Source organism: Micromonospora sp. NPDC004704 (genome assembly GCF_053601675.1).
The window spans coordinates 56,046-113,716 of record NZ_JBSGCD010000005.1 but is presented as its reverse complement, the minus strand read 5'-3'; the positions used below and the strand labels follow the sequence as shown (position 1 = coordinate 113,716).

Below are 57,671 nucleotides of genomic sequence, written 5' to 3'. Positions count from 1 at the left end.
CCCGGATGCTCGACCACCTGGAACAGAGCGGCCGGCAGCGGCTGGTCCGGCAGGCGGTGACGGTGGTGTCCATGCCACCGTCGCGCAAGGAGATCGACCTGCCGGCGATCCAGCGTCACTTCGCCGCCCGGACCAGGGCGGTGCTGCTGGCGCCGTACGAGCGCTTGATCGACACCGGCGAACCGATCCGGTACGGGCAGCTCTCCGCCGCCAGCCGGGACGCCTGGCTGAAGATCGCCGCCGCGGTGGCCGAGGGTCTGTGACGGGTTCTCCCCGCCCCGGTTGGACCGGGGCGGGGAGCGGACCGGTCAGCGGAACCAGCGGCGGCGCGGACCGGCTCAGGAGCCGGCGAGCGCGTCCCCGGCCTCGGGGTCGCAGTCGCGCAGGAACTGGGCGCAGCGCGCCGCCTCGTCCGACTCGCCGATCTCGCCGGCGGCTCGGGACAGCACGTGCAGGCAGCGCAGGAACCCCTGGTTGGGGCCGTGCGCCCAGGGCACCGGACCGTGCCCCTTCCAGCCGTTGCGGCGCAACTGGTCCAGCCCACGGTGGTAGCCGGTACGCGCGTACGCGTACGCGGTGACGACCTGCCCGGACGCGAGCGCCCGCTGGCCCAGGGCCCCCCAGGCGGCGCTGGAGGTCGGGAAACGCGCGGCGACCGAGGCGTAGGCCTCGTCGGTGTCGGCCTCGATGGCCTCCGCGAGGGCCGCCTCGGCCGCGTCGTCGGCGGGGAGGAGGGTGGCCGGCGGTTCGGGCAAAAGACTCTGCATCGGCCCATTGAACCTGCCCGACCTGGGCGGTCGCGAGGCGGGATACCTCTCGGCCTGACTGAAAGGCTGAGTCATCGGTCACGCGTGCGGCCGGTGCGGGCGATGGTCGACTCGACTACAAATAGAGGTCCGGAGCCTCCCCAGGACCCGGTAAGGAGAGCCCGGTGACTTCGGTCACCGGGCTCTCGTCCTTCCCGACGCCCTTCCGGGACCGTCCGATGCCCTTCGGGGACCGTCCGACGCCTTCCGGACCGCCCGGCGTTGGTCGACGGTTGCCGGCGCGGAGGAGGATGACGGACGTGCCCACACCACCCACCACCCACCTGCTCGAACCGGACGACACCACGGAGTCCGAGATCGAGTCCCGCGCCGAACTCGACCGCCACCTGCGTACCGGGAGTCTCGCCGGGCTGACCGTGCAGGGGCTGCGGCTCGATCTCGACCCGGCGCCCGACCTCACCGCCGTCGACCTCACCGACACCCTCTTCATCGGCTGCCGGTTCGCCTCCCGCCAGGTCGAGGCCGATCTCATCCGGCGGGGCGCCCACCTCCTGCCGCCGTTCACCACGCTGCCGTACTCGACCCAGCCGCCCCGGCTCTACACCCCGGACGACCTGGTCGCGGGCTTCGGCGACGGTGGTTTCGCCGGCATGTTCGACACCGTGGTCTACGAGCACTTCCGCGCCCACGGCGGGGCAATGCCACCGGTACGGGAGGCGCTGGCGCAACGGATGCACGACCACGGCGTCGACAACGCGCTCGCCGACGCCACCCGGAGCTGGCTGGCCATCCACGGCCCCGGTTCCGTGGTGGGGGTGATGGGCGGGCACGCCGTACCCCGGGGGACCTCGGCGTACCGGCTGGCCGCGACGCTCGGCTGGGAGTTGGCGCGGGCGGACCGGCTGGTGGTCACCGGCGGCGGGCCGGGCGTGATGGAGGCGGCGAACCTGGGGGCGTACCTGTCCGGGCGTACGCCGGAGGAGTTGGCCTCGGCCATCGACCTGCTGGCCGCCGCCCCCGACTTCGCCGACCACGACCGCTACACGGCGGCGGCCCTGCGGGTCCGGGCCGAGTTCGGACCGGACCCCGACGGTCCCGGGTCGACCACCGGACTCGGCGGTTCGACGGCCGGGAACGGGTCGGTGCCGGAGGGCGGTGCACCGCCCGCGCAGCGCGACGGCGGGCGGTCCGTCGTGGCCGACACCGTCGGCTGGGCGCGGCGCGGTGGCCTCTCCATCCCGACCTGGCTGTACGGACACGAGCCGGCGAACCTGTTCGCGGGCAGGATCGCCAAGTACTTCTCGAACGCGATCCGGGAGGACACCCTGCTCCGGCTGGCCCGGGGCGGGATCGTCTTCGCCGCCGGTCGGGCCGGGACGGTGCAGGAGGTGTTCCAGGCGGCGACCAAGACGTTCTACGGCACCGACGGGGCCAGCGGCGCGTACGTTTTCCTCGACCGGGCCTTCTGGACCGAGACGCTGCCGATCGAGTCGCTGCTCCGGCCGCTGTTCGCGCTCACCCCGTTCGGTGACCTGACCGGCTCGATCCACGTCACCGACGACGTGCACGAGGCGGTACGCCTGCTCGTCCACGACTGACCCGTGCACGCCAAACGGCCGGTCCCCGTTGTCGGGGACCGGCCGTCAGTGCTTGATCAGGGACGGGTCAGCGGGCGAGGGTGGTGCCGGTGGAGCGCAGGTGCTCGCACGCCTCGACCACCCGCTGGGCGAGACCGGACTCGGCCGCCTTGCCCCAGACGCGAGGGTCGTACAGCTTCTTGTTGCCGACCTCGCCGTCCACCTTGAGCACACCGTCGTAGTTGCGGAACATGTGGTCCGCGACCGGGCGGCTGAACGCGTACTGGGTGTCGGTGTCGATGTTCATCTTCACCACGCCGTAGTCCAGGGCTTCCCGGATCTCCTCCAGGAGCGAGCCGGAGCCGCCGTGGAAGACCAGGTTGAGCGGCTTGTCCTTGCCGTACTTGGCGCCGACCGCCTGCTGGATCTCGTTGAGGATCTCCGGGCGGAGCTTGACGTTGCCCGGCTTGTAGACGCCGTGCACGTTGCCGAAGGTCAGCGCCGCCATGTAGCGGCCCTTCTCGCCCAGGCCGAGCGCCTCGACCATCTGGAGACCGTCGGAGACGGTGGTGTAGAGCTTGTCGTCGATCGCGCCCTCGACCCCGTCCTCCTCGCCACCGACCACGCCGACCTCGATCTCGAGTACGACGTGCGCGGCGGCGGCGTCGTCCAGCAGCCCGGCCGCGATCTCCAGGTTCTCCGCCACCGGTACGGCCGAGCCGTCCCACATGTGCGACTGGAACAGCGGGGCCTCACCCCGGGCCACCCGCTCCTTGGAGATCGCCATCAGCGGGCGGACGAACCCGTCGAGCTTGTTCTTGGGGCAGTGGTCGGTGTGCAGCGCGATGTTGACGCCGTACTTCTTGGCGACCTCGGTGGCGAACAGCGCGAACGCGACCGAACCGCCGACCATGTCCTTGATCGAGGGACCGGAGAGGTACTCGGCACCACCGGTGGAGACCTGGATGATGCCATCGCTCTCCGCGTCGGCGAATCCGCGCAGTGCGGCGTTGAGCGTCTGCGAGGACGTCACGTTGATCGCGGGGTACGCGAACCGGCCCGCCTTGGCGCGGTCCAGCATCTCGGCGTAGACCTCGGGGGAAGCAATGGGCATCTCGAACGCTCCTTACTAACCACTTCGGCCGCTACGGCCGCTGTCTCACGTGTACGCGCCGGACCGCGCTGTCCTTCGCGGGCAGTATCCCGCAGGGCGCCCTTGCCGACACAACCGACCCGCATCGACACCGGCCCGACCCGACCCACCTGCTCCGGCCCGGCTCATCGGCGGTCGAACCGGTCCGGTACGAAGACGCTGATCAACCAGCTCACCACCGCCACCACGATGGCTCCCCAGAAGGCCGCCCAGAAGCCGTTCACGTGGAACGGCAGGTCGAACTCGCCGGCGATCCAGTCGGTCAACAGGAACAGCAGCGCGTTCACGACCAGGGCGAACAGCCCCAGGGTGAGGACGTAGAACACGCACCCGACCACCCGAATGATCGGCTTCAGCACCATGTTGACCACGCCGAAGATCACCGCGACGACCAGCAGCGTCAACGCGTTCTCCCCGGCCGACCGGCCGGACACGTCGATGCCGGGCACCACCGCGGTGGTGACCCACAACGCGACAGCGGTGATCACCAGCCGGATCAGGTAGCCCACCGGCCCATGGTGTCACCGCCATCGCCCTGAGGCGTGCCAAACCGGGCTACTGCCACCCGTCCCGTACGGGGCGGGCTGTTTGCCGGCACGTGCCCGGCGGACCGGCAGGTCAACCCGTACGGTGAAGGAGCACTGCGGACCGGAGGAGGCGACGATGACCCAGCCCGACGATGATTTTGTCCTCGGCGAGGAGTTCGCCCCCGGCGACCACCTCGACCCGGAGGAAAGGGACCCGGAGGCGCCCGCCGACGACGCCGTCGAGCAGGCATCGTCGGCGGACCCGACCGCTGACGGTCCCCCGTCGGCGACCGACTCGGAGCAGTTGCCCCGTGGCATCGAGGTGGACGAGTGGGACGCCTTGGAGCAGGCCCGGATCATCGGACCGGAGGACGACTACCGGTGACCCTCGTCAGCGGGTGACCCGCTGACGACGCTGTCAGCGGGTGACCCGGTCCGGATGGGCTTTCACCCACTCCGGCAGGGTGTCGCCGCGCAGGGCGGCGAACAGGTCGTCACCGGCCGCCGGGTCCAGGGAGAGGGATCCCGAGCTGTCGGACGGGGCGTTGTCGAAATTCCAGCCGATCCCCACCGGCTCCGCCCCGGCGACCTGGACCATGGTCGGCAGCAGGCTCGCGAGCGACGACTTGCCGATGTCGGTGACGAGTCCGTCGCCGACGGCCTGAAGGATCTTCGACACCCGGACCGGGTTCGTGAGGACGTCGGTGCTGGTCATCTTCTCCGTCAGGGCGGCCGCGAACCGCTGGGCGTTGCGATCCCGGTCGTGCGCGCCCACCGGCAGGGCGTACCGCTGCCGGAGCAGGTCGATCGCGGCGTTGCCGTCGAGCCGTTGGCATCCGGCCGGGAATATCCGCCGGGTGTGCAGGGACTTCACCGGGGCGGGCAGGCAGAGTTCGACCCCACCGACGGCGTCGGTGAGCTGGCGCAGCCCGTCGAAGGTGAGCACCGCGGTCCCGTCGAAGGTCACACCGGTGAGGCCGGTGACCGTCTGCGCGGTCAGCCTGGCCCCACCGGGCAGGTCCGCGCCGCCACCCGACCGGGTGCTGCCGCGCTGGAACGACTCCGACAGCTTGCCGACCCCGTGACCGGGAATGTCGGCTCGAAGGTCACGCGGGATCGAGACGAGGTACGCCCGACCGCGGTCACGCGGCACGTGCACGATCAGGACCGAGTCGGCCCGGGCGTTGTTCTGGTCCTGGCCCTCGACCCCGAGCAGCAGGAAGTTCAGCGCCCCGTCCGCTCCGGCCGGCGGGCTCGGTGCCTCCGCCACCTGTTCGACCTGCGGCGGAGCCGGGACCAGCCCTCGTCCCAGCACCGGTATCCCGACCACGGCCAGTACGGCCAGCGCCGCGCCGGTCGTACGCACGGCGGTGCGGCGGCGCCGACGGCGGGCGGCGATCCGGTCGATTGCCGTACGCAGTGGTCCGACCGGCGGCGCCAGTTCCTCGTGTCGGGCGAACGTCGCCCGCAGTTCTTCCTCGATCATCAGCTTGTCTCCACCAGCTCGGCACGAAGGGTGGCCAGGGCACGGGAGATCGACGCCCGTACCGTCCCGACCGCGCAGCCGAGTACCTCGGCGATTTCGGCGTCGGGGAGGTCCTCGTAGAAGCGCAGCACCAGGGCGGCCCGCTGCCGCCGGGGTAGTCGGGTCAACCAGCCCCAGATCTGGTCCCGGTCGGCGGCGGTCTGCGCGTGGTCGACCGCCGTGACCGCCACCGGCTCACCAGGGTCGGCGCGCAACAGCACCCGTTTGAACCACGAGCCGCGCTGCCAGTCGAGGTACTGGTTGGTCAGCATCCGGCGTACGTAGCGGTCGGGCGAGTCGGCGCGGGCCACCCGGCGCCAGTTGAGCTGGACCCGCACCATCGTTTCCTGGACCAGGTCCTGGGCGAGATGGGGGTCTCCGGTCAACAGCACCGCGTACCGCAGCAGCGCGGTGAGCCGGGTGTCGGCGAAGTCCGCGTATGTCACTGGCACCTCCGAAGGTCCTCGCCTCTACAGACGGGTCGGACCCGCGGAATGATTGCGCTTACGGGCGGGGGTCAGCCGGTCTTCGGCGCGACCACCTCGGGGTGGGTACGGACGAACTCGTCCAACGTCCCGTCGCGTGCGGCGTGCAGCATCGCCATCGACTCGTCGGTCAGCCGCTGGTACGAGATCCCGTTGAGCCTCACCTCGGCGAAGTTGCCCTGGTTCGTCTTGAGTACGGCCATGTCGTTCGCGGCGACGCCCTTGAGGGTGAACACGAAGTCCTCTATGGACACGCCCTGAGTGTCGAGGATGAACGCCTTGCCGGCCGCGGTGATCACCCGACCGATCTTCGCGGGGTTGGTGACCACACCCGCGCTGGTGGCCTTCTTGGCGATGGCCTTGATGAGCTGTTGCTGGTGGCGCTGCCGGTCGTAGTCGGTCTTCGGCAGTCCGTACCGGATCCGGGCGTAGTCGAGGGCGAGTTCGGCGGACATCGGCCGGCACCCGACCTCGTGCACGACGACCTTGCCGCCCGGGGGCACGTCGAAGACCCGGTGGGTGGCCTCGTTGAACTTGATCGGCACGAGCTTGCCGTTGCGGTCGTAGGCCAGGTGGATCGAGGAGGCGCGCTGGTCGATGCACATGTCGACCCCGCCCAGCTCCCGGATGACCGACTGGAAGCCCTGGAAGTCGATCAGGGCGGCGCCGTTGAAGGTGATGCCGATCTGCTTGTTGAGGGTCCGGGCGAGCAACTTGAAGCCCCGGGCCCGCTTCTCGAGCTCCGTACCCTCGCCCCGGTAGCCGAACTCGAACGCGGCGTTGATCTTGTCGGTCCCGCCCCGGTAGTTGGTCTCGGGGTTCGCCGGGATCGGCACCCGCCAGTCGCGCGGAATCGAGACCAGGTACGCCTGGTCGTGGCTGGCCGGGATGTGCACGATCATGATCGTGTCGGCCCTGGCCCCGGCGTCCCAGCCGGGCCGGACGTCGATACCGACCAGGAGCAGGTTGAGCGGGCCGTCGATCTTCTTCCCGGCCGGACCGGGGGTCGCCGGCACCGCCACCGCCTCGCCGTCGAGCAGGGTGGCCTGGGTGATCTTCGAGGTCGCCTTCTCGATCGCGACCTGGGTGAACGCGTACGCTCCCCCGCTCATCACCACCAGCAGCGAACCGGTCGCGACCAGCACCTTCGTCCAGATCGGAGCACGCCGCCGACCGGACCGGCGCTTGCTCCTGCCGGACCCCGAACCGCTCCCGACCTCGGTAGCGCCCAGCGAATCGACACCGACCGACAACTCGGGACCGGCCGACAACTCGCCGTCAACCGCCGACCCGGAGTCGACCGTCGAATTCACGACGGATCCGGAATTGTCCGGTTGCTCCGACTGCGGTTCGCGCGCCTGTTGCTTCGACTGTCCCGATCGCTTCGATTGCCCCGGCCGCTTCGACCGCTTTGATTGCTGCTTGCCGCCCATGCCCGAGTCGCTGCCTTTGCCGCTGCGAGCCCGCATCGTCACCGTCCGGATTTCCTGTCGCGTCGCGCTGCCATAACTATTGACGGGTCGAGACCTGGGAAAGGCTGCAATTTCCCGGTGACGGTTTCATCAACTCTGCCGGCCGACCGTCGAAAGGTCGACCGTACCCGTGGCAGGGGCCCGGTTGCCGGCGGAATTCGGGCGACGCGGGTCGATGCTGGCTGAGATCATCCAGGATGTGCTGCTCACCGTCTCCACCACCCACCGTCCCGCGACCGACCTCGGCTATCTGCTGGTCAAGCACCCGGACCGGCAGCATTCGTTCGACGTACCGACGGGGACGGCGCACGTGTTCTACCCACAGGCGGACGAGGACCGGTGCACCGCCGCGTTGCTGCTCGACGTCGACCCGCTGCGGCTGACCGCCGCGCGGGGCAGGGGCCGTGGCCGGGGTGCCGGCAGCACCCCCGAGGGCTTCACCCTCGGCCAGTACGTCAACGACCGGCCGTACGCGGCGTCGAGCCTGCTCTCCTCCGCCCTGGCCAAGGTGTTCCGCTCCGCCCTGCACGGCGCCTCGAAGGACCGGCCGGAGTTGGCGGCGACCCCGATCCCGCTGGAGATCGGCGTGCCGGTGCTGCGTTGCCGGGGCGGCGCCGGCTTGGCGAACCTGCTGTTCGCCCCGCTGGGCTGGACGGTGACCGCCGACGCGATCCCGCTCGACTCGACCCGTCCGGACTGGGGCGACAGCCGGTACGTCGCGCTCACCCTGCGCGGCACGCTCCGGGTCGCCGACGCGCTGAACCAGCTCTACGTGCTGCTGCCGGTGCTCGACGACGCCAAGCACTACTGGGTGGCGCCGGACGAGATCGACAAGCTGCTCCGGGCCGGTGAGGGCTGGCTCGCCCGGCACCCCGAGCGGGGGCTCATCACCCGGCGGTACCTGGCCCACCGCCGGGCGCTGGCCGGGGCGGCCCTGGCCCGGCTGGCCGAGCTGCGCCTGATCGACGACAACGCCGAGCCGGACACTGTGGACGTCCCGGACGATGCCGGCTCCGACGAGGACGCCAACCTGCCCGCCGAGGCGCGACGCCAGCCCCTGGCCGTACGCCGCCGGGCGGCCGTACTGGCGGCGCTGGCGCAGGTCGGGGCGGGTCGCGTACTGGACCTGGGTTGTGGTGGTGGGGCACTGCTGGCCGACCTGATCCGGGACCGGCGCTACACCGAGATCGTCGGCACCGACGTGTCGCACCGGGCGCTGTCGATGGCGCAGCGGCGGCTCCGGCTGGAGCGGTTGCCGCAGCGTCAGCAGGACCGGATCAAGCTGTGGCAGTCCGCCCTGACCTACCGCGACGACCGGCTGCGCGGGTACGACGCGGCGGTGCTGATGGAGGTCGTCGAGCACCTGGACCCACCCCGCCTACCCGCGCTGGAGGGGGCGGTCTTCGGTCACGCCCAGCCGACCACCGTTGTGGTCACCACGCCGAACTCCGAGTACAACGTCCGCTACGAGGGCATGGCGGCCGGTTCGATGCGGCACCACGACCACCGGTTCGAGTGGAGCCGGGCCGAGTTCGCCGACTGGGTGAACCGGGTCGCGACCGGCTACGGCTACACCGCGACGATCACCGGCGTCGGTGACGACGACCCGATCGTCGGCGCACCCACCCAGCTCGCGATCTTCACCCGCTCCGCCGGGACGACCGCGAACCCAGCCGAGACCGCAGACACCGCACCGACCGTCGACACCTCGAAGGAGGGGACCGTATGACCGCCCTCGACATTCCCGAGCTGGCCCTGGTCGCCCTGGTCGGCATCTCCGGTTCGGGCAAGTCGACCTTCGCCCGCCGGCACTTCGCACCCACCCAGGTGCTCTCCTCGGACGCGTTCCGGGCGATGGTGGCCGACGACGAGAACGACCAGTCCGCGTCCGCCGAGGCGTTCGACGTGCTGCACTACGTGGCCGGCAAGCGGCTGCGCGTCGGTCGGCTGACCGTGGTCGACGCGACCAACCTCCAGTCGCACGCCCGCGCCGGCCTGGTACGGGTGGCCCGCGAGCACGACGTACTGCCGGTGGCGGTGGTGCTCGACGCGCCGGAGCCGCTGTGCTGGGAACGGACCCAGGCCCGAGCCGACCGGACCTTCGGGCGCCAGGTGCTCGGCCGGATGCAGCGCGACCTGCGCCGGTCGATCGGGCAGTTGACCCGCGAGGGCTTCCGGAAGGTGCACGTGCTGCGCGGGGTCGAGGAGATCGACGCCGCCACCATCTCCTACGAGCGGATGTTCAACGACCGCAAGGAACTGACCGGCCCGTTCGACATCGTCGGCGACGTACACGGGTGCCGGGACGAGCTGGAGACGCTGCTGGGCCGGCTCGGTTGGACCCTGTACCGGGACCCGCAGGGACGGCCGGTCGACGCCATGCACCCGGCGGGGCGTACCGCCGTTTTCGTCGGTGACCTGGTCGACCGCGGCCCGGACTCGCCCGGTGTGCTCCGTCTGGTGATGGGCATGGTCGCCGCCGGGCACGCGATCTGCGTGCCCGGAAACCACGAGCAGAAGCTGCTGCGCAAGCTGCGCGGGCGCAACGTGCAGGTGACCCACGGGCTCGCCGAGACGCTGGAGCAGCTCGACCGGGAGGACCCGGCGTTTGTCGCCGAGGCGTCCGCGTTCATCGACGGCCTGGTCAGCCACTATCTGCTCGACGGCGGCCGGCTGGTGGTCGCGCACGCCGGCCTGAAGGAGGAGTACCAGGGCCGGGCATCGGGACGGGTACGGGCGTTCGCGCTCTTCGGCGAGACCACCGGCGAAACCGACGAGTACGGCCTGCCGGTGCGCTACCCGTGGGCCCGCGACTACCGGGGTTCCGCCATGGTCGTCTACGGCCACACCCCGACCCCGACCCCGGAATGGGTCAACAACACCATCTGCATCGACACCGGCTGCGTCTTCGGCGGGACCCTGACCGCGCTGCGCTACCCGGAGCGGGACCTGGTCTCGGTGCCGGCCGCCAAGGAGTACTACGCCCCGGCGCGTCCCCTGGTCAGCGCGCCGGCCGTCGAGCCGGACCGGGCCGAGGGCACCCTCGACCTGGGCGACGTGACCGGGCGACGGCACCTCGACTACGGGTACGGCAAGCTCACCGTGGACGCCGAACAGGCCGCCGCCGCACTGGAGGTGATGGGCCGGTTCGCGGTGGATCCGCGCGCCCTGCCGTGGCTGCCACCGACCATGGCACCCTGCTCGACCGCCGAGTCGGACGGCTTCCTGGAGCACCCGGCGCAGGCGTTCGCCGACTACCGGGCGGCCGGCGTCGACCGGGTGGTCTGCGAGGAGAAGCACATGGGCTCCCGCGCGGTGGTGCTGGTCTGCCGGGAGGCCGACGACAACCGGTTCGGCCCGGCCGGCGGGGCGGTCTACACCCGTACCGGTCGCCCGTTCTTCGGTGAGCCGCTGGACGCGGGCGTGCTGGCGAAGGTACGGGCGGCGGCCACCGGTGCCGGGCTCTGGGCCGAGTTGGACACCGACTGGTTGCTGCTCGACACCGAACTGCTGCCCTGGTCGGCGAAGGCGACCGGCCTGATCCGGGAGCAGTACGCCAGCGTCGGCGCGGCCGGCGGCGCGGTGCTGCCGGCGGTTCTCGACGCGCTGGACGCGGCGGCCGGACGCGGCCTGCCGATCGGCGACCTGCGGGACCGGATGGCCCGCCGGTCGACCGACCTGGCCCGCTACACCGAGGCCTACCGGGCGTACGTGCACCCGTCCGAGGGGCTCGACGGGGTGACGCTCGCCCCGTTCGCGCTGCTCGCGAGCGCGGGGGCGACGCACACCGGCCGGGACCACGGATGGCACCTGGCGGTGGCCGATCGGCTGCACGAGGCCGACCCGGTGTTCTTCACCCCCACCCGGCGCCGGGTGGTCGACCTCGCCGACGAGGCGGCGGTACGCGACGCCACCGACTGGTGGCTGGAGCTGACCGCCGCCGGTGGCGAGGGCATGGTGGTCAAGCCGTACGCCGGTCCGGCCGCCGTCGACGGGCGGGGTCGGCTGCTCCAGCCGGGGGTGAAGTGCCGGGGCCGGGAGTACCTGCGGATCATCTACGGGCCGGAGTACACCGAGCCGGAGCAGTTGGCGGTGCTCCGCAAGCGGTCGCTGGGACGCAAGCGCGGGTTGGCGCTGCGCGAGCACGGCCTCGGTCTGGCCGCGCTGGACCGGTTGGCCGAGGGTGCCCCGCTGTGGCGGCGGCACGAGCTGGTCTTCGCCATCCTGGCCTGCGAGTCCGAGCCGGTGGACCCTCGGTTGTAAGTGAAGTCACCCGTTTCGGGTGGGGCGTCCGTGGACGGGGAGACCCGTCGGCGGGTGGGCGTCCGTCGGCCGGGAGAGACGTCGGCGGGCGGGCGCCCATCGCCGCCACCTAGACTGCGGGGGTACCCGTCGCCGTGGCGAGGGTCGTACCCTGCTCGGAATGTCCGCCAATGTGCGGAAAGTCGCTGCCCGACCGGGAAACTTCGGAGGTCACCCCGTGCCGACGCCCACCACCACGCTGGCCATGGGCCCTGAGTTCCTGGACCCGGAGTGGCTGATCTCGACCTTCGGGCTGCTCGGCATCCTGGCCATCGTGTTCGCCGAGTCCGGGCTGCTGATCGGGTTCTTCCTGCCCGGTGACTCGCTGCTGTTCACCACCGGCCTGCTGACCTCGGACGGGCAGTACATCACGTACCCGATCTGGCTGGTCTGCCTGCTGATCACTATCGCGGCGATCGCGGGTGACCAGGTCGGCTACCTGTTCGGCCGGCGGGTCGGGCCGGCGCTGTTCCGCCGCCCGAACTCGCGGCTGTTCAAGCAGGAGAACCTGCTCAAGGCGCACGAGTTCTTCGACAAGTACGGCGCCCGGTCGATCGTGCTGGCCCGGTTCGTGCCGATCGTCCGGACCTTCACCCCGATCGTGGCCGGGGTCAGCAAGATGAACTACCGCACGTTCGTGATCTACAACGTCATCGGCGGCACCCTCTGGGGCACCGGGGTCACCCTGCTCGGTTACTTCCTCGGCCAGATCGACTTCGTCAAGGCGAACATCGAGATCATCCTGATCCTGATCGTGGTGATCTCGGTGGTGCCGATCGCGATCGAGCTGCTCCGGGCCCGGATGGCCGCCCGTCGCGGAACCACCCCGGCCGAGCAGGCCGCACTGGACGAGGCCGCGCGCGAGAGCCAGCAGCACCGCCCCTGACACCGGGACCGGGCGGGGCGCTCAGATCCGGTCGAGCAGCTCGGGCGGAAGCTCGGTCAAATCGTCGAGCCGGCCGGCGACCAGGGCGTGATAGGTCAGCCGGGCGGCCTCTTCGAGATTGACCGCCCGTTTGTGGGCCAGCTCCACGCTCTCGGCCAGGACCGAACAGCCGTGCCGGCTCAACACCAGACAGTTGGTGCCGTCGGCCGCCGCCGAAGCGGCGAGTTCGGCCAGTTCCGCCGAGCCCGGTGGCCGGAACGGCACCAGGGCGACCCGACGCAGATAGAAGGCATGATCGGTGGTGACCAGCCGGATACGTTCACCAAGGGCGTCGAGCAGCAGGGCATGCTGCGGGTGCAGGTGCACGATCGCCCGTACGTCCGGACGGGCCCGATAGGTGGCGAGGTGCAGCGCCAACTCACTCGTCGGTACGGGCGCGGGCATGCCGGAGCCGCTCTCGTCGCGTACCGCGCCGTCGGTGATGCCGACCTGGACGAAGTCGGACCGGTCGAGCCGGTCCAGCCAGGTGCCGGCCGCGGTGACCCAGCACGAGTCCGTGCCGGGCACCCGGACGGAGAGGTTCCCGCCGGAGCCCACCACGAGGCCGGAGCGCACCACGTCCCGGCCGACCCGGGCGAGTTGCGCGCACAGGTCACCGATGAGGTTGTCGTTCACCCCAACGGACCCCGCACCCTCAACTCCACCCGGACAGCCGTCGGTCCGTCTGGTGCCACCCGGACAGGGGCAGGCACCAGACGGGCCACTCGCTGATTCAGCGAGCCTTCTTGGTGGCTCGCTTACGGGGCGGAGTCAACAGGTCGGCGATCGTTGCGATCGCCGTCGGCACCAGCCGGTAGTACGCCCACACGCCGCGCTTCTCCCGCTCCAGCAAGCCGGCCTCGGTGAGGATACGCAGGTGGTGACTGACCGTCGGCTGCGAGAGGCCGAGAGGTGCGGTGAGGTCACACACGCACGCCTCGCCCTCGGGCGCCGACTGGATCAGACTGAGCAGCCGCAGCCGGGCGGGGTCGGCGAGGGCCTTGAGGACCCCCGCAAGTCGCTCGGCGTCGGCACGTTCGATCGGCTCGCCGGCAAGCGGCGAGATCTGAGGCATAGTCATTTCAGCCAACGCAGTTCCCACGTTTTCCATCCTTCCACCAGCAGCATCGACCCGCCTGCATATCAGCAGATCCGAATCGTCAAACTTTTAGGCCACTAGGCCGAGGTCAGGCAACGTATAGGCCGCTCGGTATGGCAGTCCGGCCGCTCGAACGGCGTCGCCCGCGCCTCGATCAACAATAACCGCAACGCCCACAACCTCGGCCCCAGCCTCTTGCAACGCCTCGACCGCGGTCAGCACACTGCCACCCGTCGTCGAAGTATCCTCCACCGCCAGCACCCGGCGACCGGCCACCTCCGGGCCCTCGATCCGCCGCTGCAGGCCGTGCGTCTTCTCGGCCTTACGCACCACAAAGGCATCCAGCCCGCGCCCCGTCGCCGAGGCGGCGTGCAGCATGGACGCGGCAACCGGGTCGGCGCCCAGGGTCAGGCCACCGACCGCATCGAAATCCCAGTCCGCGGTCAGGTCGAGCAACACCCGACCCACCAATGGTGCCGCCGCGTGATGGAGCGTCACGCGGCGCAGGTCCACGTACCAGTCCGCCTCACGACCGGAGGACAGCACGACCCGGCCGTGCACCACGGCCAGGTCAGAAATGAATTTACGCAGGTCGTCGTGGTCCCCCATGGCGCCCAAGGGTACTGCTCGAGTCTGGGTGCCGTCGGGTGGACCCGACCGGACGGCGATCCGCCGTCGGCGACGATGCTCAGGATTGGCGGTGTACGACTACTCTGCGTACTCGGAATCCGCTGTGGGCAACCAGATTGCGGGATCCCCGGCCGCCTCGTTCGCGGGCCGTCGCCGGGTTACAAGATCAACGCTCGTCGCGTCCGACCCGTGCCCGGGTGTCGCCGCCGACCGCCCGCAACAGGCCGCGAGGGGCGTGTCGCAGCCCGAAGACCGCCGCCTTGTATTTCCAGTCCGGAACGCTGACCAACCTGCCTTTTCGCAGGTCACGCAGGGCCTCGGCCACCACGTCATCAGCCGAGAGCCACAGCCAGTCGGGCATTTTAGACACGTTGATGCCGGCCCGCTGATGGAATTCGGTACGCGTGAAGCCCGGACAGAGCGCCATCACCCGTACGCCGTATCGGCGGGCGGACTGCCCCACGGACTCACTGAAATTGGTCACCCATGCCTTGCTGGCGGAGTAGGTGGAGCCCGGCATTACGGCTCCGAAGCCCGCTACCGAAGAGACATTTATCACTGCCCCATCACGCCGTACGGTCATGGTGGCCAGGGCCGCAAGGGTTAAGCGCATGACCGCGTGGACATTGAGTCGTAACAAACGTGCCTCGTCCTCCACGGTCGAACGGAGGAACGAACGGGCCAGACTGATGCCGGCACTGTTCACCAGAAGTTCAATCGGTTCGGCCGACTCCGCGAGCCGCCGTTCCACCGCCAGGCAACCGTCGTCGGTGGTGAGATCGGCCGGCAGGATGTCCACCCGAACCTGATGCCGCTCGGCCAACTCCGCCGCCAGACCAACCAGCCGGTCCCCGTCGCGGGCGACCAGCACCAGGTGCCGCCCATCGGCGGCGAGCCGCCGTGCGAAGGCCGCGCCGATACCCGCGGTCGCACCGGTCACCAGGGCGCGAGCCGGACCGGTACGGAGCGGAGCGGGCACTGCTGGCACAGGCAGGTCCTTACCAGTTCGGCGGCGATGGCACCGGCGGCTGCACCGGGACAGGCGTCCGCCCACGGAAGAAGGCGTTCGCGGCGGGCAGCACCAGCAGCGTTGCTACTACAAAGTAACCGAGTGCCTGAGCCACCGAAAGCCCGGCCGTCAGCGGAACCCACCAGGACGGGTACGCGTCGCTGAGCGCCCGGATCAGCTCGGTTGTCATTTGGTCGTCCGCGGTGCTGGTCAGCGGCACCGTCCGCTGCGCGATCACCGTGGCCAGGGTGCCGCAACCGCAGAGCAGACCGAGCCCGCAGACCACCCAGGTGGTGATCCGAACCCGGTTGGCGCCGCGCAGGTTGCCGACCGCCAGCGCGACCAGCAGGACCGCCGCCCCGACGGCGACCGCGGTACTGATTCCGGCGCCGACCCGGAGCAGGGCCACGAAGCCGTCCACCTCCGAACGGTCGACACCGGCCTGTCCGGCGGCGGCCCGGAACCGGTCCACCGTCCCGGTCGAGGTGGCCAGTCCGAGGATCGCGTGGACCAGCCCACCGGCCGCCATGACGCCCAGCACCACGGCGGCGAGCACCACCACCCCCGGACGCCGGTTCGGCGCCACAGCGGGCGCTGGGGCAGGCCAACCGGCCACCGGCGGGACCGGGCCGCCGGGCCATACGTGTGCTGGGTCCGACACGACAGATCCCCCCGAGTAGGCGTCGGAATGCAACCTACTCGGGGGGATCACGGGGAAGCCCTATCCCGGTCCGACCAATTCGACGAGTCTCCGGTCCGGTCGACGCGCCGGCAGTCGGGTCAGCTCGTCGAGGGTCCGGACGGTGGCGGGGCCGACGGCGGGGGTCCCCATTGGTCGTCCGGGTCACCGTTCGGCCGGTCGGTGGGCGGTGTGGTCGGGCTCGGTCCGGACGGCTGCGACGGAGTGGTCGGCGGGACCGCCTGCGGGTAACCGGGGTACGCCGAGCCCGGTACGGGCGGCTGCCAGACCGGCTGCACCTTGCGGAAGTACTCGTTCGACGGCGGCAGGGCCAGCAGGATCAGCGCCGCCAGGACGGCGAGCACGGCGATCACGCTCAGCAGGTCGCTGACCGGTCCGTACCAGCCGGGCAGCCGGTCGTCCAACATCCGCTGGACCTCGGCCTCGTCCGGCACGTTCGCGTCGCCGCTGGACGACGGGGTGAGCGCGCTGCCCGCCGCCGTCAGTGCCAGACCCGCGACCGAGCAGCAGAAGAAGAGACCGCCGAGCACCCAGGTCACGATCCGGGCGGGGTTCTTGCCACGGTTGTTCAACAGCGCGAGGACAACCAGCCCGATGGCGACGACCAGCCCCACCACCGCGGTGACAACGGTGGTCACGGTGCCGATGGAACCCGCGCCATCCAGGTCGGTGCCGGCGTACGCCTCTTCGTACACGTCGCTGATGGTGCCGATGAGCGGGAGCGTGATGAGCGCCCCGATCAACTGGACCGCGGCGACCAGGTAGAGCAGATAACCGGCGTAGGTGACGGTGCTCGGACGCGGCCTCGCCGCGGTACCCGCCGGGTAATTCGGATCAGACACGGCGCTCCTTCCCCTCAGATCGAGGATCACCGTATCGGTACCCCGCCAGCCCTACCGGCCAAACCGGCGTGTCGTCCGACGCCACGCCGCCAAAGCATCGCTCTGCGTCGATGGCGATCGGGTCCGGAACCGGGCTCAGTAGCTGCGCCACTCCGCGCGGGCGTACTCCAGGACGCGGGGGTGGAGCAGGGTGGACGGCGGCAGGTCCTGCCGGCGCCGGTCCGGTGGGAAGTTCGCCGCCAGCCGGAGCGTGTCCGCGTCGAGGAACCGCAGCGGCGGTACGTCGGACGGCAGCCCCAGCACCGGCGCGGTCGGTCCCGGCGCCGCCAGCACGAAACCCCAGTCACCGAAGGACGGCACGTCCACGTGGTACGGCGTGGTGGCGAAGCCGGCAGCCCGGATCGAGGACTCGATGCACCAGTACGACTTCGCCGCGAAGTAGGGCGACCCCGACTGGACCACCATCCGCCCACCGTCGGCCAGCACCGCGCGTACGAGTGCGTAGAACTCCACCGAGTAGAGCTTGGCGGTGGCCGTCTCGTCCGGGTCGGGCAGGTCCACCACTATCGCGTCGAACCGTTGCGCCTGGGTACGCATCCACTGGAAAGCGTCCGCGTTGACGACCCGTACGCGCGGGTCGGTGAACGCGTCGTGGTTGAGCGTACGGAGCTGCGGCTCGGTCCGGGCCAGTCGGATCACCGCCGGATCGAGTTCCACCACCGTCACCGAGCCGACGTCGGGATAGCGCAGCAGCTCCCGTACGGCGAGCCCGTCGCCACCGCCGAGGACCAGCACCGAACCACGGGTGCCACGCAGCACCGGATGCACGAGCGCCTCGTGGTAGCGGTACTCGTCGACCGAGCTGAACTGGAGGTCCCCGTTGAGGAACAGCCGCAGGTCGGTCACGCCCTGGGAGACGAGCGGAACCGACCGGGTCAGCACGATCTCCTGGTACGGGCTGCGTTCGGCGTACACCACCGGGTCCCGGAAGAGCTGCTGCCGGGCGGTCACCTCGAAGTCGTACGCCGTCACGTAGGCGTACCCGAGGATCAGCCCGACCGCCACGGACCCGGCGGTCAGACCGACCTTGGCCCGCCGACCCAGCTCGCGCCGGAAGACGGTGAAGACCAGCGCGAGCCCGGCCACCGCGTTCACCACGCCGACCACGAGCACCCCGCGAAGCTGTCCGAAGACGGGCATCAGGAGGAACGGGAAGGCGAGCCCGCCGAGCAGGGCACCGACGTAGTCGGCGGCGAACAGGTCGGCGACCGCGCTGCCGGCGGCCTGCGCCCGGATCCGTTGCAGCAGGACCATCAGCAGCGGGATCTCCGCCCCGATCAGCAGACCGAGCAGGAACGCGGTGCCGACCAGGGCCGGGACGTACAGGTCGAGCCAGGCGAAGGCGGCGTAGAGCCCGAGCACCGACAGACCCCCGAACAGCGCGAGGGCGAGTTCCACGGCGGCGAACGCAACCGCGGCCCGGGACTGCAACGGCTTGGCGGCGAGCGCGCCGACGCCCATCGCGAAGACCATCACCCCGAGCACGATCGACGCCTGACCGACCGTGTCCCCGATCAGGTAACTGCCCAGCGCCACCAGCGCCAGCTCGTAGACCAGCCCGCACGCCGCACAGACGAAAACCGCCACCAGTACGGCCGCCCGCGCCCCCCGCCAACGCGGACGCGAGGCTCCACCAGCCGTCTCGGTCGCCTCCGTCGGGTTGGTCGCCTCGGGCGTCTCGGTCGGGTTGGTCGCCGGTTCGACCGTCATCGTTTGGGACCGTTCGCACCGGTCCCGGCACCGGCACCGGGACCGGCATCCGTGCCGGGGCTGACACCCGTGCCGGTCGACGGCTTTTTCGGCTTCGTGCCGGGGCGGCGCTGGTGGCGGCGCTCGAACCAGCCGATGGCGACCAGGAGCACGCTGATCAGGAACAGGAAGCCGGCACCGAGTACCTGGGCCATCCGGTCACGCCAGAAGTCGCTGCCCGCGTCCGGCAGCGCGGCCGGGGCGGCCTGCGGTGACGCCGACGGATCCGGTCCGGTCTTCACGGGTACGGCCGGCGCCGCACCGGACTCGGCCACCAGCAGCGGCAGGAACACGGCCGCCCGGCAGATCGCCCAGCCCGGATCGGCCAGGAAGTCGTCGTTGGTCAGTCCGAACCGACCCAGCCCTTCGACGTAGTCGATCCCCGACAGGTCATCCGAGCTGGTCACCCAGAACGAGGCGTGATCACTGGCCTCGCTGCTCTCCGAGGTGTAGACGACATCGGCGATGACCTTCACCCAGCGGGGGCACCGCGTCGGGTCGGCCTCCACCGCCACGCCGTCGCCGAGATTGGAGCCGACACTCACCTTCGAGATCTGTCCGTGCAGCTCCCACCCGTAGCAGATCTGCTGCGTCTGATGGGCGTTGCTCAGCAGCACGACGGTGTCGGCGCGCTCGGTCGGATCGGGCGGGGGCACGGCCGTACCGCCGCCACCGGTCTCCCCGTCCGCGCGGTCGAGCAGGATCATCCCCACGACCGCCAGCACGACGACCAGCACCAGGCCGCCGACCTTGAGCCGGGTGGCGATCCGCTTGTCCCGGTTGCCCCGACCACCCGTGGGTCCCTTCGCCGATGCGGCCCGCCTCGCCGCCGCCCGTTTGGCCGTCTCGGCCCGCTGGGCTGCCGCCCGCTTCGCCGCCTCGGCGGGGCTCAGGGGCGGCTTCGCCTGCGGGTCCGGCCCCGACCTGTCCGCCATCAGCTGATCGCGGCGGCGATCACGGCACCCGTGGCCAGGTGCACCACCGCCGAGACCCAGACCGCGGGATGGGGTTCCGGGTCGACCAGGATCTCCCCCAGCCGGCCCGGCGTGGCCATGTCCAGCAGGAGGAACGCGCCCGCCATGATGAGCAGCCCGATCAGCCCGTACGCCGCGCTGCCGACGAGGCCGGCGAGGAAGTCGTCGTCGCTGGCCACGATCGCGGTGGTCACGATGATGCCGACACCGGCCAGGTTCGAGGCGAGCAGCAGCGCGGCGTTGCGGTTGCGGTCCGCCCAGATCAGCTCGTGCAGCCGGCCCGGCGTGGCCATGTCGACCAGGGCGTAGCCGACGCCCATCAGCAGCACGCCGACCACGCCGAAGGCGAGCGTGGCCAGCAGGTCGTTGACGAGGGTGCTCAATGAGGCTCCCGAGGGTGAGGAGGGGAAACGAACTACTTGCCGGCGCCGGGGCCGCCGCCGCGTACGGTCACGCCCCGCCCCCAGCCCCACGCGTTGCCGATCGTGGAGTGGTAGCGCGGATGGGCGGTGCTGAGGCGTTCCAGGAGGATCAGCGAACCGCCGGCCAGCGGCAGGATCACCACCGAGTCGTCGTCGTAGCGTAGGTAGACGCCGCTGCCGTCGACGTACTGGTCGGCCGGGCGCCAGGTGTCGGTGACGTCCTTGGCCACCGCACTGGGCGCCTTGCCCGAGGTGTACGCCAGCGCCTGCGACCCGATGTCCCGCGACGACGCCCGGGAGTAGTGGTCCTGCACGTACCCGCGCGGGGAGAAGCTGCCGGAGAAGATCGCGAAGGCGGCGACCAGCGACCCCACCAGGGCGAACGCCGAACCGATGAAAAACCACCTGCGGTACGTCATGCCGTACTCACCACCGTCTCGGTCTCGACGAGTTCGCCACTCTGCGGATACGCGTGCCAGGTGTGCCAACCGATCGTGTCGCCGCCGCCGAGCCGGTCGGCCGTGGTGTCGTCGCGGTGCAGCCGCAGCGCGGTGATCGCCTCCGGGCCACCGGGAAAGACCCCGATCAACGCGTACGGGTCGTCGGCGAGTTCCCGCCGCAGCACCGCCGTACGGGCCGACATCTCGGCCGGGTCCAGCCGCAGCACCCGAGCGGCGAACCGGTAACCGGTCGACGGGTCGGCCAGTTCCGCCGGCAGGTCGGGTGACCGGCCGGGCAGGCAGGCCACCGTCTCGACCAGCTCACCCGCTGTCGGCTCCCGACCCTCGACGGCGTCACCGTCCCGTCGGAGCACAACCTGGTGGGAGGCGCCGAGCAGGCGCAGGCGCAGCCGTACCCCCGGCCGGTCCGGATGGGCCAGGTCGAGTACGTGCAGCGCGGGCAGTTCCGGCGTGCCGAGGGCGAGGCTCAGCTCGGCGGCGGTGGTGTCGGCGTACGGGGTGTCCAGGGTGACGAGCATGTTCAGCCGGCCCGCCCCGTCGGTGCACCGTCGGAACCGGATGTCGACTGTGGATAGACCTGCACCTCGGCGCGGTGCAGCAGCTCGCCCCGGGACGCCTCCCAGGTCGTGCTGTCGCCGTACGAGTCGAAGGAGAGCTTCGCACCGGTCGGGTCGACGTAGTCGTGGTAGCGGACCTTGCCGGTGGGGTTGAGCCCGGTGGTGCCGGCGGCGGTGTAGCTGGCCTGCCCGGTCTCGTCGCTGGTGTAGACGCGCCCGTCGAAGTCGAGTCGCGGCGGGCCGGGTGCCGGTACGGCCTCCGTGACCGGAACCTCGTGCCAGAGCACCAGTTCCAGATCGGGGTCCTCCTCGACCGAGAGCCAGACCTTCGCGCCGTGCGCGTCGTCCAGCAGGTGCTCGGTCCACGTCCAGCCGCCCTCGGCGAACCGCACCGTTCCGCGTACGCCGTACTGAGTGTGCCGGATTTCCACGATGTCACCGGGACGCAGTCGGCGGGGGTCACCCCGGAGGGCGTCGGCGTCGTCGTCGGCCACCCGGAACGGGTCCCGTTCCTTCGTCGGGCCAGCCTTCCGGGCCTGCCGCCGCTTTGCGCGCAGGGCGAGTACGGCCACCACCACGCCCGCCACCGCGACAAGGCACCCGAGCGCCGCCACCAGGTACGCAGTCCCGCCACTCACCGGGTTCACTCCTCTCGACCTTGTTCGGGCGCCGACGGTAACAACCCCGCGCACCCGTACCCACCCATCGACGGCAACCAAACGGCCACCCGACCTCAGGCGGTCGGCTCCTTCCCCACCTCGCCCGACCCGTCCGGGGCGATCGGCGGCGGCTGGTGGGGGTATCCGGGCGGGGCGAACACCGGCACCGGGTACGGGTAGCCGGGCCAGAACACTGGCTGGAGGTACCGGGGCCGGAAGAACCGGTTCGCCGACGGCGTCAGCAGCAGCACCGCGACGGCCACGACCAGCCCGAACGCCAGCAGCGACAGCAGCGGGGCGCCCATGCCGAGGATGTCCCAGACCGGGTCGGTGTCGAGGTAGAGCCGGTCGTAGAACTCGGAGTCCTCGAACTCCGAGAAGTCCGGCTCGTCGGGATAGGCGGGTGGCACACCGGGCTGCGACTCGGGCCACGGCCCGCTCGCCGTCGGCTCGTCCAGCACCGGGCCACTGAGCAGGAAGCCCCCGATGAGCAAGCCGAGGCCGACCGGCGCACAACAGGACAGCAGCAGCATCAGCCCGGCCGGGATGATGGTGAAGATCCGGGCGGCGTTGCGTCCCCGCAGCAGCGGCGGTACGCAGATCGCGAGCCAGATCGCGAACACCAGCGCCGGGACCCCGGTGAACAGCAGACCCATGATGTTGCCGACCCGCTCGTCGCTCACCTCGGACGGGGCGGGATCGGTCAGGGCCGCGGCCCGGTCGATCTCGCCCGCGAAGTGCACCGCGGACGCGACCCCGAGCACGATCTCGGCCAGCAGCACACCGATGACACCCCACACCAGCCACCCGGCCACGGTCACGGTCGCCGGCCGCGCCGGTGGGGGTGGTGGAAGCTCGGCGTACGGCGGGAAGGGAGGCGGACCGGGCGGCGGGAAGCCGGGCGGTGGGTACTGCCACGCGTAGCTCACCGGCGTGACGGTAGCGATCACGGGCAGCCGGCGACAGTGGGCGAAAAGCCGTTCGCGAACGCCGTACGGATCAGGGCTGGTCGAGCTGGGCGGTGGCGTACTCGCCGACGGTCCGCTGGTCGACCAGGCAACCGGTGTAGGTGGTGAACTCGTCCCGTTCGCCGGTCAGCGACTCCCAGGCGGCGCGGGCTGCGGCCGGGTCGAAGCGGGTGAGCAGGGTGGCGGCGTACACCTTGCCGGCGGGGGTGCCGTGTGCCAGCAGCTCGCAGATGTGCCGGCGTACCTCGTCCAGCCGGCTGGGCAGCGCCACCTCGAGGGTGTGGTACGCCTCGGTGGACGGCAGGATCCGGCCGGCGAAACCCACCCCGCCGAACGCCACCGCCTCGGCCGTACGGAGTTGGTCCACCGCCGCCTCGATGCCGTCGCCCGGGGCGGGGGAACCCGGTGCGGGGGAATCAGCCATGTCTCTGATTCTGCCCCAATCGAGCCCATCCGAACCCGGATCCCGGTGGAAGCCTGCCGCCCGTCCAGCAGCCGCCCCCACCCGGATCCGGACCGATCAGCCGGCGGAGACCGCCAGCGCGTCCTTGCTCTCGGCCAGTTCGACCCGGACCACGTCACCGTCGCGGATCTCACCGGCGAGCAGCGCCCGGGCCAGCCGGTCGCCGATCGCCGACTGGACCAACCGGCGCAGCGGGCGGGCACCGTAGATCGGGTCGTACCCGTGCAGGGCCAGCCAGTCGCGGGCCGGGTCGTCGACGACCAGCGCGAGCCGCCGGTCGGCCAGCCGTCGGCGCAGCCGGTCGAGCTGAATGTCCACGATGGACCGCAGGTCGTCGCCGGTCAGGGCCGCGAACACCACGATGTCGTCGAGCCGGTTGAGGAACTCCGGCTTGAAATGGGTACGGACGATAGCCAGCACCGCGTCGCGCCGCTGCTCGTCGTTGAGGGTCGGATCGGTGAGCTGCCCCGAGCCGAGGTTCGAGGTGAGGATCAGGATCGCGTTGCGGAAGTCGACCGTCCGCCCCTGACCGTCGGTGAGCCGACCGTCGTCGAGCACCTGGAGCAGCACGTCGAAGACGTCCGGGTGGGCCTTCTCCACCTCGTCCAGCAACACCACCGAGTACGGCCGACGCCGCACCGCCTCGGTGAGCTGACCGCCCTCCTCGTACCCGACGTAGCCGGGCGGGGCACCGACCAGGCGGGCCACCGAGTGCTTCTCGGCGTACTCGCTCATGTCGATGCGTACCATGGCTCGTTCGTCGTCGAAGAGAAACTCGGCCAGGGCCTTGCCCAGCTCGGTCTTGCCGACGCCGGTGGGGCCGAGGAACAGGAAGCTGCCGGTGGGTCGGTCCGGGTCGGCGACACCGGCCCGCGCCCGGCGGACCGCGTCGGCGACCGCCCCGACCGCCTCGGGCTGCCCGACGACCCGGCCGCCGAGGGACTCCTCCATCCGGAGCAGCTTGGCGGTTTCGCCTTCGAGTAGCCGGCCGGCGGGGATGCCGGTCCAGGAGGCGACCACGGCGGCGATGTCGTCGGCGCCGACCTCCTCCTTCAGCATCGCCCCGGCCGCCTGGAGTACGGCGAGTTCCGCCTCGGCCTTTGCCAGTTCGCCCTGCATGGTGGGGATGCGCCCGTAGCGCAGCTCGGCGGCCAGCTCCAGCTCGCCGTCGCGCTCGGCCCGCTCGGCCTCGCCGCCGAGGCGTTCCAGCTCCTCCTTGGCGGTGGAGAGCCGGGTGATGTGCTCCTTCTCCAGCCGCCACCGGTCGCTGAGGGCGGTGAGCTGTTCGCGCTTGTCGGCGAGTTCCTTGCGCAGCCGGGTCAGGCGCTCGGCGGAGGCGGCGTCCGGCTCCTTGGCCAGCGCCATCTCCTCGATCTCGAGGCGGCGGACCGCACGCTCGATCTCGTCCACCTCGACCGGCCGGGAGTCGATCTCCATCCGGAGCCGGGAGGCGGACTCGTCGACCAGGTCGATCGCCTTGTCCGGCAGGAAGCGCTCGGTGATGTACCGGTCGGAGAGCGACGCGGCGGCGACCAGTGCGGCGTCGGTGATCCGTACGCCGTGGTGCACCTCGTACCGTTCCTTGAGCCCGCGCAGGATCCCGATGGTGTCCTCGACGGTCGGCTCGCCGACCAGCACCGGCTGGAACCGGCGCTCCAGCGCCGGGTCCTTCTCGATGTGCTCGCGGTACTCGTCGAGCGTGGTCGCGCCGACCATCCGCAGCTCACCACGGGCCAGCATCGGCTTGAGCATGTTGCCGGCGTCCATCGAGCCCTCGCCCTTGCCTGCGCCGACCACGGTGTGCAGCTCGTCCAGGAAGGTGATCACCTGGCCGTCGGAGCCCTTGATCTCCTCCAGCACCGACTTGAGCCGTTCCTCGAACTGGCCCCGGTACTGCGCGCCGGCCACCATCGCGCCCAGGTCGAGCGAGACCAGCTTCTTGTCCCGCAGCGACTCGGGTACGTCACCGGCGACGATCCGCTGGGCCAGGCCCTCGACGATCGCGGTCTTGCCGACGCCGGGCTCGCCGATGAGGACCGGGTTGTTCTTGGTACGCCGGGAGAGCACCTGGATCACCCGGCGGATCTCCGAGTCGCGCCCGATCACCGGATCGATCTTGCCGGCGCGGGCACTGGCGGTCAGGTCGACGCCGTACTTCTCCAGCGCCTGGTAGGTCTGCTCGGGGTCGGCGGTGGTCACCCGGCGGTCCCCGCCCCGTACGGTCGGGAACGCCGCGACCAGGTCGTCCTCGGTGACACCGGCGGCCTTGAGCGCCTGGGCCACCACCCCACCCACTCGGGCCAGACCGGCGAGGAGGTGCTCGGTCGAGGTGTACTCGTCGCCGAGCGGTCGGGCGATCTGTTCGGCCGCGCCGATGGCGTTGGCGAACTCCCGGGACAGGCTGGGTTCGGCGACACTGGCGCCACGGGCGGCGGGCAGGTTCTCCACCGCTCGGGCGGCGGCCCGACGGATGTCCGCCGGGTTGGCGCCCACGGCGCGCAGCAGGCCGCCAGCGGTCGAGCCACCGGTGTCCAGCAGCGACAACAGCAGGTGCCACGGTTCGACGGTGGCGTGGCCGCGCTGGTTGGCGATGGCGACCGCGCCGGTGATGACTTCGCGGCTCTTGGTGGTGAGGCGTTCGGCGTTCATGGGCTCCCCTGGATCGGCGTGTCCACTGGTGACGACACAACCAGAGTTGAGTCTATTCCGCTCAACTCTACGCTGTGACGTCGATCACTCCAGAAACGGGATTCCGGCCACCAACCCGACCGTGATCAGCACACTTCCGGTCGCTCGCGGCTGTATGAAGGCACACGGTAGCGTTGCTGCCGTGCGAGTACGCGTAGAACAGACCGCCCTGCCCGGGATCGGCGTGCGTCACGACATGGTGACCACGTCCGGGCGCCGGCTCGGGGTGGTCACCCATCGAAACGGTCGACGCGACCTGGTCTTCTACGACCGGGACGATCCCGACGCCTGCACGGCGGACATCCCGCTGACCGACGACGAGGCGGAGGCACTGGCCGACATCCTCGGCGCCTCGCTGATGTTGGGCCAGCTCTCCGGGCTGCGCCAGCAGGCCGCCGGACTGCTCACCGAGCAGATCTCCATCCCGGCGGGGTCACCGTACGTCGGGCGGAAGCTGGGCGACACCAAGGCTCGCACCCGGACCAGCGCCTCGATCGTGGCAGTGCTGCGCGAGCGCGAGGTCATCGCCTCCCCCGATCCCTCGTTCCGCTTCGAAGCCGGCGATGTGGTGGTCGTGGTCGGTACCCGCAGGGGTCTCGACGGCGTCACCGCGATCCTCGCCGACAGCGATCCGGACGGCTGATCGCGGATGCATGATCAAACAGTCCTGCTCGTCGAAGTCGGCGCGCTGCTGCTCGGGCTCGGCCTGCTCGGTCGGTTGAGCCGCCGGATCGGGCTCTCCCCGATCCCGCTCTACCTGCTGGCCGGCCTGGCCTTCGGCCACGGCGGCATCCTGCCGCTCTCCGCCAGCGAGGAGTTCTTCGCCGTCGGTGCCGAGATCGGCGTGATCCTCCTGCTGGTCATGCTGGGCCTGGAATACTCGGCCAGCGAACTCGTCGGCAACCTCCGCTCGGCCGCCCCCGCCGGTCTGATCGACGGGCTGCTCAACGCGCTCCCCGGCGCCGCGTTCGCGCTGCTGCTCGGCTGGGGCTGGCTCTCCGCCGTGGTGCTCGCCGGGATCACCTGGGTCTCGTCGTCCGGCGTGATCGCCAAGGTCCTGGCCGACCTGGGTCGCCTCGGTAACCGGGAAACCCCGGTCATCCTCTCGATCCTGGTCATCGAGGACCTCGCGATGGCGCTCTACCTGCCGCTGGTGACCGCCCTGCTGGCCGGCATCGGGCTGTTCGGCGGGGCGCAGGCGCTGGCCATCGCGGTCGCCACGGTCATCGTGGTGCTGGTCGTCGCGATCAAGTACGGGCACATCATCTCCCGGATGTTCGCACCACAGGATCCGGAGGCGCTGCTGCTCGGCGTACTCGGGCTGACCCTGCTGGTCGCGGGCCTCGCGGCAGGACTGAAGGTCTCGGCGGCGGTCGGCGCCTTCCTGGTCGGCATCGCGCTCTCCGGGCCGGTCGCACACCACGCGACCGAACTGCTCTCGCCGCTGCGGGACCTCTTCGCCGCCGTCTTCTTCGTCTTCTTCGGGCTGGCCACCGACCCCGCCGACATGCCGCCGGTACTGCTGCCGGCGCTGGGGCTGGCCGTCGTCACGATGGGCACGAAGGTGCTGACCGGCTACCTGGCCGCCCGCCGGGTCGGGATCGCCCTACCGGGGCGCTGGCGTACGGGACTCGCACTCATGCCACGCGGCGAGTTCTCGATCGTCATCGCCGGACTGGCGGTCACCGCCACCGGCGCCGGGGTGGTGATCGAACCGCAACTCGCCCCGCTCGCCACGGCGTACGTGCTGATCACCGTGGTCAGCGGTCCGATGCTGGCCCGGCTGCCGGACATGCGCTGGTTCAAGGACTGGTTGCGACGCAAGGCTCAGGCGTCGGCGCTCAAGCCGGCACCGGCAGTCGACTGAATCGCCCCGGTACGGGGGACTCTCCGTACTTTTGACGTAACGGCTTGATGAAATGGCACGTCAGGGTTCTTCCCCAGATCGGCGGCGGCACGCTACCGTGTCGCCGCAGCAGGTGGTGGTGCGCGCGGGACGCTGAGTGTCCCGCGCTCGCGAGAGCGGAAGGTCGGCCCGGTGAGCGTGCAGCAGACCGCGTTCCAAGGCTTCTCCAACCCGGTGGACCCGTCTCCCACCGAGTTGCGTGCCTGGGCTTACCAGCCCGATTCGGTGCCCCTGCAATCCATGCCACAGGACTGGGACCTGCTGGTCTCCGGTGACCGGCTGATCACCACCCTGTTCGACCTGGCGATGGACCGGTCCTGCCCGGCCCGCCGGTTCGCCCTGCACTGCCTCTACATCTACGCGGCCGACGGCATCCGGACGAAGTTCCGTGCCCACCCCAAACGGCGGCTGCGCAAGCTGGTCGAGCAGGCCGAGCAGGGCGGCGACGAGCAGATGCAGGTCTGGGCGCACAACAGTCGGGTGCTGCTGGCCAAGCCGGAGCTGTTCAACTACCACGACTGGTGCGAGGGCGGCCTGGTCCGCCAGAACCGCCGCCTCGCCTGACCGAGCGACCACCACCGGCATGTGCGCCCCGAAGCGGCCGGCACCCCCCATTCATCCTGCCCCCACCCCACCCTACCAACGCGACGATCTTGCAGTTGTGGTGGTTCACAAGCGTGGACGAAATACGCGAATTGGGGCGCCACAACTGCAAGATCGTCGCGAGGGTGGGGCGGGGCGGTACGGGCCGGGACCCCCCGTGGATCCCGGCCCGTGCCGGCATCCTCAAGGTAGGGCAGCGCCCCGCACTTCCGGGGGGAAATGCGGGGCGTGGTGGTATCCGAACGGCTCGAACGGGTCGGGTCAGCGGGGACGGGGGCGCCAGACGACCAGGGCGGTCGAGACCTGGTTGGTCGGTACGAGGTCGCGGCGCGGGAACGGGCCACTGGCCGCTGCGGCCTCCAGCTCGGCGACCCGCCGGTACGCGTGCTCCAGCTCGGCTTCCATCTGCGCCATCCGCTGCTGCAACTCGTCGACCAACTGCTCCAGGCCGATGATCCGCTTGATGCCGGCGAGGTTGACCCCGTCGTCCTGACTGAGTCGCTGCACCTCACGCAGCAGGGCGACGTCGCGCACGCTGTAGCGCCGCCCACCGCCGGCCGCCCGGCCGGGCTGGACCAGCCCCATCCGGTCGTACTGGCGCAACGTCTGGGGGTGCATTCCCGCCATCCGCGCCGCCACCGAGATCATCAACACCTTGGCATCGGACGACGTCTCGACCGAGATGATGAATTCCTCAGTCATCGCCACTCACCTCCGCATCACGACCGCTAGTTAACTCGACGCACCCGGGCGTCGAGATGTTCCCGACCGGCCGGAGGAGTCTGCTTGGCGAACAATTCCAATGCTTCACGGGCCTCGGGAGAGACCTGCGCCGGCACCGTGACCTCGACCGTCACCAGCAGATCGCCGGCCTGGCCGTCGCGGCGGGCGACACCCTTGCCCCGGGCCCGCAGGGTCCGGCCGCTCGGTGTGCCCGGCGGCACCCGCAGGGTCACCGCACCGTCCATCGTGGGCAGCCGCAGGTCGGTGCCGAGCACCGCCTCGGCGATGGTGATCGGGACGGTCAGTGTGAGGTCGTCACCGCTGCGCCCGAACAGCTCGTCGTTGCGTACCTTGACCAGCACGTAGAGGTCACCGGCGGAGCCGCCGCGCTCGCCCGGCTCACCGCGCCCGGCAAGCCGGATCCGCTGGCCGTCGGCCACCCCACCCGGGAACCGTACGTTCAGGGTGCGGGTCTTGGTCACCCCGCCGGTGCCGAGGCACTCGGGGCACTTCTCCTCAACCACCGTGCCGACGCCCTGGCACTCGCGGCACGGCTCGGAGAAGCTGAACGAGCCCTGGTTGCGGGTGACCACACCGGCACCGTGGCACTGTGGGCAGGCCCTCGGCTGGGTGCCGGGCTTGGCACCGTCGCCGTGGCAGGTGTCGCAGACGCCCGGCGCGCGCAGGGTCAGGGGCAGGGTGACCCCGCGTACGGCGTCGTTGAAGTCGAGTACGACCTCGGCCTCGACGTCGCGCCCCCGAGCCGGGCCACGGGCCCGTGGCGGCGCACCGGCGGCACCGCCACCGGAGAAGATCGAGCTGAACAGGTCGGAGAACCCGGCACCGCCGAACCGACGGTCTCCGGCACCGCCGGCACCCGCCTGACCGGCGTTGCCGAACAGGTCCGACACGTCGAACGGGTAACCGCCGGCGCTCGGCTGGCCGCTGCGGGCGTTGCGTCGGAACGCACCCGAGCCGAACAGCGAGCGCATCTCGTCGTACTCCCGGCGTTTGCGCTCGTCGGAGAGGACGTCGTACGCCTCGGAGACGGTCTTGAACCGCTCCTCGGCCTGCGGGTCACCCGGGTTGTGGTCCGGGTGCGACTCGCGGGCGAGCTTGCGGTACGCCTTCTTGATCTCATCGGAGGAGGCGGACTTACCCACACCCAGCGCGGCGTAGAAGTCCTTCTCCAGCCAGTCCTTGGAACTCATCTGTCGTCCACCCCCTTCCTCGCGTCGTGATCGGGGCGTACCGCGTCCGCCGCAGCGGCCCCCGGTACGCCCCGATCATGACAGTCGAATCCAACTACTCCGGATCGGCGACGGCGACCAGGGCGGGCCGCAGCAGCCGCTCGCCGAGCTGGTAACCGCGACGCATGACCTCGACGCAGGTGGGCTCGGTGACCTCGGCCGAGGTCTGGTGCGCCACCGCCTCGTGCCGGGTCGGGTCGAACGGGTCGCCCTTCTCCCCGAAGGGGGTCAGGCCGAACCTGGTCAGTGCCGTGTTGAGCTGCTCGGCCACGGTGCCGAACGGCCCGACCAGGTCGCCGTGCTCGCGTGCCCGGTCCAGGTCGTCCAGTACGGGCAGCAGCGCGGTCAGCACCTGTCCGGTGGTCTGCTCGGCTGCCACCCCCCGGTCCCGGTCCACCCGCTTGCGGTAGTTGGCGTACTCCGCCGACACCCGCTGGAGGTCCCGGGTCCGCTCGTCGAGCTCGCCGCGCAGTGCCTCCAACTCGGCGCCGAGCGGACCGGGTGCGCCGCTGACCGGCTTTGCCGGTGAATCCACCACCGCACCCTCCGGGCCGGTCGCCTGATCCAGCTTCGGCCCTCGGGCCTTGCCGTCAGCGAGCTCCACCTCGACCTCGGCGTCCTCGACCAACTCGTCCAGGATCGGGGTGTCCGACTCGCCCACCAGTTCCTCGTCGTCGTCCGACTCGTCCGGCTGCCCCGGCTCGACCCCGTTCACCCGCGCCTCGACATCCGCCGCATCGGCGTCGTCGGTGGCCGGGTCGGACCCGTTGTCGTGCCGATCGATCTTCCGATTGTCCCGGATGACAACCCGCTCGCCAGCCTGCTCCTGCGCCGGGCCGGAGCCACCCGGCGTCGACCCGGTGGTCTCCGGGTCGGCGGCTTGTGGCTTCTCCGTCATGACTTCTCCTCGCTCCGCTCGTCCAGACCCCGGTCCACGGGACCGGGCTGGGCGATCACCCTGCGCTGTTCGGCCACGCGACTACCTCGCGCCGATGAGCGCCGAAGGCAGCGCCGGTCCCGACCGCACAGGGGCGGCCGGGCCGGCGTGGTGGCGACGGGTCACTTCTTGTCGTCCTCGTCGACGATCTCGGCGTCCACGACGTCGTCCGGACCGCCGGCCGGCTTGCCGGTCGGGCCGGCACCGGTCGCGCCGGCACCCGCACCCGCGGCACCGGGCTGCTCGCCCTGCTCCGCCTGCTGGGCGTAGAGCAGCGAGCCGGCCTGCTGGGAGACGGTGGCCAGCTTCTCGTGCGCCGACTTGATCGCCTCCAGGTCGGTGCCGCCGAGCGCGCTGCGCAGGTCACCGAGTGCCTCGTTGATCTGGTCGCGGGACTCGCCGGGGAGCTTGTCGCCGCTCTCGGCCAGGAACTTCTCGGTCTGCCACTGGAGCTGCTCGGCGACGTTGCGGGTCTCCGCCTCCTCGCGGCGGCGCTTGTCGTCGTCGGCGTGGTCCTGGGCGTCGCGCATCATCCGCTCGATGTCGTCCTTCGGCAGCGCCGAGCCGCCGGTGATCGTCATCGACTGCTCCTTGCCGGTGCCCAGGTCCTTCGCGTTGACGTGCACGATGCCGTTGGCGTCGATGTCGAAGGTGACCTCGACCTGCGGCACGCCGCGCGGCGCCGGCGGCAGCCCGGTCAGCTCGAAGGTGCCGAGCTTCTTGTTGTAGGAGGCGATCTCGCGCTCACCCTGGAAGACCTGGATCAGCACCGACGGCTGGTTGTCGTCCGCCGTGGTGAAGACCTCGGAGCGCTTGGTCGGGATGGTGGTGTTGCGCTCGATCAGCTTGGTGAAGATGCCGCCCTTGGTCTCGATGCCCAGGCTCAGCGGGGTCACGTCGAGCAGCAGGACGTCCTTGACCTCACCCTTGAGCACACCGGCCTGCAGCGCGGCACCGACCGCGACGACCTCGTCCGGGTTGACGCCCTTGTTCGGGTCGCGACCGATGAGCTGCTTGACCAGCTCGGAGACGGCCGGCATCCGGGTGGAGCCGCCGACCAGGATCACGTGGTCGACGTCGGCAACCTTGACGCCGGCGTCCTTGATCGCCTGCTCGAACGGGCCCTTGGTGCGGTCCAGCAGGTCCTGCGTCATGCGCTGGAACTCGGCCCGGGTCAGGGTGGCGTCGAGGTGCAGCGGGGCCGACGGGGCACCGTCGGTGGCCGCCGGACCGGCGGTGATGTACGGCAGGTTGATGCTGGTGGTGGTCGCCGCGGACAGCTCGATCTTGGCCTTCTCGGCCGCCTCGCGGAGCCGCTGCATCGCCATCTTGTCCTGGGACAGGTCGACGCCGTGCTGGCCACGGAAGGTCTTGACCAGGTGGTCGATGATCCGCTCGTCCCAGTCGTCGCCGCCCAGGTGGTTGTCACCGCTGGTCGACTTGACCTCGACCACGCCCTCGGCCAGCTCCAGCAGCGACACGTCGAAGGTGCCGCCACCGAGGTCGAAGACCAGTACGGTCTGCTCCTTGGAGCCCTTGTCCAGCCCGTAGGCCAACGCCGCCGCGGTCGGCTCGTTCACGATCCGCAGTACGTTGAAGCCGGCGATCTCACCGGCCTCCTTGGTGGCCTGCCGCTGGGCGTCGTTGAAGTACGCCGGAACGGTGATCACCGCGTCGGTGATCCGCTCGCCCAGGTACGCCTCGGCGTCCCGCTTGAGCTTCATCAGCGTGCGCGCCGAGATCTCCTGCGGGGTGTACTTCTTGCCGTCGATGTCTACCGACCAGTTGGTGCCGACCTCCCGCTTGACCGACCGGATGGTCCGGTCCGGGTTGGTCACCGCCTGGCGCTTGGCGACCTCACCGACGAGCACCTCGCCGTTCCGGGCGAACGCGACGATCGAAGGAGTCGTCCGCGAGCCCTCGGCGTTCGCGATGACGGTAGGCTCACCGCCTTCGAGAACGCTGACGCAGGAGTTCGTCGTGCCGAGGTCGATGCCGACCGCACGTGCCATCTTTGCTTCCTCGCTTCGTTACTAGGCAGGTGACGGGCACCGCCCGCAGCACACCCACCGCAAGTTGAGTGGACCGGACTCAATAGTGCCACGATGATCCCAGGCGTCAAGTTGGAGTTGAGTCACATCCACGCAACCTCGGCCGATCGGCCCGCTGAGCAGGGCCGAATGCCGGCCGTCACCACATCGGTACGGACGGACCGACATGGGTGCCTGTTGTCTGTCTTGCATGCATCAGGCAGGCTTTACCCGTGACGACGCACGGCGATCCCGCCAGCGGTCCCGGCGCGCCCGCCATCGTGGAGAAACCTCCCACAATATCCGAATCTTCCTCTCAACCGCCCACCGACCGGACGAGCGAGGAGCAACCGATCGCCGGCACCGGCGACACCGGGCCCGCAAGAGCCCGTGCCGGGACGGCAGCGCCCGAAGGCACCCATCGTGCACCGGTCGTGCACGAGGTGACCTGGCGGGCAGCGGACGGCCCGGAGGTCGCACAGGGCACCGAACCCGACCTGCGGCCGGCGCTGGCGCAACTGCGTACGGCGATCACCGAGACGACGTACCCGTTGGTCCTGCCGTCGGCCGACGAGGCCCGGCAGGTCGGCTCGGCGGTGGCCGCGCAACTCGACGACTACCTGCTGCCGCGCCTCGCCCGGCTCGACGCACCGCTGCTCGTGGTCGTCGGGGGCTCCACCGGCGCCGGCAAGTCGACCCTGGTCAACAGCCTGGTCCAGGCCCGGGTCAGCGCCACCGGAGTGCTCCGGCCGACAACCAGGGCACCCGTCCTGGTCTGCAACCCGAGCGACCTGGCCTGGTTCCGGCAGGGCGAACTCCTGCCCGGCCTGACCCGTACGACCGACGCCAGTGACGACCCCGGCACGCTGCAGCTCATCGCGGCGCCCGCCCTCGCCCCCGGCCTGGCCTTCCTCGACGCCCCCGACATCGACTCCGTGGTCGACGCCAACCGGGCCCTCGCCTCACAGCTCCTGGCCGCCGCCGACCTGTGGCTCTTCGTCACCACCGCCGCCCGGTACGCCGACGCCGTCCCGTGGGAACTGCTCCGCACCGCCCGGCTGCGCGGCACCGTGATCGCCCTCGTGCTCGACCGGGTCCCCCGCGAGGCCGCCGACGAGGTCGCCGACCACCTCACCGAGATGCTCACCGAACAAAAGCTGGGGGCGGCACCGCTGTTCGTCCTCCCCGAGACCCCGGTCGACGGGCAGGGCCTGCTGCCGGAGCGGTACACCGCGCCGCTGCGGTCCTGGTTCGCCCGACTGGCCGGCGACGCCGACGCCCGCGCCGCGGTGGTCCGGCAGACCCTCGACGGGGCGCTGACCGCGCTGCGGCCGGCGGTCGCCAGCCTGGCCACCGCCGCCGACGACCAGGCGGCCACCGCCGACGACCTCGCCGAGCGCGCCCGCGCCGCCTACCGGGGCGCCCGGCGTACGGTCGAGAACGGGCTCCAGGACGGCCGGCTGCTCCGCGGCGAGGTGCTCAACCGCTGGCAGGAGTTCGTCGGCACCGGTGAACTGTTCCGCACCCTGGAGGCGCGGATCGGTCGGCTCCGTGACCGGGTCGTCGCGGCGGTCACCGGGCGACCCGCGCCGGGCCGGCAACTCCAGCACGCGATCGAGTCCCAACTGGTCAACCTGCTGCGCGGAGTCGCCGCCGAGGCCGCCGAGGGGGCGTACAACGCCTGGCACACCCATCCGTCCGGGGCGGCGCTGCTCACCCCGGCGCTCGGCCGCCCCGGGGTGGACCTGCCGGACCGGGCCGAGCGGCTGATCCGGGACTGGCAGCGCGGCGTACTGGAGCTGGTCCGGGCCGAGGCCGGTGACAAGCGGTTCGTCGCCCGTACCGCCGCGTACGCGGTCAACGCGATGGGGCTCGCGGTCATGGTGGCGGTCTTCGCCTCGACCGCCTTCATCCCGACCGGGTTGGAGGTCGCCGCGGCGGGCGGCACCACCGTCGCCGCACAGAAGGTGCTCGAAGCGATCTTCGGTGACCAGGCCATCCGTACCCTGGCCGCCCGCGCCCGCCGCGACCTGCTGGTCCTGGTCGACCGGCTGTTGGACGAGGAGATGGCCCGCTACCTCGACCAGCTCGCGACCGTCGAGGTCGGCGAGGAACCCGGCGCCCGGCTGCGCGCCGCCGCCGAGGCGGTCGAACGCGCCCGGGCCCGGACCGGCCTCACCACCGGCGGCCCGGAGGGAGCCCGGTGAGCAACCTCGCGGGCAAGGTACGCGACGCGCTGCGCGGCGGCCGGCTGATCGACGCCGACCGGCTGCTGAACCGGCTGGAGGCGATCGACCGGTTCCGGCGCGCCGTCGACGGGTTGCTGCCGGAAAAGCCCCTCGGCGCCGCGCACACCCTGGTCGAACGGGCCGAGGCCCGGCTCGCCCTGTCCCGGGACCACACCGTGGTCGCCCTCGCCGGCGCCACCGGCAGCGGCAAGTCGAGCCTGTTCAACGCGCTCGCCCGGTGGGAGATGTCCCCGGTCGGGGTACGCCGGCCGACCACCGGCGTCACCCACGCCTGCGTCTGGGGACCACTGACCGGCGCCGCCAAGCTGCTCGACTGGGTCGGCGTGCTCCCCCGACACCGGTTCGTACGGGAGAGCGCCCTCGACGGTGACGACGAGTTGGCCCTGCACGGCCTGGTCCTGCTCGACCTGCCCGACTTCGACTCGGTCCAGTGGGCGCACCGGGCGGAGGTGGACCGGCTGCTCGGCCTGGTCGACCTGGTCGTCTGGGTGGTCGACCCGCAGAAGTACGCCGACCGGGTGGTGCACGCCAACTACCTGCGCGACTTCAAGCGGCACCAGGACGTCACCGTGGTGGTGCTCAACCAGTCCGACCGGCTCCCACCGGCCGACGTGCCCCGGGTGGTGGCCGACCTGCGCCAGATCCTCGCCCGCGACGAGCTGGACCAGGTCCCGGTGCTGGCCACCTCGACCCTGAACCAGGCCGGCATCGCCGACCTGCGGGCCACCCTCGAACGTACGGTCGCGGAGCGGCAGGCGGCACTGAGCCGGCTCTCCGCCGACGTGGACGTGGTCGTCGACGAACTCGCCGAACTGATGGGCCCACCGGCGAACGAGAACGACATCGACCGGCGGACGATCCGGCGGCTCACCGAGGCACTCGCCGGCTCCGCCGGAGTGCCGGCGGTGGCCGAGGCGACCCGCAGGGCGTACGTGCACCGGGCCGGCGCGGCCACCGGTTGGCCGGTCGTACGCGGCTGGCGGCGGCTGCGCCCCGATCCGTTGCGCCGGCTGCACCTGCCCGGCCCCGGACGGGACGACACCCCCGCCGTCGACTCCGGCACCGGAGGCACCCCTATCGGGGTCACCTCGCTGCCCGACCCGACCGCCGCCCAGCGGGCCGCCGTCGGGCTGGCCGTACGGGCGATCGCCGACCAGTCCGGAGCCGCGCTCCCCGAGCCGTGGACGGCGGCGGTGACCGCCGCGGCCCGGTCCCGCCTCACCGACCTGCCGGACGCTCTCGACCGGGCGGTGGCCGGCACCGACCTCGGCATGGGGCGCAGCCCGCTCTGGTGGCGGGTCGTCGGCGGGGTCCAGTGGCTGGCCATCCTGGGCGCGTTGGCCGGGCTCGGCTGGCTGGTGGTCGGGTACGCGCTGCGGGCGCTGGGTCTGCCTCCGCTGGACTACCCGACCGTCGGGGTGGTGCCGATGCCGACCGTCCTGCTGCTCGGCGGGCTGCTGCTCGGGGTGGTGGTCGCCCTGCTGGTCAAGCCGATCATCGGATTCGCGGCCCGGCGGGCCGGTGGACGGGCCGAGGAGCGGCTGCACGCCGCCGTCTCCGAGGTGGGCAAGGAACTCGTCGTCGCGCCCGTACGCGAGGTGCTCCGCCGGTACGCCCAGGCCCGCGAGGCGCTCGCCCTGGCCACCTCCTCCCGGTGAGCGGGCAACCGTGGGCGCCCTGCCGGTGAACCGGTGGGCGGGGCCGCTGCTGCGCGCCGGTCTGGTCCTGCTCGGTGTGTTGCACGTGTCGTGGGGCATTCCCGCGGTGGCCGCCCCGCGCTGGTTCTTCGACCACTTTCCCGGTTTCGGGCAGACCTGGACGGCCGCGTACCCGCCGTTCAACGTGCACCTGATGACCGATGTCGGGGCGGCGTTCCTGACCCTGGGCGCACTGCTGCTCGCCGCCGCCTGGCTGGCCGACCGGCGGGTGACCAGGGTGGTACTCGGCGGGGTGCTGCTCTTCTCCGCCCTGCACCTCGCCTTCCACCTGTCCCATCACGGGACGCTGGCCGGTGGCGGGCTGGTCGCCAGCCTCGTCTCGCTCGCTCTGGGCGTACTCGCGCCGGGCGCGCTGCTGGTACTCACGAGGTGGCCGCGGGCGTAGGGTCGGAGCCATGGCGACGCCTCAAACCCCCTACGACGCGGTGCTGCACGCCGCCCGCGACGTAACCAAGCTGGACTGCGCACTGGATGCCGAAATGCTCGGCGCGGCACTTCTGGGCAGTGTCTACGCGATCGCCGACGAAGACCGCAGCACGGCCGTACGCGAGTTCGTCGGCGGTTTCCTCGCCGCGACGTCGCGGCGGCGGACGGCCGCCGCGACCACCATCCGGAACGTGTTCGCCACCCTGGTGCCGGACGCGGAGGGCGCGGCCACGGTGAAGCAGGGCGCGTCCGCGCCGTCGTGGTCGGGCCAGCTCGGCAAGGTCCGGCTCACCGGCAGCTACGCCTACGGCGACGTGTACGGCGACCAGACGTCCTACCTCGCCACCTTCGCGTACGACGACGGTGAGGCGGGCGGGCCGGAGCATGCGGTGGTGGCCCTGGTCGACCACAACATCGGGATCACCAAGGACGTCTTCGTCGGCGGGCCGGCCGAACGCATCCTCGGTCAGGTACGCGAGATGTGCGCCAACGACGAGCTGACCTGGTTCCGGGAGGAGGAACCGCGCCGGTTGCGCCGCGAGGTGGACCGCTACCTGGCGGTGACCGACGAGCTCGGTGACCTGCCGGCGGAGGGCTCCCTCGCCACCGACCGGGCCCTGGTCGGCGCCCGGCTGGCGTTGCTGCCGGCCTCGGTGCTGACGGCGGTGCCGGACGAGCCGGAGCCGCTGTCGGCGGAGCAGCGTTCGGCGCTGGTCCGGGCGTTCCTCGACTCGCCGGAGGCGGCCCGGTTCGGGCTGGCCGACGTGCCGGAGGCCGACCTGGCCTCGCTGCACTTCTGCCTCAGCCTGGTGCTGGACCACTCGGCGAGCTTCCCGGACGCGGACCCGATGCGGTGGAGTCCGGCGGTCGCCGGCCTCTTCCTGCTCGACTGGGTGCACCGCCGCGCGGTGCTCGACATGGACGACGCGGCCATGCTGCCCCGGGCGGTACGTGCCTGGGCCGCCTATGCCGCCCGTCGGCGTGGCCTGCCGGAGTCGGCGGTGCCGCAGACGGACGAGGCCATCGAGGAGATGGTGCCGGAGTTCGCCCGGCTCTACAGCACCGGTGAGCGGCGCAGCCCGGCGACGGCGGCGGTGGCGCAGTTGATGGCGGACGGGGTGGACCCGGACGACCCGGACGCGCTCGACGCCTGGATCGAGGCGAACCGCCAGCGCCTCGGCGAGGAACCGGCCTAGCAACCGAACCTGAAGAACGGGTACGGGGCGACGCTTCTGCGCCGCCCCGTACCCCGTTTCCGTGCTGACTAGCTGGCGTACCCGTGATCGTCGTGCAGTCCGCCGCCACCGCCGGCCGGAGCGGTCGAGCCGCTCGCCGGTCCGTTGCTCGGGGCGTTCAGGCTGCGGGTGTCGAAGGCGTACGTGACCACGGCGTGTGCGACCGCGTCGGACATCTCGTCGATCGCCTTCTTGCTCACGTTGCGGATGTTGTCGCAGGCCTGGTGGTAGCAGACGTCGTACGCGACTCCGGCGGTCCCGCCGTAGACCGCCGCCTCGGCCTCGGTCTTGACCAGCTCGGCACCGGTGAACAGGCCACCGGAGGGGATGTCGACACCGGCCGCGATGAACGGGCCGTAGTCGCTGCGGCCGGAGAACGGCGTTTCCGCCGACGCCAGCCCCTGGGACTCGAAGTAGTCGTGGAAGAGGGCCTCGATCGCCCCGGAACCGGGCGGTCCGACCGCCGAACCGGTGCCCGGTGGGAAGGCCGAGTTGTCACCGTCGTAGACGAACCGTACGTAGTTCGGCGAGCCGACCATGTCGAAGTTCAGGTAGAGCGCGATCCTGTCCCGCTCCGCCTGCGGCAGGTTGGCGATGTAGTACGTCGAGCCGACCAGGTTGGACTCCTCGGCGCCCCAGAGCGCGAACCGTACCTTGTTCTTCGGGTGCAGCAGCCTCATCTGCTCGGCGACCTCCAGGATCGCCCCGCTGCCGCTGCCGTTGTCGTTGATGCCCGGCCCCTCGGGGACCGAGTCGAGGTGCGCACCGGCCATCACCACGTTGTTCGGGTTGCCCCACCGCGACTCGGCGATCAGGTTCTCGGTGGTGGCCATGCCCCGGAAGGTGTCCGTACGCACCCGCAGGGTCAGTCCACCCGGGACCTGGCCGACGAGTTCCTGACCGAGCGCCTGGGTCACCCCGACCGCGGCGAAGTTGGCGGTGAAGGTGTTGCCGAGGGTGCCGGCCAGTGCTCCGGTGGTGTTGTTGTAGACGACGATCGCCGACGCTCCGGCGGCTGCCGCGGCGAGCGCCTTGTCGCCGAACGGGCAGGTGCCCCGGCTGACCAGGACGATGGTGCCGACGTTGGCCGGGCCGAAGGCTGCCGCCGTACATCCGAACTGGTCACCGATTGGTACGGAGGCCGGCGCGGTGACGTCGGCGCTGCCCGAGTAGCTCATGATCCGGTGTTCCAGTGCGCCCGGTGCGGGGGATACCCGGTCCAGTTCGGACGGACTGTTGATCAGGAAGGTCTGGAAGTCGAACGCCTGCCGGGTGGTCCGGTAACCGGCCTTGCGCAGCACCTTCTCGGCGTAGTCGACGGACTTGTTGTAACCGGGTGAACCGGAGGCGCGGTTGCCGCCGTTGCGGTCACTGATCTTCTGGAGTTCCTTCAGATGGTGCAGTACGCCGTTGGCGGTGACCGCCTTGCGTACCAGCCAGGACTGGAAAGCTCCCGACCCGCCGCCGGTGGCCTGTGCCGGCGGCGCCGCCACGACCACGCCCAGCACCATCGCGGTGCCGGCGGCCAACAGGCGACGACGCCAGGTACGACTGGATTGAGCCACACTGCCCTCCCGTTCGGGTCGCCCGGGGGTGACCCGGAATCGAATCGAAGAGGATCAGCATAGTCAGTCGTCACTGCCTGGTGATCGGCCGAACCGACAGCTCAGGGACGCGACGGAGACCGTTGGCGCCGACCGGCCCGTCGCATCTCGCGCCGACCGCCCGCCCGCCGAGAACCTCAGGCGGGCAGGGCCGACAGGCCGGCGACCGCCGCTCGCGGGGACGGAATCGGCGTCGGCCGGACGGACGGCGTGGGCACGGGCGTACCGGTGCCGGTCGGCGCGGCCGTCGGACCCGGCGGGTCGCTCTCGGTCGGCGCGGGCGTCGGACCCGGTGAGTCGCTTCCGGTCGGCGCGGGCGTCGGAAGCGGCGGGTCGCTCTCGGTCGGGTCCGGTGCGGGACTGCCGGTCGGTTCCGGGGTCGGGTCGGGTCCGCTCGCGGTCGGCTCCGGGGTCGGGGCGACGCTCGGATCGGGTACCGGACTCGAGGTCGGCTCCGGGCTGAGGGTCGGCTCCGGTGACGGGCTGACCGTCGGCTCCGGGGTCGGGCTCGCGGTCGGCTCCGGGGTCGGACCGGGCGGGCCGGTCGGGGACGGCTGCGGGGCCGGGCTCGACGCGGTCGGTTCCGGGCTCGGCGGTGGCACCGGGGGCGGTGCCGGCGGGCGGGTCGGCTGCGGGGCCGGGCGGGGCGGGTGACCCGGCTCGGGCCGGGCCGGTACGGGACCCCGGGTCGGCCGGTCGGCCGGGTCCGGGGGCTGTCGGAGCACCGACGGGGTGATCCGGGCCTCGGCGGCCGGCGGCAGGGCGCCCGGCAGGGCCGTCGGCGGGAGCGGCAGGACAACCGGCCCCTCGGACGGCGGGGCGATGAACGGCATGGTGCCGGTCGGTCTGGTGCCGCCGACGGTGGCGGAACCGGCGCTGATCGCGGCGATGATCGGCAGCGACGAGGTGCTCGCCAGCAGGGTGACGATGAACAGGTACCGCCGGGTCGGGCCGGCGAGCCCCTCCGCGCGGTGGGCGCCGGTGGCGCGGCGGCTCGCGGGCGGGGGGCCGGACCGCCGGTGGCGGGGCGGCAGCGAGGGTACGGGGTCGGCACCGTGATCCGGCACGGGCGTCCTCCTCGTCCTGTCGAGCGCACCGGTGAGCGCGCCTGACGCCGGCACCGGCGACATCGAGTCATACGACATCACCGGCACCGACGTACGGCGGCGTCAACCGGGCGGGGCGGCGGGGAAGAACTCTCCCTACCGCAGCGGTAGCACCGCCACATACAGTGACGTAGTAACGCTTTGTTGGCTAGCCCCCCACAGCGTGTCAATTTTTGAAGTTTGGTGCCGACGCTCCCTACAGTCATAAAAGGGACAGGACTCCATGAAGCCGACGTCCGTCGATCACTGGTCGAGGCCGAGCTGTGGGCGCGCTCACCACCTCTGCAAATATGGACCTGACGGCAACGCAGCCAAGGTCTCCGCGTACCCCGCGGCAGGCGCGGCTCGGCGCCGGCAACTCCCGAACCTGGTTCGGCCAGAATCCGGTTCACGCCGCGCGGCAACCCCCACCGGGGCTAGGCGTGGCGGCCACTACCCGGTCCGGCAGCAGCCGGCACGGGCGCAGGAGCTGCGCGGTCGGGAAACCCCCGAGGCCGACGCACACACGACAGGGAGAGACGGATGGCGAGAGGCGACGGCGGGGCCACGGCCCGTGGCAAGCGGGCCGCACCCAGGGCTGCAAAGCCGGGGGCGAAGAGCACGGGTGATCCCAACCTCGTGCAGCTGCTCACCCCGGACGGTGACCGGATCGACTCGGCGACGGGACCGGACGGGACCGAGTACCGGGTGGACTTCACCGACGAGGAGTACCGCGGGCTCTACCGCGACCTCGTCCTGGTGCGCAAGCTCGACGCGGAGGCGACCGCGCTGCAGCGTCAGGGCGAGCTGGGCATCTGGGCCAGCCTGCTCGGCCAGGAGGCCGCCCAGGTCGGTTCGGGCCGAGCCCTGCGTACGCAGGACATGGCATTCCCCACCTACCGCGAGCACGGCGTGCTCTACTGCCGCGGGATCGACCCGATCATGCCGCTGGGACTCTTCCGCGGCGTGGACCAGGGCGGTTGGGACCCCAACGAGTTCAAGTTCAACATGTACACGATCGTCATCGGGGCACAGACTCTGCACGCGACCGGCTACGCCATGGGCATCAGCATGGACGGCAGGATCGGCGGCGACGAGGGCGAAGCGGTCATCGCGTACTTCGGTGACGGGGCAACCTCGCAGGGTGATGTGAACGAGGCGTTCGTCTGGTCGGGTGTGTTCAACTCGCCGATCGTCTTCTTCTGCCAGAACAACCAGTACGCGATCTCCGAGCCGCTGGAGCGCCAGACCCGCGTCCCGCTCTACCAGCGGGCCGCCGGCTTCGGCTTCCCCGGCGTACGGGTCGACGGCAACGACGTGCTCGCCACGTACGCGGTCACCCGCAACGCCCTGGACAACGCGCGCAACGGACAGGGACCGACCCTGATCGAGGCGTACACGTACCGGATGGGTGCGCACACCACCACCGACGACCCGACCCGCTACCGGATCGCCAGCGAGGTCGAGGCGTGGCGGGCCAAGGACCCGCTGGCCCGGATGAAGGCGTTCCTCGAGAAGCAGCAGATCGCCGACGAGTCGTTCTTCGCCGACATCGACGAGCAGGCCAAGCGGGAGTCCCTGCACCTGCGCGAGCGGGTGCTCGCCATGCCGGACCCGGAGCCGCTGACCCTCTTCGACCACGTCTACGCCCACGGCTCCCCGCTGGTCGACGCAGAACGTGAGCAGGCAGCCCGGTACCTGGAGTCGTTCGAAGGGAGTGCGCACTGATGGCCACCGAAACCCTCACCCTGGGCAAGGCACTCAACCTCGGCCTGCGGCGCGCACTGGAGCAGGACCCCAAGGTCATCATCATGGGCGAGGACGTCGGCAAGCTCGGCGGCGTCTTCCGGATCACCGACGGACTCCAGAAGGACTTCGGCGAGAACCGGATCATCGACACCCCGCTCGCCGAGTCCGGCATCATCGGCACCGCGGTCGGCCTGGCCATCCGCGGCTACCGGCCAATCTGCGAGATCCAGTTCGACGGCTTCGTCTACCCCGCGTACGACCAGATCGTGTCGCAGGTGGCGAAGATGCACTACCGGTCGCAGGGCAAGGTCAAACTGCCGATCGTCATCCGGATCCCGTACGGCGGCGGCATCGGTGCGGTCGAGCACCACTCGGAGTCGCCGGAGGCGTACTTCTCGCACACCGCCGGGCTCAAGGTCGTGAGCTGCGCCTCCCCCCAGGACGCGTACTCGATGATCCAGCAGTCGGTGCTGTCGGACGACCCGATCGTCTTCCTGGAGCCGAAGCGCCGGTACTACGAGAAGGGCCCGGTCGACGTCGACGCCCCGCTCGCCGACGCGTACCCGCTGCACGCCACCCGTCTGGTGCGCGCCGGCCGGGACGCCACCGTGCTCGCGTACGGGCCGATGGTCCGGACCGCCCTGGACGCGGCCACCGCCGCCGAGGAGGACGGCCGGGACCTGGAGGTCTTCGACCTGCGTTCGCTCTCCCCGCTGGACCTGCGCCCGGTCTACGACTCGGTACGCCGGACCGGTAGGTGCGTGGTGGTGCACGAGGCCCCCGGCAACCTGGGCCTCGGCTCGGAGCTGGCCGCCCGGATCACGGAGGAGTGCTTCTACTCGCTGGAGGCGCCGGTGCTGCGGGTGACGGGGTACGACACTCCGTACCCGGCCGCCCGGGTCGAGGAGGACTACCTGCCGACCCTCGACCGGGTGCTCGACGGCGTCGACCGCACCTTCGGATGGTGAGCTAATGCCACGGATCGAACAGTTCAACCTGCCCGACCTGGGCGAGGGCCTGACCGAGGGCGAGATCCTCAAGTGGCTGGTCTCGGTCGGCGACACGATCGAGCTCAACCAGCCGATCGTCGAGGTGGAGACCGCGAAGGCTGCGGTCGAGATCCCGGCGAAGTGGGGTGGCGTCGTGCACGCCATCTTCGAGGCCGAGGGTGCCGTGGTCGAGGTCGGCGCGCCGATCATCCAGATCGACACCCAGCCCGGCGCCGGACCGCTCGGCCCCGGTGACAACGGTGGCCTGCCCGTCCCGTCGGCCGAGGCACTGGCCGCGGTGGAGATCGCCCCGGCCGAGGGCGCGATCGAGCCCGGAATGATCGGTGGTCCGGCACCGGGTGGGCGTACCGCCGTCCTGGTGGGTTACGGACCGAAGACCGGCGCCGCCAAGCGGAGGCCCCGCAAGGGTGCGGAGCCGGTGGCCGCGGCAGCTCCGGTGCAGGCAGCTCCGGCACCGGTACGGCAGCCCGTTCCTGCTCCGACACCGGTCCCGACACCGGCTCCGACACCGCAGGTGCAGCCGGCGCCGACGGGCGGTGGGCCCGTGCTCGCCAAGCCCCCGGTGCGCAAGCTCGCCCGGGACCTGGGAGTGGATCTGTCCGTACTCGCCGGGTCGGGACCGCTCGGGTCGATCACCCGGGAAGACGTACACCGGGCCTCGGCCGGCGCCGCGACGGTGGCCGAGCCGACGGTGGCGACGGTGACCGGGTCCTCGGCCCCGGCCTTCGGACCCGACCGCGAGCAGCGGATCCCGGTGAAGGGGGTACGGAAGCTGACCGCGGCGAACATGGTCGCGTCGGCGTTCACCGCACCGCACGTCACCGAGTTCCTGACCGTCGACGTGACCCGGACGATGAAGGCGATCGACCGGCTGCGGGCGCTGCCGGAGTGGCGGGAGGTGCGGATCTCCCCGCTGCTGCTGGTCGCCAAGGCGGTCCTGCTGGCGGTCGGTCGGCATCCCTTGGTCAACTCGACCTGGGCCGGCGACGAGATCGTGGTCAAGGAGTACGTCAACCTCGGCATCGCGGCGGCCACCGAGCGGGGGCTGATCGTGCCGAACATCAAGGATGCCGGTCGGCTCTCCCTGCGGGAACTGGCGGACGCGATGACCGGGCTGGTCCAGACCGCGAAGACCGGTCGTACGGCACCGGCCGACATGTCCGGTGGCACCTTCACGATCACCAACGTGGGGGTGTTCGGGGTCGACACGGGTACGCCGATCCTGCCGCCGGGTGAGTCCGCGATCCTGGCCCTCGGCACCATCCGGGACACCCCCTGGGTGCACAAGGGCAAGATCAAGGTACGTCAGGTCACCACGCTCGGCCTGTCGTTCGACCACCGGATCATCGACGGCGAACTCGGGTCGAAGTTCCTGCGCGACATCGGCGCGTTCCTGGCCGATCCGGAGGCGGCACTGCTCGCCTGGACCTGATCGCCGCCCGAAACCACGCCTGATCCGACCGGATGTCCGGTCCGGCTCGACGGCAAGAGGTACCGCGCCAACCGGCCGGTGTGCCCGGGGTTAACTCCGGGGGCACCGGCCGTGTCGTTTAGGCAACCTGAAACGTCGGCCCGATCGCCTCTCAACCTTCGATTGTTCGGCCAGTGTCGCAGCTCACCTACTAATCGATGGTCACTCGACCGGTGCTGCGCTTTAATGGAGGTACACAACCGCTGGGGACAACCAGCCAGAGGGGCTAGACCATGAGCATGATCAGCAAACTCCGCAGTCGCCGGGACGCCGCACGTCGCGCACGGGCCATCGAGAGCGCGCTCCGTTCCGCCAACTCGCCGGCCGTACGCGACGAGATCCTCACGATCGCGCAGCGCTACTACGGCTGACGCCAACAGACCTTCACCTCCTCTCCAGATCGATGACCCGCCCGTTCACCCGGGCGGGTCATCGGCGTTTCACACCCAGTCATCGGCGTCGCACGCCCACCGGACCGGGATCACTGGGCATCAACGCGCCCGGTACGGTTGGGCTCGGTCGTCACCCGACCGGGCCGGACGGGACGTCTGAGTAGATCGTCAGCTCGACTCCCCACCGGCAGCCCGGTCTCGACGGCCGGCGCTGCCCGGGCGTCACCGGCCTCGACCGGCTACCGTGCGGGAAGCTTGCACGGCCGGTCCGGCCGGCGCCTCCGGCCGCATGCCGGGGACGTCCGGACGGCATCGGCACGGCCGACATGTCATGGAGGAGACGCGCGCATGACGTCCGAGGACCTGCAGCATCCCGGCCAGGAGCCGGACCAGGCTGCGCCGGGCCCCGCTGGACCAGCGCCGCAGGGCAGCCACGAGCAACACCCCCCGCAGCGGTACGCGAGCACACCCGCAGCCGCACCCGGGTACGACACCGGTTGGGCACCGCCCGCGCCGACCAGCGGATCCCCCGCGGCCACCCCCTGGGGCGCGGCGCCCGTACCGGACGGTCCCGAGGCCGGCGCCCCGTGGGGCCCGCCGGGCAACCCGCCCGGCCCGGCCCACCCCGAGTCGACCGGTGGGTGGGGTGCTCAGGGTGGCCCGCCGACCGGCAACCGCCCGACACCCACCCCGCCACCGCTCCCGCCGGAGGTCGCCGGTGCGCAGCCGTGGGCACCCGGCGAGGCCTGGGGCGCGTCCGAGCCGGGCCGGGCCTCCGTACCGCCGCCCGCCGGTGCCACCTCGGGTGAGCTGCCGCAACGGGAGCGTGGACGGTTCGGGGCCGACGAGTTCCCGCCGGAACCCGGCAGCGCTCCCGCCTGGGGCCAGCCGCAGCCGGACCGGACCCCGCAGCCGGGCGGATCACCCGCCCCGATCTACCAGCCGGCGCCGGCTCCGGGCATCTCCCCGGCCGGTGCGGTCCCGCTGCCGCCCCAGGAGCCACGGGTACCGGGCGCGAGCCTGGCCGCGTCCCCACCAGCAGACTTCGCCCCACCCGCGGAGTACAGCCAACCCGCGGAGTACGGCCCACCCACCGACTGGGCACCGCCCAGCGGCTACCCGGCGCCCGGCGGCTTTCCGCCGCCCGCCCCGGACTACCCGGCGGCCAACCAGGACTACGCGGCGCAGGCCGACTATCCGGCACCGACGGGATGGGCCTCGGCGTCCGGCTACCCGCCCGCGGACGACTTCCCCGCGACGAGCGGCCCGACCCCGCCCACCGACCGGCCCGTGCGCGGGGAGCTTCCCGACTACCCGGACGCCCCCGTCCAGATCGACTTCCCGCCATCGCCGGGCTACCCCCGGCAACTGAACTACGACCAGCCCTCCTACGGCAGCTCGCCCCCTGCCGAGCAGCCGTCCTACGGGAACGAGCAGCCGTCCTACGGGAACCCGCCGGACGGCTTCCCGGCCCCCGGTGGTTACGCCAATCAGGACCCGGCCGCCGGTGGTTACGCCGGTCAGGATCCGGCTGTCGGCGCCGATCGTGGGGCCGGACCGGACTACGGCCAACCGTCCGACGACGGACGCGACGGCCCCCCGCCGCCGCAGGCCTGGGCGCCGGAGGGCTACTCCGGACCCGGTACGGACGCACCCCAGTCACCGGCCGCCGCCCCGGCGATGCCGCCGGTGGTTCCGCAGCCTCGCTCGTCGAGCGAGTCGGGGATCTCCGGTCGGGTCTCGATGCCCCGTCCCCAGCAGCCGGAACCGGCCCAGGAGGCCGAGTCCCCCGAGGTCCGTGCCACGGCCGGCGCCGCTGCTCCGGTCAGCGCGGCCGTCTCGGCGAGCGCCGCCGTGTCGGGCAGCGCCTCGGTGCCGCTGGCCAGCCGGGTCATGCCACCGACCGACCAGGCCGTCCGGTCGTCGGCCATGGCCACCCCGCAACCACGGGTGTACGGACGCCCGGCTGCCGCCGATCCGGTCGAGGAACCCGAGCACCAGGTCGCGGACAACGCGCAACGGTCGGCGAACGACCCCTCGGCCCACCGGAACCCCACCACGTACGGCGCTCCCGCCGGTTACCCGGAGCCCACCGGTTACCCCGAAGCGAGCGGCTACCAGGAAGCGACCGGATACGCCGAGCCGACCGGGTTCGCGCCCGCGCCGACCGGTTACGCCGCACCGTCCGGGTACCCGGAGGCCGGGGGCTACACCGAGCCTCCCGCCGGATACCCCGAGCCGCCCGAGTACGCCGAGCCGGCGCCCCGCCGCGGCCCCACCACGTACGGTGGGGCGGCCGCTGTGCCCGTTGCCGGGGACGAGGCCGAACATCCAGTCTCACCGGCGGGAACGGCGCAGGCCAGTGGAGCCGCCCGGGTTCCCGTACCGCAGGGATCCGGATTCGACCAACCACCGCCCGGATACGACCAATCACCGCCCGGATACGACCAACCGCCGGCCGGGTACGACGTACCGCCGAGCGGATTCGACGGCGCGCAGGGCGGTTTCCCGCCCGCGTCGACCGGGTTCGACGGCCCACAGAGCGGATACGCTCCCGCCCCCACCGGATTCGACGGCCCCCCGCCGGGTTACGACAACCCCCCGGGCTACGACAACCCGCCCCGCGGGTTCGAGCCGGCGCAGGGCGGCGGGTCGCCGCAGTATCCGGGTATGGGCGGCGCACCCTTCGGCGACCTGCTCGGTGAGCGCCCCAACGCGATGCCGGGCAGCCCGGCAGCCGGTTCGGCACGCCCGCCCGCTCCCGGGCAGTTCGGCCAGCCGGGCGGCTCTGGGTCCGCCGGTATGGGCGGGTTCGACGATCGGACCAGCGTCTCCCCGGTGGTGCCCGCTCCCGCGCTGCCAGCTCTGCCGCCGCCCGCCGGTACGGCCGCCTGGCCCACCCAGGCACCGCCGAACGAGCCCGCGCAGAACCGGTTCGACGCGTTCAAGCCGGACGCGGAGGAGGCCAAGCCCGAGCCCGCCCCGACACCCCAGGTACGCAACGGGCGGGTGCTCCTGATGGTGCTGACCGCCGCCGTACTGCTGCTCGCCATTCCGCTCGGCGCCCTCTGGTTCATCGGCCGGGGCGGCGAGCCCACGTTCAACCCGGCGGTCGGGGAGTGCGTGAAGCAGTCCGGTGACGGGGCCGTCGGCGTCGCGTGCACCGAGCCCGGGTCGTTCACCGTGGTGTCCAAGGTGGCCAGTGAGGCCGAGTGCGCCGACCAGGCCCTGCCGAAGGTGATCATCCCCGCCGACGAGGGTGGGCAGCAGGTGCTCTGCCTCCGGCCGACCGCTGGCGGCTGACCGGCACCGACCACAGGCGCCCGCTCCGGTTCCCGGGGCGGGCGCCTTTCGTTTGCCCCGCCGCTGCATGCCTGCCCCGGCTCCGGCCACCGTCCATCGTCGAGCTACCGATGAGGGCGCGACCAGCGGATATATCGGATACGGAATCAGTGGGCTCGCATAGCGGGACGTATGACGGCTACTATGCTCAGGCCTCGCCACCCCACCTCCGCATCGGGCGAGAGTCAATCGAGCGGCCGACGCCGAACTCCACCCCGGCCGCAAAGTGTTAAGGGGCCTGGATGTTGTTGTCCGTCGTCGTGCCGTGTTTCAACGAGGCGGATTCGCTGGAGTTGCTGCACGCCAAGGTGACAGCCGAGGTTGCCGCGGCCGGCGAGGATTTCGAGGTCATTTACGTCGACGACGGCAGCAGCGACGACACCCTGACAGTCATGCGCAAGCTGGCCGAGTCCGACGACCGGGTGCGGTACGTGTCGTTCAGCCGAAACTTCGGTAAAGAGTCGGCGATGCTGGCCGGGCTGAAGCACGCCACCGGCGACGCGGTCATTCTCATGGACGCCGACCTGCAGCACCCGCCCGCGCTGATCCCCCGAATGGTGGAGTTGCACCGGCAGGGCCTGGACCAGGTGGTGGCCCGCCGCAACCGGCAGGGCGACAAGTTCGTCCGTACGGCTCTCAGTCGCGCGTTCTATCGCCTGGTCAACCGCTGGATCGAGGTCCGCCTCGTCGATGGTGCGGGCGATTTCCGACTGCTCTCCCGCCAGGTTGTCGACTCGATCCTCGCGATGCCGGAATACAACCGGTTCTCCAAGGCGATGTTCGCCTGGGTCGGATTCGACATCGCCTTCATCGAGTACGAGAACGTCGCCCGTCACGGTGGCGCCACGAGCTGGAGTTTCGGCAAGCTGCTGAACTACGCGATGGACGGACTGCTGTCGTTCAACAACAAACCGCTACGGTTGGCGATCTACCTCGGGCTGGCAATGACCTCGATCGCCCTGCTCTACATGCTCTGGATCATCGGGCAGGCGACCGTGTTCGGAAATGACTCACCCGGATACGTCACCCTGCTCACCGCCGTTGTCGGTCTCGGTGGTCTGAACATGATGGTGCTCGGTGTCATCGGCGAGTACGTCGGCCGGATCTACTACGAGGCCAAGCAGCGTCCGCACTTCCTCCTCAAGGAGGCCCACCTGCCCTCGGCCACCCGCGAGGGTCGGCCGCCGGCGCAGCGCACCGTGACCGGCGCAGAGCCGTACGACCTGGTCGGCCGGCCCCGGTAACCGTCGGCAGGCAGCCGGAAGGCCCGTGCCTGATGTCGCCGTCGAGACCGGCGCCACCATCACCTGGAGTAGAAGCATGAGCACGATCACCCTGCCCGAGGCGGAGGCGGGCGAACCGTCGCCGCGTCGTCGCCGCCGGTTCTACCCGTGGGCGGTGACACGTCACACGTACGGCGTGCTGGGCGTCATGGTGTTCACCTGCGGCCTGTACCTGACGATGATGGTGCAGAGCTGGCGGAAGCTGGGCTACAAGTCGTTCGACAGCGTCATCTTCGATCAGGCCATCCGGGGCTACTCCCGGTTCGAGGCGCCGATCGTCCCGCTCAAGTCGGGGTACGCCGGGCTTCCCGCCGACTTCATCCAGCTCGGCGACCACTTCTCCCCGATCTACGTACTCTTCGCACCGCTGTACTGGATCTGGGACGACGTACGGATGCTGTTCATCGCCCAGGCGGTGATCTACGCGGTCGCGGCGGCGCTGATCTGGAAGTTCACCCGGCGGATCCTCGGCGTCGGGCCGGCGTACCTGGTGGCGCTCGCGTTCGCGGTCTCCTGGGGTCTCCAGTCCGCGATGATCGTCGGTTACCACGAGCTCGACACCTCGGTCCTGCTGCTGGCCATCGCCCTCGAACGGCTGTACGCCGGCCGCCACCTCCAGGCGCTCATCCCGACCGCGCTGCTCCTGCTGGTGAAGGAGGAGATGGGCCTTCTGGTCGCCGTACTCGGTGTGCTCTTCTTCATTCGTGGACACCGGCTCTGGGGGGCCGGGGTCTCGTTTGTCGGGCTGGTCTGGTCCGCGCTCGCGATCAAGGTCTTCATTCCCGGGTTCGGCGGCAGCTCCACCCAGTACTGGACGTACAAGTCGATGGGGCCGGGGCCGGGGTCGGCGGCGAAGTTCATCCTGACCCACCCGATGGAGGTCGCGGACCACGTCTCCTCGACCCCGTACCGGGAGCAGTTGCTGATGTGGCTGCTCGCGGTCGCTCTCGGCGCGTACTTCCTGTCGCCGATCGTGCTGCTCGCGCTGCCGTCGCTGGCCATCCGGATGCTCTCGGACACGCCCTCGTACAGCATGGTCCACTACCAGTACAACGCCCCGCTCATGGTCATCCTCCTGCTGGCCGGTGTGGACGGCGTCGGGCGCCTCGCCGGCTGGATCGTCCGCCTCCAGGAGCGGCGCGCCGAGGCCGCGCGGGCACCGGAGGCCGTCGCGACGGCGAAACCCCTCGCGGTACGGACCCGCGTGGCGCAGGGGCTCGTCTGGACCTGGCTGGCCGGGGTCCTCGCGGTCGCGGTGTACGGCTGCATCTCGCCGACCTTCCCGATCGGAAAACTGTTCGAGCGGGATTCGTGGCAGCAGACGTCGTACGAGCGGGCCGCCTTTGCCGTCGTCGACCAGATCCCGCGCGATGCGACGGTCGAGGCGGACGATGCGATCGGGGTGCTGATCAGCAGTCGTACCCAGCAGCTCCGGCTCCCGGCCCGGTCGGGCCCGCCCGGCTCCCGGATCGTCGACATCAACCCGTACGGCGCCCAGTACGCGGTGCTCGGCGCCCCGCCGGAGATCATCTGGCCGTTCAAGACCCGCGACGAGGTGCTGACCCTGCGGCAGAAGTACCTCGACCAGGGTTACGAGCAGATCTGGCAGCAGGACGACGTCTGGTTGCTCCGCCGCAAGGACTGACCGACCTGCGCTAGGGCGCGGGAACACGCCTCCTTCGCCGGGGCAGTCACTCGTTCAGGACGTACACCATCGTTGATGTGAGTACATCGAAGATGATGTACGAGTTTGCCGCGTCATACGTTCCGGGCGGGAACATGGACGCCGGTCGTCCTGGCTCGCGACACCCCGCCCACGGGGCACCGGGCAGTCCTGCCGACGCGTTCAGGCAGGATGGGGACCATGGCTGAGATACGTACGGCCCGAGTTCGCGCTCCGGAGTTGCAGGGTCGCGGGTGGCTGAACACCGGGGACAAGTCCTACTCGATCAAGGACTTCCGCGGACGGATCGTCCTGCTCGACTTCTGGACCTTCTGCTGCATCAACTGCCTGCACGTACTCGACGAACTCCGGCCGCTGGAGGAGAAGTACGGAGACGTACTCGTGGTCGTCGGGGTGCACTCGCCGAAGTTCGAGCACGAACGGGACGCCGACGCACTCGCCGCCGCCGTCGAGCGGTACGAGGTCCACCACCCGGTCCTGGACGACCCCGAGCTGCACACCTGGCAGCAGTACGCGGCCAAGGCCTGGCCGACCCTCTCCGTGGTCGACCCGGAGGGTTACGTCGTCGCGATGATGGCCGGCGAGGGGCACGCCGAGGGGCTGGACCGGCTGATCGAGGAGCTGATCGCCACCCACGAGGCGAAGGGGACCCTGCACCGGGGCGACGGCCCGTACGTCCCGCCCGCCGAACCGGCGACCAGCCTGCGCTTCCCCGGCAAGGCCGTGGTGCTCGACACCGGCGGTCTGCTCGTCTCCGACTCGGCCCGGCACTCGATCGTCGAGCTGGCCGCCGACGGGGAGACCGTGCAACGACGGATCGGATCGGGCGAGCGGGGCCACGCCGACGGCGGACCCGCCGACGCCCGGTTCGCCGAGCCGCAGGGAATCTGCCCGCTGCCGCCGCACGTGGCCGAAATCGTCGGTTACGACTTCGTCGTGGCCGACACCGTGAACCACCTGCTGCGCGGTCTGCGGCTGGACACCGGGGAGGTACGCACGGTCGCCGGCACCGGCCGCCAGTGGCGCTCGACGGTCGACGACCACCCGCACGACGCGCTCTCCATCGACCTCTCCTCCCCCTGGGACCTCGCCTGGTACGACGACAAGGTGATCGTCGCGATGGCCGGCATCCACCAGCTCTGGTGGTTCGACCCGATCAAGCGGACCGCGGGCATGTACGCCGGGACCACCGTCGAGGCGCTCAAGGACGGGCCCCTGGACCAGGTGTGGATGGCGCAGCCTTCAGGGCTGTCGGTGTCGACGGACGGTCGGCGGCTCTGGATCGCGGACAGCGAGACCAGCGCGCTGCGCTTCATCGAGGACGGGGTGATGCACACCTCGGTCGGTCAGGGCCTGTTCGACTTCGGTCACGTGGACGGTCCGGCCGACCAGGCGCTGCTCCAGCACCCGCTGGGGGTGTGCGCGCTCCCGGACGGTTCGGTGCTGATCGCGGACACGTACAACGGCGCGGTGCGCCGGTTCGACCCGGCGACCGGGCTGGTCAGTACGGTCGCGGACGAATTGGCGGAGCCGAGCGACCTGGTGCTCACCGGTGACGGTGACGTCCTCGTGGTCGAGTCCGCGGCGCACCGGCTGACCCGACTCGCCCCCGGCGCCCTCTCGGCCGCGGGCGCGTCCACGGTCAGCGGGGAACGGCACCGGACCGAACGGCCGCCGACCGATCTCGCCGCCGGGACGATCACCCTGGATGTCATCTTCACGCCCGCCCCAGGGCAGAAGCTGGACGAGTCGTTCGGCCCGTCGACCCGGGTCGTGGTCTCGGCGTCCCCGCCGGAGCTGCTGCTCGACGGGGCCGGGGTGAGCACGGACCTGTCCCGGGAACTCGTACTCAACCCGGAGGTGCCGGCCGGGGTGTTGCAGATCACCGCGCAGGCGGCGACCTGTGACGCCGAGGCGGAACACGCGGCCTGCCACCTCACCCGGCAGGACTGGGGCGTTCCGTTGCGGATCACCCCGGACGGCGCGGACCGGCTGCCGCTGATCCTGCGCGGCCTGGACGGCTGACCCGCACACCCTGCTCAGGTGAACGGGGTGAGCTTGACGTCGGTGGCGAGGAGCGCGGCCCGTACCTGACGGGCCATGGTCACCGCCCCCGGCGTGTCACCGTGCAGGCAGATCGACTCCACCGGGCACGGCACGACACTGCCGTCGACCGCCACCACCACCTGCTCGGCGGCCATCCGTACGGCCCGTTCGACGACCTGGTCGGTGGCGGTGACCAGCGCGCCCGGGGCGGTACGCGGAACCAGGGTCCCGTCGGGCTGGTAGCCCCGGTCGGCGAAGCCCTCGGCAACCGGGCGGAGTCCGGCCTCGCGGGCCAGTTCGGCGAGCATCGATCCGGGCAGGCAGAGTACGGGCAGCGTGTTGTTGTACTCGGCGACCGCGGCCACCACCGCCGCCGCCTGGGTGTGGTCGACCGCCGCGACGTTGTACAGGGCGCCGTGCGGCTTGACGTAGCGCATCCGGGTGCCCGCGACCCGGCAGAACGCGTCGAGCGCGCCGAGTTGGTAGGTCACCTCGTCGCGCAGTTCGGCGAACGCGTAGTCGATCCGCCGCCGGCCGAACCCGGCGAGGTCCCGGTACCCGACCTGGGCGCCGACGGCGACGCCCCGTTCGGCGGCGGCGATGCAGACCCGGCGCATGGTGCCGGGGTCGCCGGCGTGGGCACCGCAGGCGACGTTGGCGGAGGTGACGACGTCGAGCAGTGCCTCGTCGTCGCCGAGCTGCCAGATGGCGAATCCCTCGCCGAGGTCCGCGTTCAGGTCAACGGAGTGGGATCGGTCCAGGTCAACGAAGTGGGATCGGTCCATGGAATCGCACGATAGTCCCGGGGCGGGCCTGCGCAAGGGGTAGCACGTTGTCCAGGACCGCTATCACCGGGTAACCGCCGGTGGTCGGATGGTCCGCCAGGAAGATCAACGGCTGTCCGTCCGCCGGCACCTGCACCGCCCCGAGCACCACGCCCTCGCTGGGCAGTTCGCCGGCCACCGCGCGGGGCAGGGCCGCACCGGCGAGCCGCGCTCCGACCCGGTTGCTCATCGTCCCGATCGTGTACGCCGTGCCGAGCAGCGTGCGTACGGCCTCGGGGGTGAACCAGTCGTGCCGGGGGCCGAGCCGAACCGCCAGGTCGAGTTGTGCCGGTGGCAGCCCGACGGGCAGGAAGTCCACCGGTGCGGGTGTGGCGGTGACCGGCCCGAGGGGCAGGGTGTCGCCGTCGCGCAGCGGGGCCGGTCCGAGCCCGGAGAGGGTGTCCGTGGCCCGGCTGCCGAGCACCGGCTCGACCGCGATCCCGCCTGCCACGGCCAGGTAGCTGCGTACCCCGTGCCGGGCCGGGCCGAGTTCGACCAGGGCACCCGCCGGTACGGCGACCGGACCGCCGGTGTCGACCGCCCGTCCGTCAACCCGCAGTACGGCGAGCGCGCCGGTGACCGCGACCGTGCCCGCGCGTACCAGTCGCAGGGTGCACCCGGTCATCGTGGTCTCCAACCCGGCCGCCGCCTCCGGGTTGCCGACCAGCCGGTTCGCCAGTCGCAGGGCGGCCGGGTCCAGGGCACCGGAACGGGGTACGCCGAGGTGCGCCCAGCCCGGTCGGCCGAGGTCCTGCACGGTGGTGAGGCCCCCGGCCCGGATCACCTCGACCAGCCCGTGCCCGGTCACGCCGGCACCAGGCGTACGCGGGTGCCGGGGACGAGCCGAGCGGGCGGGTCCCGGCGTACGTCGAACAGGGTCAGCCCGGTCCGTCCGACCAGCCGCCAGCCACCGGGCGACGCGGTCGGATAGATCCCGGCGTACGGGCCGGCGAGGGCGACCGCCCCTGCCGGGACCCTGGGCCGGGGGCTGGGCAGCCGGGGCACCGCCCACGGCTCGGGCAGCCCGCTCAGGTACGCGAAACCGGGGGCGAATCCGCAGAAGGCGACCCGGAGTTCGGTGCCGCTGATCCGCCGTACCGCCGTCGGTACGTCGACCTGCCACAAATCGGCGACGGCGGGCAGGTCCTCCCCGTCGTACACGGTGGGCACTTCGAGCAGCGGCCCGTCCCCGGTACCGGCGGTCGGTCGCGGCGTCCAGCCGGCGATCAGCTCCGCCGTCCGCTCTGGTTCGGGTACGCCGTCCACCAGCACCGTACGGGCCGCCGGCACGATGTCCACGGCGACCAGTTCGCCGGCTTCGCGGCGCCGCCACAGCTCGGCCCGCCAGTCCTCCACCTCGGCGCCGTCCGCGCACTCGAGCAGCAGTGCGTGGGAGCCCACCGGACAGATTCGCATCCGCCTATCCTGCCGGACCACGCTGGTGAACCGGCAGGTACGACGCCGACGTGACGAGATCCACTACCTATAGGTAACTTACGCTGCCGTAGCCTGAGCGGGTGACCACCTCGGCCTCGGCACGGATCAAACCGGCCGACATCGGCAAGCCCCGGATGAGGGGCTGGCTGCACACGTACGCCTTCTTCGTCGCCCTCGTCAGCGGGGTCGTGCTCTGCTCGCTCGCCGCCACCCGGCCCGGCTGGGCCCCGCTGGTCAGTTGTGCGATCTACAGCGTCACCGTCTGTGGCCTCTTCGGCACCAGCGCGCTCTACCACCGTCGGGTGTGGACCGAACGCGGCTTCCAGGTCATGCGCCGGCTCGACCACTCGATGATTTTCATCTTCATCGCGGGCACGTACACCCCGTTCTGCGTACTGCTGCTGCCGAACCGGAGCGCGACCATCCTGCTCACCATCGTGTGGGCCGGCGCGCTCGCCGGGGTGGCGGTCAAACTCGTCTGGCCGCACGCACCGCGCTGGGTCTCCGCCCCGCTCTATCTCGGTCTCGGCTGGGTCGCCGTCGCCGTGCTCCCGGACATCCTGCGGTACGGCGGAGTGACAGCTCTGGTGCTGATGATCGCGGGCGGTATCGCGTACAGCGTGGGGGCCGTCTTCTACGCCCTGCGCCGCCCC

General features: G+C 71.2%; 52 protein-coding genes (2 of these 52 cut by a window edge). 22 read left to right on the top strand and 30 right to left on the bottom strand.

Annotation, left to right across the window (positions count from 1 at the left end):
• A protein-coding gene (locus ACWEFB_RS08705; protein ID WP_452284050.1) for a chromosome partitioning protein crosses the window boundary here: on the top strand, positions 1-263 show its 3' portion. Its footprint begins 2,212 nt before the window's first position; only the last 263 of its 2,475 coding nucleotides appear in the window; the start codon falls outside the window, past its left edge; the stop codon is at positions 261-263.
• 75 nt (positions 264-338) lie between these two features.
• Here the strand turns inward: ACWEFB_RS08705 and ACWEFB_RS08700 are convergent, their stop codons facing one another.
• Entirely contained in the window at positions 339-767 is a 429-nt protein-coding gene (locus ACWEFB_RS08700) for a DUF3151 domain-containing protein (RefSeq protein WP_326562033.1), read from the bottom strand.
• A 299-nt stretch (positions 768-1,066) separates the two neighbouring features.
• Between ACWEFB_RS08700 and ACWEFB_RS08695 the strand changes: the two genes are divergently transcribed.
• Positions 1,067-2,365: an LOG family protein gene (locus ACWEFB_RS08695; protein WP_452283630.1), complete on the top strand. Its 1,299-nt coding sequence runs from the start codon at positions 1,067-1,069 to the stop codon at positions 2,363-2,365.
• 67 nt (positions 2,366-2,432) lie between these two features.
• Here ACWEFB_RS08695 and fbaA read toward each other — a convergent pair whose 3' ends face one another.
• Both fbaA and ACWEFB_RS08685 read right to left on the bottom strand, forming a co-directional pair.
• Complete coding sequence (gene fbaA, locus ACWEFB_RS08690; protein ID WP_452283628.1) at positions 2,433-3,458, bottom strand: class II fructose-bisphosphate aldolase; 1,026 nt, start codon at positions 3,456-3,458, stop codon at positions 2,433-2,435.
• Between the two features lie 164 nt (positions 3,459-3,622).
• Positions 3,623-4,006 (bottom strand): phage holin family protein, encoded by a 384-nt coding sequence (locus ACWEFB_RS08685; protein ID WP_452283626.1) that lies wholly within the window; start codon positions 4,004-4,006, stop codon positions 3,623-3,625.
• A gap of 154 nt (positions 4,007-4,160) precedes the next feature.
• On the opposite strand from ACWEFB_RS08685, the gene ACWEFB_RS08680 reads away from it, so the two are divergent.
• On the top strand, positions 4,161-4,409 hold the full coding sequence (locus ACWEFB_RS08680) for a hypothetical protein (RefSeq protein WP_452283624.1): 249 nt from the start codon (positions 4,161-4,163) through the stop codon (positions 4,407-4,409).
• Positions 4,410-4,442: 33 nt separating this feature from the next.
• Here the strand turns inward: ACWEFB_RS08680 and ACWEFB_RS08675 are convergent, their stop codons facing one another.
• The 3 genes from ACWEFB_RS08675 to ACWEFB_RS08665 form a co-directional block, all read right to left on the bottom strand.
• Positions 4,443-5,510 (bottom strand): LCP family protein, encoded by a 1,068-nt coding sequence (locus ACWEFB_RS08675; RefSeq protein ID WP_452283622.1) that lies wholly within the window; start codon positions 5,508-5,510, stop codon positions 4,443-4,445.
• Positions 5,510-6,001, bottom strand: coding sequence for a SigE family RNA polymerase sigma factor (locus tag ACWEFB_RS08670; protein WP_452283620.1), 492 nt, complete (start codon positions 5,999-6,001; stop codon positions 5,510-5,512). The genes ACWEFB_RS08675 and ACWEFB_RS08670 overlap by 1 nt, the downstream gene beginning before the upstream one ends.
• Positions 6,002-6,066: 65 nt before the next feature.
• On the bottom strand, positions 6,067-7,347 hold the full coding sequence (locus ACWEFB_RS08665) for an LCP family protein (RefSeq protein ID WP_452283618.1): 1,281 nt from the start codon (positions 7,345-7,347) through the stop codon (positions 6,067-6,069).
• A 334-nt stretch (positions 7,348-7,681) separates the two neighbouring features.
• Here ACWEFB_RS08665 and ACWEFB_RS08660 point away from each other — a divergent pair, with 334 nt between their 5' ends.
• The 3 genes from ACWEFB_RS08660 to ACWEFB_RS08650 all read left to right on the top strand — a co-directional run bounded on the left by ACWEFB_RS08660 (position 7,682) and on the right by ACWEFB_RS08650 (position 12,694).
• A complete protein-coding gene (locus ACWEFB_RS08660) occupies positions 7,682-9,235 on the top strand; it encodes a 3' terminal RNA ribose 2'-O-methyltransferase Hen1 (protein WP_452283616.1) in 1,554 nt (517 codons plus the stop codon).
• The gene (locus ACWEFB_RS08655; protein WP_452283614.1) at positions 9,232-11,769 is read left to right on the top strand and encodes a polynucleotide kinase-phosphatase; all 2,538 of its coding nucleotides are present in this window, start codon (positions 9,232-9,234) and stop codon (positions 11,767-11,769) included. Before ACWEFB_RS08660 ends, ACWEFB_RS08655 begins: the two co-directional genes overlap by 4 nt.
• 217 nt (positions 11,770-11,986) lie before the next feature.
• Positions 11,987-12,694 carry a DedA family protein gene (locus ACWEFB_RS08650; RefSeq protein ID WP_326562023.1) on the top strand — a complete coding sequence of 236 codons (708 nt, stop codon included), beginning with the start codon at positions 11,987-11,989 and terminating at the stop codon, positions 12,692-12,694.
• Positions 12,695-12,715: 21 nt separating this feature from the next.
• Here ACWEFB_RS08650 and ACWEFB_RS08645 read toward each other — a convergent pair whose 3' ends face one another.
• The 15 genes from ACWEFB_RS08645 to clpB form a co-directional block, all read right to left on the bottom strand.
• On the bottom strand, positions 12,716-13,369 hold the full coding sequence (locus ACWEFB_RS08645) for a class II aldolase/adducin family protein (RefSeq protein ID WP_452283612.1): 654 nt from the start codon (positions 13,367-13,369) through the stop codon (positions 12,716-12,718).
• Positions 13,370-13,466: 97 nt separating this feature from the next.
• Positions 13,467-13,844: an ArsR/SmtB family transcription factor gene (locus tag ACWEFB_RS08640; RefSeq protein WP_076468717.1), complete on the bottom strand. Its 378-nt coding sequence runs from the start codon at positions 13,842-13,844 to the stop codon at positions 13,467-13,469.
• Positions 13,845-13,901: 57 nt separating this feature from the next.
• On the bottom strand, positions 13,902-14,441 hold the full coding sequence (pyrE, locus tag ACWEFB_RS08635) for an orotate phosphoribosyltransferase (protein WP_326562021.1): 540 nt from the start codon (positions 14,439-14,441) through the stop codon (positions 13,902-13,904).
• Positions 14,442-14,628: 187 nt separating this feature from the next.
• The gene (locus tag ACWEFB_RS08630) at positions 14,629-15,441 is read right to left on the bottom strand and encodes an SDR family NAD(P)-dependent oxidoreductase (protein WP_452283609.1); all 813 of its coding nucleotides are present in this window, start codon (positions 15,439-15,441) and stop codon (positions 14,629-14,631) included.
• Between the two features lie 19 nt (positions 15,442-15,460).
• Entirely contained in the window at positions 15,461-16,132 is a 672-nt protein-coding gene (locus ACWEFB_RS08625) for a hypothetical protein (protein WP_452283607.1), read from the bottom strand.
• A 119-nt stretch (positions 16,133-16,251) separates the two neighbouring features.
• Positions 16,252-17,013, bottom strand: coding sequence for a hypothetical protein (locus ACWEFB_RS08620; RefSeq protein WP_452283605.1), 762 nt, complete (start codon positions 17,011-17,013; stop codon positions 16,252-16,254).
• A 135-nt stretch (positions 17,014-17,148) separates the two neighbouring features.
• Complete coding sequence (locus ACWEFB_RS08615; protein ID WP_452283603.1) at positions 17,149-18,783, bottom strand: polyamine aminopropyltransferase; 1,635 nt, start codon at positions 18,781-18,783, stop codon at positions 17,149-17,151.
• A complete protein-coding gene (locus ACWEFB_RS08610; RefSeq protein ID WP_452283601.1) occupies positions 18,780-19,757 on the bottom strand; it encodes a hypothetical protein in 978 nt (325 codons plus the stop codon). The genes ACWEFB_RS08615 and ACWEFB_RS08610 overlap by 4 nt, the downstream gene beginning before the upstream one ends.
• Entirely contained in the window at positions 19,757-20,179 is a 423-nt protein-coding gene (locus ACWEFB_RS08605; protein WP_452283599.1) for a DUF350 domain-containing protein, read from the bottom strand. Before ACWEFB_RS08605 ends, ACWEFB_RS08610 begins: the two co-directional genes overlap by 1 nt.
• A gap of 32 nt (positions 20,180-20,211) precedes the next feature.
• Positions 20,212-20,637 carry a DUF4247 domain-containing protein gene (locus tag ACWEFB_RS08600; protein WP_326562014.1) on the bottom strand — a complete coding sequence of 142 codons (426 nt, stop codon included), beginning with the start codon at positions 20,635-20,637 and terminating at the stop codon, positions 20,212-20,214.
• Positions 20,634-21,197: a DUF2617 family protein gene (locus ACWEFB_RS08595; protein WP_452283597.1), complete on the bottom strand. Its 564-nt coding sequence runs from the start codon at positions 21,195-21,197 to the stop codon at positions 20,634-20,636. The genes ACWEFB_RS08600 and ACWEFB_RS08595 overlap by 4 nt, the downstream gene beginning before the upstream one ends.
• Before the next feature lie 2 nt (positions 21,198-21,199).
• Complete coding sequence (locus ACWEFB_RS08590) at positions 21,200-21,874, bottom strand: DUF4178 domain-containing protein (protein WP_452283595.1); 675 nt, start codon at positions 21,872-21,874, stop codon at positions 21,200-21,202.
• Positions 21,875-21,969: 95 nt separating this feature from the next.
• Positions 21,970-22,824, bottom strand: coding sequence for a hypothetical protein (locus tag ACWEFB_RS08585; RefSeq protein ID WP_452283593.1), 855 nt, complete (start codon positions 22,822-22,824; stop codon positions 21,970-21,972).
• Between the two features lie 70 nt (positions 22,825-22,894).
• Positions 22,895-23,287, bottom strand: a complete 393-nt coding sequence (locus ACWEFB_RS08580; RefSeq protein ID WP_452283591.1) for a hypothetical protein — start codon at positions 23,285-23,287, stop codon at positions 22,895-22,897.
• 96 nt (positions 23,288-23,383) lie between these two features.
• Positions 23,384-25,975 carry an ATP-dependent chaperone ClpB gene (gene clpB, locus ACWEFB_RS08575; protein ID WP_452283589.1) on the bottom strand — a complete coding sequence of 864 codons (2,592 nt, stop codon included), beginning with the start codon at positions 25,973-25,975 and terminating at the stop codon, positions 23,384-23,386.
• A 181-nt stretch (positions 25,976-26,156) separates the two neighbouring features.
• On the opposite strand from clpB, the gene ACWEFB_RS08570 reads away from it, so the two are divergent.
• From ACWEFB_RS08570 to ACWEFB_RS08560, 3 genes are all read left to right on the top strand, one after another.
• Complete coding sequence (locus ACWEFB_RS08570; RefSeq protein WP_326562008.1) at positions 26,157-26,657, top strand: cation:proton antiporter regulatory subunit; 501 nt, start codon at positions 26,157-26,159, stop codon at positions 26,655-26,657.
• A gap of 6 nt (positions 26,658-26,663) precedes the next feature.
• Positions 26,664-27,881, top strand: coding sequence for a cation:proton antiporter (locus tag ACWEFB_RS08565; protein ID WP_326562007.1), 1,218 nt, complete (start codon positions 26,664-26,666; stop codon positions 27,879-27,881).
• 171 nt (positions 27,882-28,052) lie between these two features.
• Positions 28,053-28,484, top strand: a complete 432-nt coding sequence (locus ACWEFB_RS08560; RefSeq protein ID WP_326562006.1) for a hypothetical protein — start codon at positions 28,053-28,055, stop codon at positions 28,482-28,484.
• A gap of 300 nt (positions 28,485-28,784) precedes the next feature.
• Here the strand turns inward: ACWEFB_RS08560 and ACWEFB_RS08555 are convergent, their stop codons facing one another.
• From ACWEFB_RS08555 to dnaK, 4 genes are all read right to left on the bottom strand, one after another.
• Entirely contained in the window at positions 28,785-29,225 is a 441-nt protein-coding gene (locus ACWEFB_RS08555) for a heat shock protein transcriptional repressor HspR (RefSeq protein WP_326562004.1), read from the bottom strand.
• Between the two features lie 26 nt (positions 29,226-29,251).
• Entirely contained in the window at positions 29,252-30,457 is a 1,206-nt protein-coding gene (gene dnaJ / locus ACWEFB_RS08550) for a molecular chaperone DnaJ (protein WP_326562003.1), read from the bottom strand.
• 94 nt (positions 30,458-30,551) lie between these two features.
• Positions 30,552-31,394, bottom strand: coding sequence for a nucleotide exchange factor GrpE (gene grpE, locus ACWEFB_RS08545; protein ID WP_452283585.1), 843 nt, complete (start codon positions 31,392-31,394; stop codon positions 30,552-30,554).
• Positions 31,395-31,555: 161 nt separating this feature from the next.
• The gene (gene dnaK / locus ACWEFB_RS08540) at positions 31,556-33,445 is read right to left on the bottom strand and encodes a molecular chaperone DnaK (RefSeq protein WP_452283583.1); all 1,890 of its coding nucleotides are present in this window, start codon (positions 33,443-33,445) and stop codon (positions 31,556-31,558) included.
• Positions 33,446-33,906: 461 nt separating this feature from the next.
• Between dnaK and ACWEFB_RS08535 the strand changes: the two genes are divergently transcribed.
• The 4 genes from ACWEFB_RS08535 to ACWEFB_RS08520 are packed head-to-tail and all read left to right on the top strand — an operon-like array spanning position 33,907 to position 39,052.
• The gene (locus ACWEFB_RS08535; protein WP_452284048.1) at positions 33,907-35,670 is read left to right on the top strand and encodes an ABC transporter; all 1,764 of its coding nucleotides are present in this window, start codon (positions 33,907-33,909) and stop codon (positions 35,668-35,670) included.
• On the top strand, positions 35,667-37,370 hold the full coding sequence (locus ACWEFB_RS08530) for a GTPase (RefSeq protein WP_452283581.1): 1,704 nt from the start codon (positions 35,667-35,669) through the stop codon (positions 37,368-37,370). The genes ACWEFB_RS08535 and ACWEFB_RS08530 overlap by 4 nt, the downstream gene beginning before the upstream one ends.
• A 10-nt stretch (positions 37,371-37,380) precedes the next feature.
• On the top strand, positions 37,381-37,815 hold the full coding sequence (locus tag ACWEFB_RS08525) for a hypothetical protein (RefSeq protein ID WP_452283579.1): 435 nt from the start codon (positions 37,381-37,383) through the stop codon (positions 37,813-37,815).
• Positions 37,816-37,825: 10 nt separating this feature from the next.
• On the top strand, positions 37,826-39,052 hold the full coding sequence (locus ACWEFB_RS08520) for a hypothetical protein (RefSeq protein WP_452283577.1): 1,227 nt from the start codon (positions 37,826-37,828) through the stop codon (positions 39,050-39,052).
• A 68-nt stretch (positions 39,053-39,120) separates the two neighbouring features.
• Here ACWEFB_RS08520 and ACWEFB_RS08515 read toward each other — a convergent pair whose 3' ends face one another.
• Complete coding sequence (locus ACWEFB_RS08515; RefSeq protein WP_452283575.1) at positions 39,121-40,656, bottom strand: M28 family metallopeptidase; 1,536 nt, start codon at positions 40,654-40,656, stop codon at positions 39,121-39,123.
• Between the two features lie 176 nt (positions 40,657-40,832).
• On the bottom strand, positions 40,833-41,762 hold the full coding sequence (locus ACWEFB_RS08510) for a hypothetical protein (RefSeq protein WP_452283573.1): 930 nt from the start codon (positions 41,760-41,762) through the stop codon (positions 40,833-40,835).
• A gap of 561 nt (positions 41,763-42,323) precedes the next feature.
• Here ACWEFB_RS08510 and pdhA point away from each other — a divergent pair.
• From pdhA to ACWEFB_RS08470, 8 genes are all read left to right on the top strand, one after another.
• Positions 42,324-43,508, top strand: coding sequence for a pyruvate dehydrogenase (acetyl-transferring) E1 component subunit alpha (gene pdhA / locus ACWEFB_RS08505; protein WP_452283571.1), 1,185 nt, complete (start codon positions 42,324-42,326; stop codon positions 43,506-43,508).
• Entirely contained in the window at positions 43,508-44,497 is a 990-nt protein-coding gene (locus tag ACWEFB_RS08500) for an alpha-ketoacid dehydrogenase subunit beta (protein WP_326561994.1), read from the top strand. Before pdhA ends, ACWEFB_RS08500 begins: the two co-directional genes overlap by 1 nt.
• Before the next feature lie 4 nt (positions 44,498-44,501).
• The gene (locus tag ACWEFB_RS08495) at positions 44,502-45,971 is read left to right on the top strand and encodes a dihydrolipoamide acetyltransferase family protein (RefSeq protein ID WP_452283569.1); all 1,470 of its coding nucleotides are present in this window, start codon (positions 44,502-44,504) and stop codon (positions 45,969-45,971) included.
• A gap of 272 nt (positions 45,972-46,243) precedes the next feature.
• Positions 46,244-46,381 carry a hypothetical protein gene (locus tag ACWEFB_RS08490; RefSeq protein ID WP_452283567.1) on the top strand — a complete coding sequence of 46 codons (138 nt, stop codon included), beginning with the start codon at positions 46,244-46,246 and terminating at the stop codon, positions 46,379-46,381.
• A gap of 369 nt (positions 46,382-46,750) precedes the next feature.
• A complete protein-coding gene (locus tag ACWEFB_RS08485; protein ID WP_452283565.1) occupies positions 46,751-49,705 on the top strand; it encodes a hypothetical protein in 2,955 nt (984 codons plus the stop codon).
• A 281-nt stretch (positions 49,706-49,986) separates the two neighbouring features.
• Positions 49,987-50,988 (top strand): glycosyltransferase family 2 protein, encoded by a 1,002-nt coding sequence (locus ACWEFB_RS08480; RefSeq protein WP_452283563.1) that lies wholly within the window; start codon positions 49,987-49,989, stop codon positions 50,986-50,988.
• Positions 50,989-51,064: 76 nt separating this feature from the next.
• Positions 51,065-52,672 carry a DUF2079 domain-containing protein gene (locus ACWEFB_RS08475; protein ID WP_452283561.1) on the top strand — a complete coding sequence of 536 codons (1,608 nt, stop codon included), beginning with the start codon at positions 51,065-51,067 and terminating at the stop codon, positions 52,670-52,672.
• A 228-nt stretch (positions 52,673-52,900) separates the two neighbouring features.
• Positions 52,901-54,736, top strand: coding sequence for an NHL domain-containing thioredoxin family protein (locus tag ACWEFB_RS08470; RefSeq protein ID WP_452284046.1), 1,836 nt, complete (start codon positions 52,901-52,903; stop codon positions 54,734-54,736).
• Between the two features lie 14 nt (positions 54,737-54,750).
• Here ACWEFB_RS08470 and ACWEFB_RS08465 read toward each other — a convergent pair whose 3' ends face one another.
• Genes ACWEFB_RS08465 through ACWEFB_RS08455 form a run of 3 tightly spaced genes read right to left on the bottom strand, consistent with a single transcriptional unit; the run spans position 54,751 to position 56,997 of the window.
• Positions 54,751-55,542, bottom strand: a complete 792-nt coding sequence (locus tag ACWEFB_RS08465) for a LamB/YcsF family protein (RefSeq protein WP_452283559.1) — start codon at positions 55,540-55,542, stop codon at positions 54,751-54,753.
• The gene (locus tag ACWEFB_RS08460; RefSeq protein ID WP_452284044.1) at positions 55,520-56,488 is read right to left on the bottom strand and encodes a 5-oxoprolinase subunit C family protein; all 969 of its coding nucleotides are present in this window, start codon (positions 56,486-56,488) and stop codon (positions 55,520-55,522) included. The genes ACWEFB_RS08465 and ACWEFB_RS08460 overlap by 23 nt, the downstream gene beginning before the upstream one ends.
• Positions 56,386-56,997, bottom strand: coding sequence for a 5-oxoprolinase subunit B family protein (locus tag ACWEFB_RS08455; protein WP_452283557.1), 612 nt, complete (start codon positions 56,995-56,997; stop codon positions 56,386-56,388). The genes ACWEFB_RS08460 and ACWEFB_RS08455 overlap by 103 nt, the downstream gene beginning before the upstream one ends.
• 101 nt (positions 56,998-57,098) lie before the next feature.
• Between ACWEFB_RS08455 and trhA the strand changes: the two genes are divergently transcribed.
• Positions 57,099-57,671, top strand: the 5' portion of a protein-coding gene (gene trhA / locus ACWEFB_RS08450; RefSeq protein WP_452283555.1) for a PAQR family membrane homeostasis protein TrhA. It continues 105 nt past the right edge of the window; 573 of the gene's 678 nt are visible here — the first part of the coding sequence; the start codon lies at positions 57,099-57,101; its stop codon lies off the right edge, out of view.

What these genes read in the sequence shown, in the direction of transcription:
- pyrE (WP_326562021.1), bottom strand. Translation starts at nt 14,441, where the DNA reads ATGGGGGACCACGACGACCTGCGTAAATTCATTTCTGACCTGGCCGTG.
- ACWEFB_RS08640 (WP_076468717.1), bottom strand. Translation starts at nt 13,844, where the DNA reads ATGGAAAACGTGGGAACTGCGTTGGCTGAAATGACTATGCCTCAGATC.
- clpB (WP_452283589.1), bottom strand. Translation starts at nt 25,975, where the DNA reads ATGAACGCCGAACGCCTCACCACCAAGAGCCGCGAAGTCATCACCGGC.
- ACWEFB_RS08675 (WP_452283622.1), bottom strand. Translation starts at nt 5,510, where the DNA reads ATGATCGAGGAAGAACTGCGGGCGACGTTCGCCCGACACGAGGAACTG.
- ACWEFB_RS08465 (WP_452283559.1), bottom strand. Translation starts at nt 55,542, where the DNA reads ATGGACCGATCCCACTTCGTTGACCTGGACCGATCCCACTCCGTTGAC.
- ACWEFB_RS08500 (WP_326561994.1), top strand. Translation starts at nt 43,508, where the DNA reads ATGGCCACCGAAACCCTCACCCTGGGCAAGGCACTCAACCTCGGCCTG.
- ACWEFB_RS08600 (WP_326562014.1), bottom strand. Translation starts at nt 20,637, where the DNA reads ATGACGTACCGCAGGTGGTTTTTCATCGGTTCGGCGTTCGCCCTGGTG.
- ACWEFB_RS08455 (WP_452283557.1), bottom strand. Translation starts at nt 56,997, where the DNA reads ATGCGAATCTGTCCGGTGGGCTCCCACGCACTGCTGCTCGAGTGCGCG.
- ACWEFB_RS08700 (WP_326562033.1), bottom strand. Translation starts at nt 767, where the DNA reads ATGCAGAGTCTTTTGCCCGAACCGCCGGCCACCCTCCTCCCCGCCGAC.
- ACWEFB_RS08595 (WP_452283597.1), bottom strand. Translation starts at nt 21,197, where the DNA reads ATGCTCGTCACCCTGGACACCCCGTACGCCGACACCACCGCCGCCGAG.
- ACWEFB_RS08495 (WP_452283569.1), top strand. Translation starts at nt 44,502, where the DNA reads ATGCCACGGATCGAACAGTTCAACCTGCCCGACCTGGGCGAGGGCCTG.
- ACWEFB_RS08485 (WP_452283565.1), top strand. Translation starts at nt 46,751, where the DNA reads ATGACGTCCGAGGACCTGCAGCATCCCGGCCAGGAGCCGGACCAGGCT.
- ACWEFB_RS08680 (WP_452283624.1), top strand. Translation starts at nt 4,161, where the DNA reads ATGACCCAGCCCGACGATGATTTTGTCCTCGGCGAGGAGTTCGCCCCC.
- ACWEFB_RS08610 (WP_452283601.1), bottom strand. Translation starts at nt 19,757, where the DNA reads ATGGCGGACAGGTCGGGGCCGGACCCGCAGGCGAAGCCGCCCCTGAGC.
- dnaJ (WP_326562003.1), bottom strand. Translation starts at nt 30,457, where the DNA reads ATGAGTTCCAAGGACTGGCTGGAGAAGGACTTCTACGCCGCGCTGGGT.
- dnaK (WP_452283583.1), bottom strand. Translation starts at nt 33,445, where the DNA reads ATGGCACGTGCGGTCGGCATCGACCTCGGCACGACGAACTCCTGCGTC.
- ACWEFB_RS08480 (WP_452283563.1), top strand. Translation starts at nt 49,987, where the DNA reads ATGTTGTTGTCCGTCGTCGTGCCGTGTTTCAACGAGGCGGATTCGCTG.
- ACWEFB_RS08555 (WP_326562004.1), bottom strand. Translation starts at nt 29,225, where the DNA reads ATGACTGAGGAATTCATCATCTCGGTCGAGACGTCGTCCGATGCCAAG.
- pdhA (WP_452283571.1), top strand. Translation starts at nt 42,324, where the DNA reads ATGGCGAGAGGCGACGGCGGGGCCACGGCCCGTGGCAAGCGGGCCGCA.
- ACWEFB_RS08565 (WP_326562007.1), top strand. Translation starts at nt 26,664, where the DNA reads ATGCATGATCAAACAGTCCTGCTCGTCGAAGTCGGCGCGCTGCTGCTC.
- ACWEFB_RS08580 (WP_452283591.1), bottom strand. Translation starts at nt 23,287, where the DNA reads ATGGCTGATTCCCCCGCACCGGGTTCCCCCGCCCCGGGCGACGGCATC.
- grpE (WP_452283585.1), bottom strand. Translation starts at nt 31,394, where the DNA reads ATGACGGAGAAGCCACAAGCCGCCGACCCGGAGACCACCGGGTCGACG.
- ACWEFB_RS08520 (WP_452283577.1), top strand. Translation starts at nt 37,826, where the DNA reads ATGGCGACGCCTCAAACCCCCTACGACGCGGTGCTGCACGCCGCCCGC.
- ACWEFB_RS08660 (WP_452283616.1), top strand. Translation starts at nt 7,682, where the DNA reads ATGCTGGCTGAGATCATCCAGGATGTGCTGCTCACCGTCTCCACCACC.
- ACWEFB_RS08490 (WP_452283567.1), top strand. Translation starts at nt 46,244, where the DNA reads ATGAGCATGATCAGCAAACTCCGCAGTCGCCGGGACGCCGCACGTCGC.
- fbaA (WP_452283628.1), bottom strand. Translation starts at nt 3,458, where the DNA reads ATGCCCATTGCTTCCCCCGAGGTCTACGCCGAGATGCTGGACCGCGCC.
- ACWEFB_RS08615 (WP_452283603.1), bottom strand. Translation starts at nt 18,783, where the DNA reads ATGACGGTCGAACCGGCGACCAACCCGACCGAGACGCCCGAGGCGACC.
- ACWEFB_RS08475 (WP_452283561.1), top strand. Translation starts at nt 51,065, where the DNA reads ATGAGCACGATCACCCTGCCCGAGGCGGAGGCGGGCGAACCGTCGCCG.
- ACWEFB_RS08655 (WP_452283614.1), top strand. Translation starts at nt 9,232, where the DNA reads ATGACCGCCCTCGACATTCCCGAGCTGGCCCTGGTCGCCCTGGTCGGC.